Consider the following 56,838-nt stretch of genomic DNA (forward strand, 5'->3'; position numbering starts at 1 on the left):
CCGAAGGCAACGGCGGCGCCATCGCCAACTTCGGCCGCGTCGACATCGAGGACAGCAAGCTCGAGAACAACCACGCCCGCGAGAACGGCGGCGCCATCTTCAACGCCGGCGACCTCAAGGTCGAAGAGACCAAGATCACCAACAACACCGCCGGCGAGAACGGCGGCGGCATCGCCAACGGCAAGGGCGACGACAAGTACTACCCGCGCACCGTCGTGAAGGGCCGCGACAAGGCCGGCACCGTGGAGATCCTCAACAGCGCCATCGAGGACAACAAGGCCGACCGCAACGGCGGCGGCGTGTTCAGCTCCGGCGGCTTCGTCAAGATCGCCGGCGACCGCGACAAGGACCACGACAAGCGCGACAAGGCCTACGGCGAGAGCGACGAGGCCAACGGCGAGAGCGACAAGGCCAACGGCGAGAGCGACAAGGCCAACGGCGAGGGCGACAAGGCCAACGGCGAGGGCGGCGGCCTGCTCAGCTCCGACGGCGGATACGAAGAGATGACCGCCCGGGCGACCGTCAAGGACAACACCGCCTGCAAGAACGGCGGCGGCATCTACGCCAAGAACACCAACCTCGACGTCGACCACGTCACCATCGCCAAGAACCACGCCAGCAACGACGGCGGCGGCATCTACAACACCGGCGGCGAGGACAAGAAGAAGGACGGCGGCGACTGGGACAAGGACAAGGACGAGGCCACCGCCACCGTCTCCGACAGCAAGATCCTCGACAACACCGCCGGACGCTTCGGCGGCGGCATCTTCAACGGCGAACCAGCCCGAACCGGGATGGCGCCCGTCCCGATGGTGGCCCGGGCCGGGGAGTGGACCGTCACGCTCACCCTGCGGAACACCGAGATCAAGGGCAACACCGCCGGCAACGGCGGCGGCATCTACAACAACAAGGGCACCGTCACCCTGACCAAGACCCGCGTCACCAAGAACACCGCCACCGACACCATGGAAGCCAAGGCCGGCCCCGGCTACCACCGGATCGCCGGCGGCATCCTGAACAACGACGGCACGGTCCGCCTCGACGACAAGTCGACCGTCACCGACAACGACCCGTCCAACTGCGCCGGCACCGTCGAGGACTGCTTCCACTGAAACACCACATAGCCGCGGGAGTCCCTTTCCGCCGCGATCGCGGCGGAAAGGGGCTGCCTGCCGCCATGGCACCCTCCGCCGACGTCCGGGGCCCCCCGTCACGCTCCCGCCACGGTTGCCCGCCCAGCACCGACCGCGAGCTTTCGACCTGCGACTACGCCCCACGACGCCGCGCGTGCCGCCGCTGCCTCCCCGCCCGGACTCCTGCCACCGCGCCGCCCGCATGCCCGAATGCGGGCTTTTTTCGCATATACCCTCTGAGCGAAGAAGATTCTCATACGGTGTTCTTCAGCAGCTACAACCGATTTGTAGCGAAGGCCGCCTCGCCAGGGCGAAGCGACCTTGTCTGTACAAGGAGAGGGCAGAGAGCTTCGATGTCCAACTACCTGCGCAATAACGATGACGCCACTCGTGAGAAGACTTCGCCGATCCGTCGCCGCCGGCTCTGGCTCGCGGCCAGCGTCGTGGGTCTGACGAGTGCGGTCAGCCTCGCGGGTGTGGCCTACGCGACCACGGGGGCCACCGGCCCCCACCGCCTGACCGACGTGAAGTGGTCCACCGCCGAGCAGCTCACCAAGGACGACGGCCAGGGTGGTGAGCAGGGCGAGGACAAGGGTCGTGACGACCACCGCGGCAAGGACCGGGATGATGAGCACGGGCGCGTGCGGGAGGTGCCCTGTGACGAGGAGAAGCTTATCGAGGCGGTCGATCTGGCCAACCGGGACCACGGTGGCACGCTGAAGCTGGCTGCGCACTGCACCTACGAGCTCGACGGCTCCGACAAGAAGTCCGGCACGGCCCTGCCGACGATCGAGCAGGAGATCACCATCAAGGGTGAGGACTCCACGATCAAGCGGGACTCCGAGGACGCGTTCCGGATCTTCCGGGTCGCCGACGGCGGTGACCTGACCCTGAAGGACCTCACCGTCAAGGGCGGCAACGCCGCCGAGTTCAAGTACGGCGGCCCTGGCGGTCCGGGTGGTCCCGGCGGTCCGGGTGGTCCCGGCGGTCCGGGTGGTCCCGGCGGTCCGGGTGGCCCGCAGGCGCCGGCGGCTCTGGGCTCCCAGTCCGCACCCGCGGCCCACGCGGCCATGGCCGCCAAGGCGGTCCAGGCCGTGCCGGTCGCCGACGCCGCTCCCGCGCCCCCGCCGAAGAAGGACGGCGACGCCGACGGCGGTGCCCTGCTCGTCGAACGCGGCGGCTCCGCCCACCTGGAGAAGGTGAAGCTGACCGGCAACAACGCCGAAGGCAACGGCGGCGCCATCGCCAACTTCGGCCGCGTCGACATCGAGGACAGCAAGCTCGAGAACAACCACGCCCGCGAGAACGGCGGCGCCATCTTCAACGCCGGCGACCTCAAGGTCGAAGACACCAAGATCACCAACAACACCGCCGGCGAGAACGGCGGCGGCATCGCCAACGGCAAGGGCGACGACAAGTACTACCCGCGCACCGTCGTGAAGGGCCGCGACAAGGCCGGCACCGTGGAGATCCTCAACAGCGCCATCGAGGACAACAAGGCCGACCGCAACGGCGGCGGCGTGTTCAGCTCCGGCGGCTTCGTCAAGATCGCCGGCGACCGCGACAAGGACCACGACAAGCGCGACAAGGCCTACGGCGAGAGCGACGAGGCCAACGGCGAGAGCGACAAGGCCAACGGCGAGAGCGACAAGGCCAACGGCGAGGGCGACAAGGCCAACGGCGAGGGCGGCGGCCTGCTCAGCTCCGACGGCGGATACGAAGAGATGACCGCCCGGGCGACCGTCAAGGACAACACCGCCTGCAAGAACGGCGGCGGCATCTACGCCAAGAACACCAACCTCGACGTCGACCACGTCACCATCGCCAAGAACCACGCCAGCAACGACGGCGGCGGCATCTACAACACCGGCGGCGAGGACAAGAAGAAGGACGGCGGCGACTGGGACAAGGACAAGGACGAGGCCACCGCCACCGTCTCCGACAGCAAGATCCTCGACAACACCGCCGGACGCTTCGGCGGCGGCATCTTCAACGGGGACCCCGACGTCGAGATCAAGGAAGGCTTCGAGGACCCGACCGACGGCAAGGGCGGCAACGCCACCCTGACCCTGCGCGACACCCTGATCAAGGGCAACACCGCCCTCAACGGCGGCGGCATCTTCAACAACGAGGGCGGCACCGCCACCCTGACCGACACCCGCGTCACCAAGAACACCGCCACCGACAGCTCCAAGACCCACCGGGTCGCCGGCGGCATCCTCAACAACGGCGGCGAGGTCACCCTCGACGAGAAGTCCAGCGTGACCAACAACGACCCGACCAACTGCGCCGGCACCGTTGACGACTGCTTCAACTGACCGACGGTCAGCGAACGGAACCTGCACAGACGTCCGGCCCCCTGCCAGCTCGCTGGCAGGGGGCCGGATCGTCGTACGGTCACTTCTGGACGAAGACCGCCACGCTGCGCGCCGGCACCGTGAAGGTGCCGCCCGCCCGGTCGAACGAGGCCGTCCGGAGCACCGGGTCGGCCGAGTTCACCAGCACTGGGTGCAGCGCCACGTCCGCACCCCGCAGGCCGGTCACCGTCTGCTTCGCCGCCTCCGGCGTGCCGTTGAAGACGACGGTCACCGACTTCCACTTCCCGCCCAGGCCGCGAGCGTCCAGGGTCATGGTCAGCACGCCCGGGGTCTCCTTCTCGCCCGAGAGCGGGAAGGCGACGCGCTTCTGCACCTGGTCGGCGGTGGCCAGCCCGAAGACCGGCGAGGACTCCCGGATCCGCAGCAGCTCCGCGTACCGGGCGTCGGCCAGGTTGATCGCCGCGCAGTCCGGGACCAGCTTCTCATCGGCCAGCAGCGGCTTGGCGTACGGCCACTTGTCCTTGTTGTCCTGCGCCGGCGGGAGACCGGCGCCGAACCCGTTGCCCTGGGTGCAGTCCCAGCGGATCTGGTTGAACCAGTCGCCGGAGTTGAACGAGTTGCGGTCCAGCGACTTCGAGCGCAGCCGCTCGGAGCCGGCGGTGACGAACCCGGCGCCCTGGCCGAGGGCGGTGGTGGCCAGGGCCAGCACCTGCATCCGGGACCGGTCGGTCGCCGAGGTGCCCTGCGGCAGCTTGTACGCCAGCGCGTCGTACAGGATCTCGTTGTCGTGCGCGTCGACGTAGGTGATCGCCTCGCCCGGCGCGGCGGTGTAGCCAGCCGGCGAGCCGTTGTAGTCCACCTGGGCGCCGGTGACCTGGCGGCCGGACGAGTCGGTGAACCGGTAGCCGCGCAGGTTGCCGGCCAGACCGACCTTGATCAGGTCCTGCGAGTGCAGCAGTCGGGCCTTCTGCTCGGCCGCCGTCCCGTTCACCGGGTCACCGTTCGGGTCGGTGTAGAGGCCGGAGGCGAAGCCCTGCACCCGCGGGTTGCCGTCGAACGGGCCGCCGCCGCGCACCGCGTCGCGGAGCCGGTCGTTGAAGGTGCCGATCCCGGTGCCGGCCATGTTGGCCTGGGTGGCCTGGACGAACCGGGCGTCGTTGGCGACCTCGCCGAAGTTCCAGCCCTCGCCGTAGAGCAGGATCTTCTTCCCGTCCACGCCGTCGCGGGCGAGGGTGAGCTGGTCAAGCGCGGCCCGCACGGCCAGGATGTTCGCCTTCGGGTGGTGACCCATCAGGTCGAACCGGAAGCCGTCCACCTTGTACGCCTTGGCCCAGGTGACCAGCGAGTCCACCACCAGCTTGCCCATCATGGCGTGCTCTGGGGCGGTGTTGGCGCAGCAGGTCGAGTTGGCGACGCTGCCGTCCTCCAGCAGCCGGTGGTAGTAGCCCGGCACCACCTGGTCGAGCACCGACTTCGGGTCGGTTCCCGCGGCCGAGGTGTGGTTGTAGACCACGTCCATCACGACGCGCAGGCCGGCGCCGTTGACCCCGGCGACCATCTGCCGGAACTCGGTGGTCCGCTTCGCCCCGGCCGGGTCGACGGCATAGCCGCCCTCCGGCACGGTGTAGTGCAGCGGGTCGTACCCCCAGTTGTAACCGTCCTTGTCCGCCACCGCGGTGACACACGCCTGCTGCTGGTCGGAGTCCGGCGGCAGCTTCGCCAGGTCGCAGTCGGGCTGCCGCTGGTCGGCCCGCTTCTCGGGGATGGTGGCGAAGTCGAATGCCGGCAGCAGGTGCAGGTAGTTGACGCCGGCGTCGCCGAGCGCCTTCAGGTGCTTCATCCCGGCCGTGTTCGGGTCGGCGAAGGCAAGGTAGGTGCCCCGCTTCTCCCCCGGCACGCCGGTGTCGGCCATCGAGAAGTCCCGGACGGAGAGCTCGGAAATCTGCGCCTTCGACGCCGGCACCGCCGGCGGCTTGCGCAGGTTCGCCCAGCCGGACGGGGCCAGCGAGGGGTCGGACAGGTCGACGATCTGGCTGTGCGTCGAGTCGGGGGCGAGCGCCACCGAGTACGGATCGGTCACCGAGGCGGTAACCACCTTCTGCGCCGCCGGCTGCCAGGCCTCGACCTGGTAGCGGTAGTACCGGCCGGTCCACGCCCTGGTGCCGCGTACCGACCAGACGCCGGTGCGGTCGTTGCGGCTCATCGCCACCGTGCGCGGCTGCGCCGACGGCGAGTCGAAGAGCTGGAGCGAGACCTTCCGGGCGGTGGGCGCCCAGACGGCCAGGGTGGGCACCCGGCCGGCAAAGGTCGGGCCGAGCTTCACGCCGGTGGCCCGGGAGTAGACGTCGTCGAGCACGCCCGGAATCTGCACCCCGGTCGCCCCGAGCAGCGCACCCTCGGCGTCCCGCTCGGTGACCACGAGCTGCCCGCGCAACGCCGCCGGCACCTTGGCCAGGTCGGCCCGGTCCAGCGTGAAGGTCCGGTAGGACCACAGGTGCGGCCAGGCCGCGCGCTGGGCCTCGGTGAGCCCGTTGCGCTGCGCCCGCAGCGGCAGCGCGGTGTACGTCCCGGCCAGCTCGCCGTCGGCGATGGTCAGACCACCGGCCGGGGCGGCCACCAGGGCGTACTGCTTGCCGTCGGTCGGGCCGGTCTGCCAGGCGACGGTGGACCGGTCGATCCACTGCGCCTTCTGCTTGGTGATGTCCAGGTCCCGCGCGGGGCCGGAGGAGCTGGGCGGCAGCAGCCGGCCCTTGACCCCGGCGAGCAGCCAGACCTCATGCCCGGCGCTGGCGAAGTCCAGCCGCTGGTCGTCGGGCTGATCCTTGGTGTCGCCGTTGTGGATGATGTAGTTCAGCCCGGTCGCGCCGGCGGCCAGCGGCACCCGGAAGACGGCGCCGTAGGCGTCGATCTTCTCCGGCTTGAGCGGGTTGGACCAGTCGGTCGGGTTGGCGGCGCCGTCCCAGAGGTGCAGGCCCCAGCCGGCGTAGTCGTTGTCGGCCTTGCGCCAGTGGATGACCGCGGTGCTCTCGTCCACGGCCGGGTCGGGCTCGCCGGTGGCGGCCTGCCGGGTCGGGTAGAGCGTCGGGTCGCCCTGCTTGACCCAGACCTCGCCGGTCTGCGTCACGTCGATGGTGCGGTCGTTCGCGACGTCCTTGTTGCCGTTCGAGTCGACGACGAGGAAGCCCACCGACTTGGCGCCGGGCTTCAGCTTGACCCAGGCGAACCGGCCGTAGGAGTCCTCACCCGCGAACGGCTGCCCTTTGGGCCACTCGGTGGCGTACGCCGGGTCGATGTCGCCCCAGGTGTAGAGCCCCCAGTCGTCGTACCCGCCGGCGGGGCGCTGGTAGTGCACCACCGCCCAGTCCCGGGCGGCGCTCTGCGCGGGCGTGCCCACGATGCCGGTGGTCCGGGCGCTGGCGGTACGGCCCTTGCCGTCGCGGACGACGGCCTTGTACTCGACCTTCGTCCCGCCGGCCAGGCCGGCCAGGTCGTGGTAAACGGTGTACGGAGCCTTGTGCGCGGTGCCCAGCAGGGTCCACTTCCCGCCGGGGACCCGGGCGGCGAAGGTGACGGTGGCCAGTGGGTCGCCGGTCACCTGCGCGGTGACGGCGGTCTTGGTGGGGACCGGCTCGCTGCCCGGCTCGGTGAGGGTGATGCCCGGCGCGGCGTCCGCCTGCGGGATCGCCCTGCCGGCCTTGAGGACCACGGTCGACATCGCCGGCACGGTGACGTTCAGCTTGCCGTCGGCGCCCGCGGTCGTGGCGGTCGCCCCACCGTAGATGCCGGCGAAGGCGGTGCCCGGCGACCAGGTGTCGACCGGGACGGTCTGCGCGGTCGCCGCGTTGTTCACGGCCACCACGTACTCGGTGCGGTCGGCCGGGGCGATCCGGGAGAAGGCGAAGACGCCCGCGCCGTCGGCCGCGTACCGGGTGACCTGGACGCCGTCGCGCAGGCCCGGGTTGGCCTGGCGCAGCCTGCCCAGCTCGGCGATGGTGCGGTAGAGCGGGTGGTTGGCGTCGTACTGGTCGCTGGCGTGGGTGCGGGTGGTGCCGATCAGGTCGTCGTCGAGGTAGTCGGCCACCTTGGTGGCGAACATGTCCTGCCGGGCGTCCTTGTCCCCGCCGGGGCCGGTGAAGCCCTGCTCGTCGCCGGAGTAGACGACGGGCTGGCCGCGGGTCAGGAACATCAGCTGGTGGGCGAGCTGGTCCCGCTTGAGCTGGGCGGCGTCGTCCCCGCCGGCGGCGGCGATGAACGAGCCGACCCGACCCATGTCGTGGTTGCCGAGGAAGGTGGTCAGCCGGTTGGCGTCGGTGTTCCGCGCGGCGTACAGGTCGTCCTTGGCGTACGTGTCGGCGAGCGCCTTGGCCGAGCCGTCCGCGGCGGCGTAGCCGCGCGCCGCCTCCTGGAAGGAGAAGTCGAGGGTGGCGGGCAGGCCGCCGCGGCGCACGTACGTCGACTCGATCTCCTGGTCGGCGCTGTAGACCTCGCCGAACATGAAGAAGTCCTTCTTGCCCGCCTTGTCGGCGGCCCGCTTGATCCCCTGGCTGAACTGCGGCCAGAAGTCGAGGTTGACGTGCTTGACGGTGTCCAGCCGGAAGCCGTCGACGTCGGTGCTGCCGATCCAGTCGCCGTACGCCTTGGTCAGGCCCTCGACCACCTCGGGACGCTCGGTCCACAGGTCGTCCAGGCCGAAGAAGTCGCCGTACTCGCTGTTCTCGCCCGCGAAGGTGGAGTCACCCCGGTTGTGGTACATGGTCGGGTCGTTCAGCCAGGCCGGCACCTTCGCCTTCGCGTCGGCGGCGTTGGCGAAGGTGGGGGTGTACGGACCCGCGTCCTTGTTCACCGTCGGGAAGTCCCGGGTGCCGTCGGCGTAGTTGCGGTCCTCGAAGGCCCGCCCCTGCGCGTCGGTGTACGGCGAGGTCTTCTTGTCGATGTACGCGTACTTGTTCTCGTCGTACTTGATGACGTCGGCGGTGTGGTTGACGATGACGTCGAGGTAGACCTTGATGCCCCGCTGGTGGGAGAGCTTGACCAGCCTCTTCAGCTCCGCGTTGGTGCCGAAGTGCGGGTCGACCTGGGTGAAGTCGGTGATCCAGTAGCCGTGGTAGCCGGCCGAGACGTCCGTGCCGCTGCCCTGTACGGGCCGGTTCTTGAAGATCGGGGCGAGCCAGATGGCGGTCGTCCCCATGCCCTGGATGTAGTCGAGCTTGTCGATGACGCCCTTGAGGTCGCCGCCGTGGTAGAAGCCCTTGTCCTTCGGGTCCAGGCCGGTGCTGAGCCGGTCTCCGGTGAGCCCGCCGGAGTCGTTGCGCTTGTCGCCGTTGGCGAACCGGTCCGGCAGGACGAAGTAGAACTGTTCGGAGCGGCCCTGGCCGGTACCGGCCTTGAGCAGCGCCTCGTTGCTGGGCTCGGCGCCCCACTGGGCGGCGCCGGCCGCGGCCAGCGCATCGACGGTGGACGTCCGGTCGACGGCGTCCCCGCCGAGCTGGTGGACGGCGACCGGGACGCCGACGAGGGCGAGGGTGAGTGTGGAGATTAAGGCGAGCAGCGCCTTGCTGGACAGCGGCGGGGGTTTCATCGACGGCCTTCCTCTGGTCGCTGATTCGCCCGCACGCTAGCTCTTGCCGAAACATTCTGCAATACCTTGCAAACCAAGCCGCAACAAAGCAGCAATCTTGCGAAACGCACCGTCGGCGCTGGGCTGAATCGGGCTCACCCTGTGCTACCGACCGTGACTCAGAGGCCGGCGCAGGCCGCCCCGTCGACGGCGCAGGCGCTCGGCCGGGTCTCGCCGCCGGTGTGCTCGAAATGGAACCGCAGCGGCACCGAGGCACCCCCGGCGAGGTCCACCCCGCTGGCGTACGTGAACGCCCCGTCGACCATCCGGGCACCCCCCTGCGGCGCACCCTCCACCCAGGACGCGACCAGGCCGCTGCCGGCCGGCGGCACCAGTCGGACCGTCCACGGCCGTGGCCGGGCGTCGGCGTTCAAGAGCAGCACCTCACCGATGAAGGAGTCCCCGTAGTCGTCCAGCACCTGGTAACGACCGGTGACCGGCGGAGGCGGCGCGGGAGGCCGGGGCGGCGGCAGCGCCACCCCGCCGGCGGACGAGGCCGGCGGCGGGGTGGCGGCGGCGGTCGGCAGACCGGTGGGCGAGGGCAGGTCGGTGCGCCGCGGGGAGAGCCCGGGCACCACCGGGGCGGGCAGGGTGGCCGCGACGCGCGACGGCGACATCGGCGGCAGCCCGGGCAGCGGCATGGTCGCGGCGGGCGGCCCGGCGTCGACCCACGGCTCCTGCCCGCGCGACGACGCCAGCGCCACGACCAGCAGCACCACCATCACGACGACCCCCGTGGCAACCACCACCCAGGGTGACGAGGCGAGCGCGCCAGCGGCCGAGGGTCGCGCACGACGCATGCCGGACATGCCCCTTCCTCACCGGTCCCGTCCGGAGAGCGTAGCGATCATCGGCAATGTCGGAAAGTGCCCGACCCATCACGAAACTGTCCTGACAGTACGGACGGCCGCGCGGTTCAGCCGATCGTGCAGGCGGCCCCGTTGACCGTGCACTGGCCCGGCTCGTCGCCGCCACCGGTACGATCGAACGTCATCGACACGACGGCGGTCTCCCCCGCGCCCAGCGGATCCGTGCTGCGCAGCACGAACCAGCCACTGCCCTGCGTCCGCACCGACAGACCGGAATCGGACGACGCCCGGATGGACTTGACGTTGCCGGTGAAGAGCAGCTCCACCTCCCAGTCCCGGGCCGCGCCGGTGCCGTTGCGCACCGTCAACGACGCCTGGAAGGAATCCCGGTCGCTGGAGGTCGCCCGGTAGTAGGCGGTGACCCGACCGGAAGCGGTGGGCGCTGCGGCGCGGGTGCTCGGCGGCGCGCTGGGGCGGCGGGTGGTCGCCTGCGCCGACGGCGTCGCGCTGGCCGAGGCCGAGGAGGAGACCGAGACGGTCGGCGACGGGGTGGAGTCCACCGCGGCCAGCGGGGAGTCCGCGCCCGGAGTCGCCGACAGCGTGACCGACGGCATCCTCGGCAGGTACATCGGCGGGGCCGGTTCCGGCGCCGGCGGGTGTTCCCGGCCGCGGAACGACACCAGCGTGAACACCAGGAGGGTGGCCAGCAGACCGACGCCGAGCAGCACGACGATCCACGGCACCGTGGCCAGCATGGCGGGGGCGGATCTCGTCCCCGCTTCCGGGGCCGGTCGGTCGGACATCAGGTCTCCCTCATCGGAGCGGACGCGCCAGCCTAGCCAGCGACGTGGACGGAGCGCAGCACGCCACCCCGGGACGAGCCGGTCGGCCCCGGGTGCCGGGAAAACGGGTGGCCGGTCGGGGCCGGTTCGGGTCTGATCGGGTGATGCCCACACTGACGGCGCCGACCGATCGGGTGCGCGCCAGCTTCCTCGCCGCCATGGCCGAGTTCCGCGCCGAGGGGCGCGGCGCCCGCCAGGACCACACGATGGTGGGCGCGGAGATCCGGGAGTACGCCGACAGCTGGCACCGGCCGGAGGTCTTCGCCCGCTTCGTCGCCGACCTGCAGGCGCAGGTCCACGAGGAGACGCCGCGACCAGCGGGTTTCGTCCCCTGCACCACATTGTGGTGGGTCGAGGGCGGCGACTACCTGGGCCGGATCGCGATCCGACACCGTCTCACCCCGTCCCTGTTGGAGGTCGGCGGCCACATCGGATACGACGTGCGGGCCAGCGCCCGCCGGCGCGGACACGCCATCGCCATGCTGCGCGCGGCGCTGCCGGTGGCGTCCCGGCTCGGCATCGTCTCCGCGCTGGTCACCTGCGACACGGACAACGTGGCCTCGCGGCGGGTGATCGAACGCAACGGCGGCGTCCTGGAGGACGAGCGCCAGGGCAAGCTCCGGTTCTGGGTGCCGACGGCCCCGGTCACGACGCCCGGATGACGGTGCAGATGGCCGGGCCGTCGTCGGTGGCGCGCAGCAGGTAGCGGTAGCGCTCGCCGGACACCGCGCGCCCCTGGCTGTCCAGGAACTCCCACTGCACGGCGACCATGGTGAGCAGCGCGGAGACCGGCTCCACGTCCTCGATCAGCGCGTTCGCGGCGACCAGCTCCCGCTCCTGGTAGTCCGGCGCGGCGCCGAGGAAGGAGAGGGCCACGGCGGCCATCGTGCTGAACGAGAAGCTGTACGTGTCGGCGACCACCAGGCCTGGCAGCGCGTAGCAGCCAGCGATGGCGGGTACGTCGCCGGCGGTGAGCGCCACGCCGTACCGGTCGAAGAAGTCGGTCAGCGTGTCGAGATCGGTGGAGGCTCTCACGGCGTCACCAATTGCCGCCGCCGGCCACCGGCAAACCTCAGCGCGGCGGAATGCGCACCTCGATCTCGGCGCCGAGCTTGGCGGCGCCGGTCAGGCCGAGGTCGTCGCCGCTCCAGAACCGCCCCGGGTCGTACCAATTCGGACGGCGTCCCGCCGGCAGCAGCCCCATCGCCTCGTAGGTCACCGCCACCACCTCGGCGCAGTAAGCGGTCTCCAGCGCCCGGTCGGACGCGGGAGCGCCGGACCGCTCCCGGCGACCCGGCAGCGGCAGCTGCGGCACCCGCGGAACCCGGCCCCGGGCCCAGCGCCAGGCGAGCTGGGCGGTGGAGGGGAAGGGCGTGCCGTCGAGCCGGGCCACGGTGCGCAGCACCGCCTGCTCCATGTCGGCGTCCGCCGGCGGGTCGAGCTGACGCAGCCAACCGCGCTGGCCGTACCGGTTCGCCCAGACGCAGACCGCGTCGCGCAGGTCGTGCAACTGCACGCCACGCTGATGGGTGCCGGTCCACATGTCCGGCAGCGACCGGCCGAGCTCGGCGTGCCACAACAGCGGCGGCATGTCGTCGAGCACCACCGCCATGCCCACGTGGTTGACCGGGCTGTTGGTGGTGAGCTGGATCGCCCGGTCGGGCACGCTGCGGCCGCGGAAAACCCAGAGGTCTCCGGTACGGGTCAGGTCCACGGCCTCGTCCAGGCTGATGCTCATGAGCGTCTACCCTAGGCCGATGCGGCAACGGATGCGGTGGTGGAAGGTCCTTGGGCTGGCCGGCCTGGCCGGGGTGGCGGCGTCCGGGGTGGTCATCGCCCGGGCCGAACGGCGCCGCCGGGCGTACACCCCGGAGGAGATCCGGGAGCGGTTGCGCGAACGGCACGCGCAGGCGACCGGCGTCAAGAACCCCACCGACCCGGCCTGACACCCCGCTCCGCGCACTCCCCTGTGGAGGATCGACGGGGCCCTTGGGCAGGGCTTACCTGGCTACGATGCGACCATGAAGCCATTCACCGAGATGCCCTTCGTCCTCTCTCCACCGCCCGCGCCGGTCGAACGGCACGGCGAGGTCGACCTGCACCTGCCGGCTGGCGAAGGCCCCTTCCCCGCCGTGGTGGTGATGCACGGCGTGCCGGTCCCGCCCGGCACGCCCGATCTCCGCGACGTGCCGCTCTACCGCGGCTACGGCGCGCTCCTGGCCGAGCAGGGCCTGGCCGCCGGCCTGGTGAACTACCGGGTGAACGCCTTCTCCGAGATGCCGGCCACGGCCGACACCCTTGCCGCGATGGTCGAGCAGGTCCGCGCCGATCCCCGGGTCGACGCCGACCGGGTGGTGCTCTGGTTCTTCTCCGGCGGCGGTCTCTTCATGGCGGACTGGCTGCGCGACCCGCCGCCGTGGCTGCGCGGGATCGCGGCGACCTATCCACTCCTCGTCCCGCTGCCCGGCTGGGAGGTCGACAAGCGCTTCCTGCCGGTCGAGGCGGTCGACTCCGGCGCGGAGGTGCCGCTGGTGCTGACCCGGGCGGGGCGGGACCGGGCCGAGGTCCTGGCCGGCATCGAGGCGTTCCTCGCGGCTGCCGAGGGTGCCGGCAGGTCGGTCCGGCTGATCGAGGTCCCGGACGGGCAGCACGCGTTCGAGATCCTTGACCGGACCGAGCGGTCCGGTGAGGCCGTCCTCACCGCGCGGGACGCGGTCGTCGACCTGCTGCGCCCCGCTTGATACCACGTGCGTCCTCGTCTGCGGAGGGACGACGAACGCCGGAGTCGGACGGGCACGCGCCAAGGGACGGGTGACCAGACTGTCGAAACCGCGTGCCCCCGGCGGAAACGTCGGCTGACCTGAAGGTGGCCGGTCCGCTGATCAGCTGGACCGGGCGCAGGGACTCGCGGAACGCTCCTTGCTCCGGGTGTCAGGTCCACAGGGCCGGACAGCACAGGTGGCCAGAGCCGGGCGGCCCGACCTGGTGTGACGTCGGGCTGACGGTTGAGCGACGGTAGGGGCCGGGCCGGGTGGTGGTGGTTGGTGGTCCGGCCCACCGTCGGGCCAGGTGGTCCCGGTCCACCGTCGGACCAGGTGGCCCCGCCCACCGTCGGACCAGGTGGCCCCGTCCACCGTCGGGGCCGGGTAATGCCGTCCACCGTCGGGCCGGGTGGTCCCGCCCGCCGCTACAGACTTGATGACGCGAACGAATCGCGGATGCCCGTCAGGCCTCGGCCGCCCGAGAACGGACATCCGATTCGTTGACGACATCAAGTTTGTAGGCGTCCGAAACGACAGCGCATCCTCGGGCACCACCAACGCCCCCGGATGCGGCGTCAGGCCCCCGGATGCGGCGTCAGGTCCGCTCCCGAGGCCGTGTCGCCGCCCCGACGGTAGCCCCCAGACCGAGGCGGCTTCCCGAGGCCGTGTCCGCCGCTCCGACGGTTCGCCGACCGGCCCGAGCGCCCCCGCCCGAGCGGTCCGCCCCGAGCGGTCCGCCCCGAGCGGTCCGGCCCGAGCGGTCCGGCCCGAGCGGTCTGGCTCGAGCGCCCCGGCCCCGAGCGTCCCGGCCCGACCGGTACGGCCCCCGATGTCTGGTTTCTCCCGGGCCGCCACGGCCCAGTTGTCCGGTCTGACCTGCGGCGTCCCGTGGTCGGGGCCACCCCCAGCCTGGAATCGGTGGGGGGTCGGGGGCGTTGTACATGGCATACCACCGCGGCTCCCCCGGCCCAGCAGGTAAGCCCGAAGCCCAGGCCGATGGAATGCCCGACCGGCCGGGCCGGTTACATCCCCCGCACCACCCGAGCAGGCCGATGGAATGCCCGGCCCGCCACCACGGTTACACCCCCCGGACACCCGAGCAGGCCCCCTGAGCCGCCGGGCAGCGCCCCGCGCAGATCCCCCCGATCGCCGAGCCGTCCGATTGACTTTCCCCCCTCGCGCGGCCCCCGCCCCCCGGGCGTGCCGCGCACCCCCCGAACAGAGGAGCACGCCACCATGCGTACCGATCTGATCCGCAAGACCGCCCTGACCGCCGCCGGCCTCGCCTTCACCGGCGGCGCCATCGCCGGCCCCATGACCGCCGCCCACGCCGCCCCCACCCAGGGCAAGCCCGCGTCGACCGTGCAGGGCGAGCGCAAGCCCACCGGCGAGCGCCAGCTCAAGGTCAACTACGAGGCCCAGCCGAACTTCTACTACTGCGGCCCCGCCGCCACCCGCAACGCCCTGTCCGTGCAGGGCAAGAACATCAACGTCGACACCATGGCCAAGGAAATGGGCACCACCGAGGACGGCACCAACAGCATCAACGACATCACCCCCGTCCTGAACAAGGAAACCGGCAAGAAGGACGCCTACCACAGCGTCGAGATCCGCACCCCCAAGGCCGACACCAAGCAGACCGACACCCTGCGCACCGACATCGTCCGCACCATCGACGACGGCCGCGCCGTGGTCGCCAACATCGCCGGCACCACCACCGACACCGACGGCGGCGTGCACTCCTTCGAAGGCGGCCACTACATCAGCGTCGTCGGCTACACCAACAACGGCAAGATCGTCACCATCGCCGACTCCGCCAACCCCGACACCGCCAGCTACCAGATCACCGTCGACAACCTCGCCGACTGGATCGCCACCCGCGGCTACTCCACCTCCTGACCCACACGTACACACGAAGGGCCGGCCCTCACGGGCCGGCCCTTCGTGGGTATGCGCAGGTCAGTGGTCGCTGCCGGCCCGGACCGGCTCGCCGGCGTCGGACGCCTCGGCCGGCGACGCCGACGCCATCCGGTGGGCCCGGCGGCGCAGCCACCAGGTGCTGCCGAGGCCGGCCAGCACCGCGATGACCAGCCCGGCCCACGAGATGTCCTTGAGCCAGTGCTCGGCCGCCCGGCCGACGGTGAAGAGCAGGTAGGTCGTGCCGAACGCCCAGACCAGGCCGCCGGCCGCGTTGGCCAGCAGGAAACGGCGGTACGGCACGTGCAGCGCGCCGGCGAGCGGGCCGGCCAGGATCCGCAGCAGCGCCACGAACCGGCCGAAGAAGACCGCCCAGACGCCGTGCCGGGCGAAGCTCTGCTCAGCCTGGGCGAGCTGCGCCGGGCCGAGGTGTTTCGGGAACCGCCGGCCCAGCCGTTCCAGCAGCGGTCGGCCGCCCCGGCGTCCCACCGCGTAGCCGATGGAGTCGCCGACGATGGCGCCAAACGCCGCGGCGGTGGCCACCCACTCAGGCTCCACGACCCCGGTCGCGGCGAGCAGGGCCGAACTGACCAGCACGATCTCGCCGGGCAGCGGCACACCCATGCTCTCCACGCCGATCACCCCGGCGACGATCAGGTAGACCACGCCCGGAGGCAGCGCCGATAGCCAGTGCTGTACGTCGACCACCCGCCACCCCTTCCGGTCCGGCCTCGAACCCTACCCGGGCCTGGGCGGCCCGGCAGGGCGCTCGGGGGTCGTCCACCCGGCCGGGCCGTCCCGCCCACCCCCGTCGGGGCGGAACGGCCCGGGTGGGCGGCGGATCGGATCAGCCGCCGATCGGGGCGAGGAACTCCAGCCGGTTGCCGTGCGGGTCGTGGGTGTGGAAGCGGCGCATCCCGGGGATCTCCTCGTCACCCCAGGTGACCGAGTGACCGGCCGCGGCCAGCCGCACGGCGAGATCGTCGAGGTCGGGGCGGACCAGCGCGGGGTGGGCCTTGCGGGCGGGCCGGAAGTCGTCCTCGACGCCGAGGTGCAGCTCCGCGTCGTACCCGGTGAACCAGCAACCACCGCGGGCGGCGAGGGCCGGCGGTTTGGGCTTCTCGACCAGGCCGAGCAGGCCGGCGTAGAAGGCCCGGGAAGTCTCCTCGGAGCCGCGCGGGCAGGAGAGCAGGACGTGATGGATCATGGTGGCACCTCCTCGTCCCGAAGCCTGGCACGAGGTTGCGCGGATAGCAAGACGGACGTACGGTTTTGTAGACGACGAGAACCGGCGGTAAGTGTTGCCTAACCTGGGCGGCGCTCCGGCCGGTGCGACAGACTGCTCAGGACTACTCACGGTCGCTGGTGTGAAGGAGTACGACGTGGCGAGCCTCGACACCTTCGGTGCGAAGACCCAGCTACGCGTCGGAGACGCGAGCTACGAGATTTTCAAGATCGACAAGGTGGAGGGGCACGACCGGCTGCCCTACAGCCTGAAGATCCTGCTGGAGAACCTGCTCCGGACGGAGGACGGCGCGAACATCACCGCCGACCACATCCGGCAGCTCGGCGCGTGGGACTCCGCCGCCGACCCGAGCGTAGAGATCCAGTTCACCCCGGCGCGGGTGCTCATGCAGGACTTCACCGGCGTGCCCTGCGTCGTGGACCTGGCCACCATGCGGGAGGCCGTCCGCGACCTCGGCGGCGACGCCACCAAGGTCAACCCCCTCGCCCCGGCCGAGCTGGTCATCGACCACTCCGTCATCGCCGACCTGTTCGGCCGCGAGGACGCCTTCGAGCGCAACGTCGAGCTGGAGTACGAGCGCAACAAGGAGCGCTACCAGTTCCTGCGCTGGGGCCAGACCGCGTTCAACGAGTTCAAGGTCGTCCCGCCGGGCACCGGCATCGTGCACCAGGTCAACATCGAGTACCTGGCCCGTACGATCATGGAGCGCAACGGCCAGGCGTACCCGGACACCGTGGTCGGCACCGACTCGCACACCACGATGGTCAACGGCCTGGGCGTGCTCGGCTGGGGCGTCGGCGGCATCGAGGCCGAGGCCGCGATGCTCGGCCAGCCGGTCAGCATGCTGATCCCCCGGGTCGTCGGCTTCAAGCTGCACGGCGAGATGCCGGCCGGCACCACCGCCACCGACCTGGTGCTCACCATCACCGAGATTCTGCGCAAGCACGGCGTGGTCGGCAAGTTCGTCGAGTTCTACGGCCCCGGCGTGAGCGCCGTGCCGCTGGCCAACCGGGCCACCATCGGCAACATGTCCCCGGAGTACGGCTCCACCGTCGCGATCTTCCCGATCGACGCCGAGACCGTCCGCTACCTGGAGCTGACCGGCCGCGACGCGCAGCAGGTCGCGCTGGTCGAGGCGTACGCCAAGGAGCAGGGCCTCTGGCACGACCCGGACCACGAGCCGGAGTACTCGGAGCGCCTCGAGCTCGACCTGGGCACCATCGAGCCGTCGCTGGCCGGCCCGAAGCGCCCGCAGGACCGGGTGCCGCTGGGCGCCGCCAAGACGCTGTTCCGCTCCGCGCTGACCGACTACGTGGCCGACGACTCCGCCGATCAGCGCGAGCTCAAGCCGGGCGTCGCCCGCGAGCAGCTCCCCCGCGGCGCCAACGGCCCGGCCGACGAGGCCAGCGCCGAGTCGTTCCCGGCCAGCGACCCGCCGGCCAACGAGTTCAGCGACCCGGCCGACGAGCCGCGCGACCTGGAGACCGCCGCGGCCGGCGCCGGCGGGCGCGCCACCAACCCGATCCGGGTCACCGGCACCGACGGCGTCGAGTACGAACTGGACCACGGCGCCGTGGTGATCGCCGCGATCACCTCCTGCACCAACACCTCCAACCCACAGGTGATGATCGGCGCGGCGCTGCTCGCCCGCAACGCGGTCGACAAGGGCCTGACCCGCAAGCCGTGGGTCAAGACCACCCTGGCGCCCGGCTCCAAGGTCGTCATGGACTACTACCAGCGCGCCGGCCTCACGCCGTACCTGGACAAGCTCGGCTTCAACCTGGTCGGCTACGGCTGCACCACCTGCATCGGCAACTCCGGCCCACTGCCGGAGGAGGTCTCCGCCGCGGTCAACGAGAACGACCTCGCTGTCGTCTCGGTGCTGTCCGGCAACCGGAACTTCGAGGGCCGGATCAACCCGGACGTCAAGATGAACTACCTGGCGTCCCCGCCGCTGGTGGTCGCGTACGCGCTCGCCGGCACCATGGACATCGACCTGGCCAACGAGCCGCTCGGCGAGGACAGCCAGGGCAACCCGGTCTTCCTGCGCGACATCTGGCCGAACAGCGCCGAGATCCAGGACGTCATCGCCCAGGCGATCGGCGCCACCGGCTTCAGCGCCGCGTACGCCGACGTCTTCGCCGGTGACGAGCGCTGGCAGTCGCTGCCCACCCCGACCGGCGACACCTTCGCCTGGGCGGACGACTCCACCTACGTCCGCAAGCCCCCGTACTTCGAGGGCATGCAGCAGGAGCCGAGCGCGGTCGTCGACATCGCCGGCGCCCGGGTGCTCGCCAAGCTGGGCGACTCGGTGACGACCGACCACATCTCCCCGGCCGGCTCCATCAAGGCCGACTCCCCCGCCGGGAAGTACCTCGCCGAGCACGGCGTGCCGCGTCACGAGTTCAACTCGTACGGCTCGCGCCGGGGCAACCACGAGGTGATGATCCGGGGCACCTTCGCCAACATCCGGCTGCGCAACCAGCTGGTGCCGGGCGTCGAGGGCGGGTTCACGGTCAACCACCTGACCGGCGAGCAGAGCTCCATCTACGACGCCTCCACCGCCTACCAGGAGGCCGGCGTCCCGCTGGTCATCCTGGCCGGCAAGGAGTACGGCTCCGGCTCGTCGCGCGACTGGGCGGCCAAGGGCACCATGCTCCTCGGCGTCCGGGCGGTCATCGCCGAGTCGTACGAGCGGATCCACCGCTCCAACCTGATCGGCATGGGCGTGCTGCCGCTGCAGTTCCCGGTGGACACCACCGCCGAGTCGCTCGGTCTCACCGGCACGGAGACCTTCTCCATCACCGGCGTGACCGCGCTCAACGACGGCGACGTCCCGCGCACCGTGAAGGTCACCACCGACACCGGCGTGGAGTTCGACGCCGTGGTCCGGATCGACACCCCGGGCGAGGCGGACTACTACCGGCACGGCGGCATCCTGCAGTACGTGCTGCGTCGCATGATCGCCAGCTGACGTACCAGCTCGAGAGGGCCCCTTCCCGCGGTCGCGGGGAGGGGCCCTATCGGCCTTCCGGGCGACGCGTCAGTCGCGCCGGGCGTCCCGGGTCTTCATCGCGTGCTCCAGCAGCGTGATCAGCACGTCCCGACTGGACTCCCGCTGGCGGGCGTCGCAGAGCAGCACCGGCACGTCCGGCGTCAGGTCCAGCGCGCCCCGCACCTCGTCCAGGCCATAGCGCCGCGCCCCCTCGAAGCAGTTGACCGCCACCACGAACGGCGTACCGCGCCCCTCGAAGTAATCGATGGAGGGGAAGCAGTCGGCCAGCCGGCGGGTGTCGGCCAGCACCACCGCGCCGATCGCGCCGATCGCCAGCTCGTCCCAGACGAACCAGAACCGGTCCTGCCCCGGCGTACCGAAGAGGTAGAGCACCAGGTCGGGGCTGATGGTGATCCGGCCGAAGTCCATCGCCACCGTGGTGGTGGTCTTGTCCTCCACTCCGGACAGGTCGTCCACGCCGACGCCCGTCTCGGTCAACATCTCCTCGGTACGCAGCGGCCGGCTCTCGCTCACCGCCCCCACCAGGGTGGTCTTGCCCGCGCCGAAGCCACCCGCGATCAGGATCTTGATCGCGGTGGGCAGCGGCGGCGCGTCGGCCGGCCGCTCAGAGTGCCCGTAGTCCATTGATCACCGCCTCGAAGACGCTCTCGTCACTCCACCCGGTCGCACCCCGGGGATCCTGCACGCTGACCAGGCCGCGGGCCACCAGGTCGCCCAGCAGCACCCGGACGGCCCCGACCGGCAGGTCGAGGCAGGCGGACACCTCCGCCACCGACTGCACCCGCTGGCAGAGCGCGACGATCGCCACGTGCTCCGGACCCAGCCCCGCCTCCTGCCCGATCTCCGCCTGGTTCGCCGTGATCAGCGAAATCAGGTCGAAGGAGCCGGTGACCGGGCGGGCCCGGCCGCCGGTCACCGCGTACGGGCGCACCACCGGGCCCGCGTGGTCGTCGACCCAGCGCTCCCCGTCGGTGTCGCCGTCGCCGGCCATCGCCGCTACTTCCCGCCGGCCGGCTGGTCGGCGTCCCGGGCCGGCGCGGCGACGAACGCGCCCACCCGGGTGACCAGCATCGCCATCTCGTACGCGATCAGGCCGACGTCGGCGTCCGCACCGGCCAGTACGGCCAGGCAGGCGTTGCGGCCGGCCGCCGTGACGAAGAGGAACGACGACTGCATCTCGATGATGGTCTGCTGGACGTGACCGCCGCCGAACCGCCGGCCCGCGCCCCGGGCCAGGCTCTGGATTCCGGCGGCCATCGCGGCGAGGTGCTCGCCGTCGTCCCGGCCGAGCCCGCGCGACGCGGCCATCAGCAGGCCGTCGGAGGAGAGCGCGACCGCGTGTTCGACCTGCTGCACCCGACCGACCAGGTCGTCCAGCAACCACGTCAGGTCCGCGCTCGAAGCCGTCTGCTGCCCCACTCGTCCTCGTCCTCCCCGGCTGGTGTCGCCGTGCTCGGTTGCCTCGCCTCTCGACCGTCGGGCGCGCCGTCAGGTCGGCGTTTCGTCCCCGCCGTCGTCCGGGCCGTTCCCATCCCCCGCCGCCCCGCCCCGCAGGCGGGCCGCGTCGCTCCGGCCCCGCCGGGTGCCCGACTGGTACGCGCTCATCATCAGCCGCACCTGCTCCGGCGCGCGACGCACCGGCTCGTCCGGGCCCGGGCCGGCCGGCTCGTCACGCAACTGGGGCGCGATGCTCGCCTGCCGGACCCGGACCGGCAGGCCCGAGTCGGTCGTCCGAGCCTCCACAGTAGGCGAGCCGCCGGCGGCGTCGCCGACCCCCCGACCGGCGGCGGTGTCGACGTCGACCGGCGCGGGCCGGTCCCCGGCGGGCGTCGGCGTGGCCAGAGCGTTCCGGCCGCGCCGGGTGCGGGTCCGGGTGGGCAGCCCTGACGGGCTCAGCGGTGGCGGCTGGTCGGTGGACGGCGCGGACGGCACCGGGCCGGCCGGCTCCGGCACGGCGAGCGCCGGCGGCTCGTGGTCGTCGGCCGGCAGGGCGGCCGACTGGACCGGGTCGTCCGACTCCACCAGAGCGCTCGGGATCAGCACGACGGCGGTCGTGCCGCCGTACGGGGACTCCTTCAGCCGCACCTGGACGCCGTGCCGCCCGGTCAGCCGGCTCACCACGTACAGGCCGAGCCGGGCCGCATCGGCCAGGTTCAGCTCGGAGTTGTCCAGGATCCGGCGGTTGGCGGCGGCCCGGTCCTCCTCGGTCATGCCGAGGCCACGGTCCTCGATCTCCAGGGCGAACCCGTTGGCCACCTGCTGCCCCCGCACCTCCACCGTGGTGTGCGGTGGCGAGAAGGACAGCCCGTTCTCGATCAGCTCGGCCAGCAGGTGGATGACGTCGCCGACCGCCCGGCCGGCGAGCGAGACCGGGCCCAGCGGCAGCACGTCGACCCGGGTGTAGTCCTCCACCTCGGCGACCGCGCCGCGCACCACGTCCACCATGGGCACGCTGCGTCGCCAGGCACGGCCCGGGGTCGAGCCGGAGAGCACGATCAGGTTCTCGGCGTTGCGCCGCATCCGGGTGGCCAGGTGGTCGACCCGGAACAGGTCCTCCAACTCCTCCGCGTCCTGCTCCCGCCGCTCCATCGCGTCGAGCAGGGTGAGCTGGCGGTGGACCAGGGCCTGGGTACGCCGGGCCAGGCTGAGGAAGACCCCGCGCACGTTGCGGCGCAGCTCGGCCTGCTCCACCGCGGTGCGTACCGCGGTCTCCTGGACGGCGTTGAACGCCCGGCCCACCTGACCGATCTCGTCGTCGCCGAAGTCCAGCGGCGGGGCCTCCCGGGCCACGTCGACCTGCTCGCCCCGGCCCAGCCGCTCGACCACCCCGGGCAGCCGCTCGTCGGCCAGCCGCAGGGCTGCGGCGCGCAGCCGTTCCAGCTGGCCGACCAGGGTACGGGCGGTGGTCACCGAGACGACGATGGAGGCGACGACGGCGATCAGCCCGAGTCCGGCGGCGAGCACCAGCCGGACGATGACGCCCACCGCCACGGGCTTGGCCCGGTCGATGAGGGCGTCGCCGACGGCCACCCCGAAGTCCTCGTGGGCCTCGAGCGCCGGGCCGACCGCCGCCTGCCATTCCTGGGCGGTCAGCGGCGTCCCGGCGTCGGTGCGGGACTGCGCGACCACCCGGTCCTCCACGGCCCGGAACCGGGTGAACGCCTCGGTGGTGACCAGCCGGTCGTAGCGCGCCCGGTCGGCGGAGGGCAGCTCCCCCACCGCCGCGGCGGCGAGGTAACGCTGCGCACCGACCAGGCGGGCGAAGCGGGCGTACTCGTCCCCGGTCATCCGGCCGGCGGCGAGCACGCCGCTGATCAGGGCGTCCTGTTGGGAGATCAGCTCGCGGACCTGGTAGAGGTCGACCAGGGTGGCGCTGTCCGCGGCGATCCGGGCGTCGTCGAGCCGGCCCAGCGAGCCGTACATCCGCAGCAGCGTGCCGATGACGGCGGTGTACGCGTCGGCGGCCGCGGCCCGGTCGAGTCGCCCGGCGGCCACCGACCCGCGTATCCCGTCGAGTCCGTCCAGGCCGGTCAGCACCGCGTCGATCCGGTCGCGGGCCTCGTCGCTGGTGGCCAGCTCCGCCTGCCAGCCGCGCACCGAGGTCCGGAAGGCGTCGGCCGCCTGACCGGTGCGTGCCCACTGGGCGGTGAGCCCGGCCCGCGACCGCTCCCCCCGCTGCCCCAGGTAGCTGGTGGCGAGCCGGCGTTCGGTCTGCAACTCGGTGACCAGCGGCTCGCCGGGCTCGGCGACCTGGCTGTCCAGGGTCTGCACCCAGAGCAGGTTGAACCCGTCGGCGACGGTCACCCAGGCGGCGAAGGACCAGAGCGCGACGAGCGAGGCCAGCAGGGCGATGACCTTGGTACGCAGACGCGTGCTGCCGGAACCCATCACACCGTCCCCGGACCGGATGGTGGCCGCCCGACGCCGGCGGCGTCGCGACATCGAACCCGGCGCACGCTAGCAGTCACCGCCACGATCACTCAACCCTTTCCGATCTTGATCGGAGGGCGCCGTTCCACGTCGGAGCGGGTGGCGCGCGCCGGTCAGCGGTCGAGGTCGCGGCGGTAGCGCCACTCGGTGGCAACCGTCCGGTAGCCGAGCCGACGGTTGACCGCGCGCATCGCGTCGTTGCCGTCGTCCACACTGGTCACGGCCCACCGGAAGCCGGCATCCCGGGCCCGGCCCAGGGCGACCGCCTTGACCAGCCCGGCCAGACCCTGGCCGCGGTGCGCGCGGCGGGTACCGGTCATCCCCGAGCGGTACCGGTCCCGCCCGTCGGTCAGCGCCACGCTGAACGACACCACCGTCGCGTCCACCACCGCCAGGGTGGTCAGTCCATGGTCCAGGTCGGGCCGGTCCCAGTAGGCGGCCCGCCAGTCGGGGTAGCTGATCTCGTCCATCGACGCCTCGCCCGGCTCGTCCCGCGAGGCGTCCAGGTCCGCCTCGTAGAGCGGGTACGGGTCGGCGAGCTCGCTGGCGGCCAGCAGCCGTACCCCGGGTCGCGGGGGCGGCGGCGGGGGCAGCTCGGCGGCGGCCAGGTCCAGGCCGAGGTGCGCGACGCGACGTCCGCGCCGGTAGCCGCGCCGCTGCGCGAAGGCGATGCTCGCCGGGTCGTCGGCGACCTTCGCGTACGCGGTCCGGGCGCCCATGCCGGTGAGCCGCGCCTCGGCGGCGGCGGCCAGCGCCCCGCCTGCGCCCCGGCCCCGCCACCCGGGGTGGACGGTCACGTTGGCGAAGGCCAGCCCCGGCTCGGCGCTCTCGTGCAGCAGGCCGGTGAGCGCCGCGCCGACCACCCGGCCGTCGAGTTCGGCGACCAGTACGCCGAAGCGTTCGGCGGCCGGCGCGGCGACAGTGTGCCAGTCCAGCCACGCGGCGCCGACCGCGTGGTACGGGGCGGCCGCGGCCAGCGCCTCGGCCACGGCGGGGACGTCGGCGGGGCGCAGCGTCCGGGCGGTGGGGGTCACGGCAGGGCAACCTACCGCAGGGCGGCGTTCCGGGCGCGCCGAATCCGGGCGCGCCCGGGCACCCTGTGCCAGGCTCATGGGCATGGACGACAAGACCATCCTGAACCGGATCAACGAACTGGTCGACGAGGAGCACCGGCTCCGCTCGGCCGCCCAGGCCAACGAGTCCGGCACCGACGACGAGGCCAAGGAGCGGCTGCGCGCCCTGGAGGAGTCCCTCGACCAGTGCTGGGACCTGCTACGCCGCCGCCGCGCGGCCCGGCAGGCCCACGGCGACCCGGATGCGCAGGGCGAGCGGCCCATCCCCGAGGTCGAGCGCTACCTGCAGTGACAACCGCGGCGTGCGCCCCGGGCGGTCCGGTCGGACCGCCCGGGGCGTCGTCGGCTCAGCGGATGCCCGCCTCGCGCAGGAGCAGCTCGGTCAGCTCGGCCGGGTCGACCTGTTCGGGCGGCAGTCCGCGCGCGGCGAACCACGCGGCCACCACCCGGACGTCCCGGGCCAGGAACTCCGGGCCCTGCGGGTTGGCCACCACGTCCACCACCTGCGGCAGGTCGATCATGACGAGTCGACCGGCGTGCACGAGCAGGTTGTACGGCGACAGGTCGCCGTGGGCGTAGCCGGCGCGGGCCAGCACCACCAGGGCGTCGACCAGCTGCTCCCAGAGCGAGTGCAGCTCGGCCGTCTCCGGGCGGGTCTGCGCCAGCCGGGGCGCGGCGGCCCCCTCGTCGGGGTCGCCGACGAACTCCAGCATCAGCTCGGTGCCGAGCAGCTGCACCGGGTACGGCACGGCGATCCGGCCGGAGTCCGCGCCGATCTCCCAGAGTCGGGCCAGCGCGGCGAACTCGGCCGCGGCCCACTGACCGGCGATCATCTGCCGGCCGAAGGCGGTCCGCCCGGCCATCGCCCGGTTCTCCCGGGAGCGGCGCACCCGGCGCCCCTCCAGGTAGCCGGCGTCGCGGTGGAAGAGCCGGTGCTGGGCGTCCCGGTAGCGCTTGACGGCCAGCAGACAGGAACGGTCGGTGGCCGGCACCGCGCGGCGGACGAGGTGGACGTCCGCCTCCTTACCGGTCTTGAGCACACCAAGTTCGGTGTCCCGGGCGGCCAGCTCGGTGACCAGCCAGTCCGGGTGGGGTTCGGGCCCGTGTACCGCCTCGTCCCAGGAGGACCAGCGGTCCGCCGGGTCGGTGCCGGGCTCTTCGTCGGGTTCGGCGAGGGCGGGCTCGATGACCCGGCCGCGCCTCAGGAACTGTGGTTCGTCGTCGTCGAAGCGGCTCTTGCCGCGGCCACGGCGCTGCGGCGCCGGGAGGTCGTGTTCGCGCACGGAAGCGGTGATCCCTTGATCGAGGCTGATGGAGGCAGGTGGAACGACCCTGCAAAGACGGCCATGACCGACCTCCTCTCCTCGACCGGGCACCGCCCGGCTGCGCACCCGCGCGGGCCCATGCTGACCGACGCCCCGGCGCCGGGCAACCGATTTACCGACGGGCGCCCGGTGACGGCGCACGCTTCGGCGAGCGAGCAGCGCCCGGCGGGCGGGCGGTGACGGGCGGCGGTTCAGCCGCCGAGCACGGTGGCGACCGCGGCGATCAGCGAGTCGACCGTCCGGGTCGGCGCGAACCGGGTGTCCGTCCAGCTCCGCCCCCGGTGCAGCCACACGCTGGGCAGGCCGACCGCAGCGGCCCCACCGATGTCCGCCTCGGGGCTGTCCCCCACCACCCACCCGCCGCGCAGCGGCATCCGGGCCCGCTGGGCGGCGAGCGCGAAGATCCGCGGGTTGGGCTTGCTGACCCCCGCCTCCTCCGAGATCACCCAGTCCGCGATGTACCGGTCCAGGCCGGTACGCCTGATCTTGGCGTCCTGCTGCCGGACCGCGCCGTTGCTGACCACCACCGGCACCCAGCCGGCGTCGTCGGCGATCCGCAGCGCGCAGGCGACCAGCGGGTCCAGCCGGGTGTTCTCGACCACCCCGTCGTGCAGCTCGTCGACCAGGTCGATCGAGGGGATGCGCAGCCCGTACCGGTCGCGGACGGCGTCGGCGATGTCCCACCGGTCGGTGAGCCCGTCGGCGTCGATGGAGAGCAGCCAGTCGATGTCGGTGGGCGGCGCGCCGATGCTGTCCAGGAACCGCTCTGCCCAGGCACGGAACGGCCCCGCCCGGTCGAGCAGGGTGTTGTCCAGGTCGAGCAGGAGCAGCGGCACTCGGGCACCTTACGGGAGTGGGTTCTGCCGTCGACAGGGCCGAGCGCCCCGCCGACGTCCGTCAGGTCGGCAACACCGTTCGGGGGAGCCCCTGGTCGGCGGGTCGGTCGGCGAGCATGGTGTGCGCCGCCCGGGTGGCCGCCAGCACGGCCGGGTCGAGCGTGGCGACGAGCACGTCCTCGCCGGTGTCGGCGCCCCGGGCGAGCGGACGTCCCTCCGGGTCGTAGACGGCCGCGCCACCGTTGAACCGCCAGGGCTCCGCCCCGTCGACCGCGTTGGCGAACACCACGTACACGGTGTTGTCCAGGGCGCGGGCGGCGTAGTAGAGGTCCCGCCGGTGGGCCGACCCGGCGAGGTAGCCGCTCGGGCAGAGGTAGCCGTGCGCGCCGTCGGCCGCGGCGGCCCGGGCGTGCTCCGGGAAGCAGCCGTCGTAGCAGATGCCGAGGCCGAGCCGCCAGTCCCCGACGAGCAGGGTGGCGCCGCGCCGGCCGGGGCTGAACAGCTCGCGCTCACCGCCCCAGAGCTGCTGCTTGTCGTACCCGGCCCGAACCTTTCCGCGCGGGTCGACGACCAGGGAGGAGATGGTCCGCCGGCCGTCCGGGTGGCGGACCGCCGCGCCGAGGACCACGGTCGCGCCGCCGTCGCGGGCGGCGGCGCGCAGCGGGTCGAGGCGCGGGTCGGCCACCGCGCCGTCGTCGGTGGCGGCGAGGTCGGTGCCGGCCGGGTCGGCGGCCAGGGTCGGCGGATGGTACGCCGGCAGGAACAGCTCGGGCAGCACGGCGACCCGGGCGCCCTGGCCGGTGGCCCGGCGGACCAGCCGGGCGGCGGTGGCCGCGTTGCCGGCGAGGTCACCGGGGACCGGTTCGGCCTGCACGGCGGCGACGGTCAGCGGGGCGACGGGAAGGGGTGTGGAAGCGACCGGGGGCGTCGTCACCCGCCGATCCTAACCGGAGGACCGGGTCGGCTCCGCCGCCGACGGGAAAATACCAAGCCGTACGTACGGTTTGCGTGGCGGAGCGCCAACTGACACGATCTACCCGTGCCCAGAGTAAGCCAGGACCAGCTCGACGCGCGCCGACAGGAGATCCTCGCGGCCGCGCGGGCCTGTTTCGCCAGGCACGGCTACGAGGGAGCCACCGTCCGCCGGCTGGAGGAGGCCACCGGGCTGTCCCGGGGCGCCATCTTCCACCACTTCCGGGACAAGGACTCGCTCTTCCTCGCCGTCGCCGAGGACGACGCCGCCGCCATGGTGGAGACCGTCGCCCGCAACGGCCTGGTCCAGGTCATGCGGGACCTGCTGGCCCGGGCGATGTCCCCGGACACCACCGGCTGGCTGGGCAGCCAGTTGGAGGTTTCCCGCCGGCTGCGCACCGACCCGGCCTTCGCCCGGCGCTGGGCCGAACGCTCCGCCGCCATCGCCGCGGCCACCCGCGAGCGGCTGATCCGCCAGCGGGAGGCCGGCGTGCTCCGCGAGGACGTCCCGATCGACGTGCTGGCCCAGTTCCTGGAGCTGGCGTACGACGGTCTGGTGCTGCACCTGGCGATGGGGCGTCCCGCCGGCGACCTGGGGCCGGTGCTGGACCTGGTCGAGGAGGCGGTCCGCCGGCGCTGACCGGCGACACGTCTCGGCTTGGTAACTCGGCCCGACCGGTGACCGGCGGGTGGCGGGTCGACTCCACAATGGGCTCGACCCCGCCCGAGAGGAGCCCTCGATGATCACGCTGGCCGCAACCGGCGACACCTGGGGCGTTCCCGGCCCCACCTTCCTCAGGCTTTACCTGGCGGTGGCCGCGATCGCCCTGGTCGGCACCGTGCTGCACCGGCGCCGCGTGCTCGCCGGACCGGACACCCCCGGCGTCGACCAGCTCGGCCCGCAGCAGGTCGCCTACCTCAACGGCGGCGACCATCTGGCGGTCTGGTCCGCGCTCGGCGGCCTGCGCGGGGCCAGCGCGGTCGGCGTCCGCCCCGACCGGCGGCTCACCACCGGCGGCCCCCTGCCGGCCGGCCTCACCCCGCTGGACCAGGCCATCCACCACGCGGCCGGCCGCCAGCTCCCGGCCCGCGAGCTGCGCCGCGACGAGTGGGTGGTCCGCGCGCTGGACGAGCTGCGGCAGGGCCTGGAGCAGCGTGGGCTGCTGCTCGACGCCGACACCCGCCGGAGCCTGCGGCGCGGCCCGCTGGTCCTGCTCGGCCTGCTGGTGCTGGGCGGGCTGCGGCTCTTCGCCGGCCTGGCCAACGACCGACCGGTCGGCTGGCTGCTGCTCGCCCTGATCGGGGTCGGCATCGGGTGCGCGCTGCTCGCCCGGGTGCCCCGGCGGACCAGGGCCGCGGAGGCCGCCCTACGCGGCCTGCGACGCAGCAACGCGCACCTCTCCCCCGCGTCCGCTCCCGCCTACGCCACCTACGGCGTGGCCGGCGCGGCGATGGGCGTGGCGCTCTACGGCACCGCCTCGCTCTGGGCGCTCGACCCCGGCTTCGCCGAGCAGGCCGAGATCCAGCGGCAGGCCCTGGCGAGCGGGGGCGGCTGGTCGGGCTCCTCCAGCGGCAGCTCGTGCAGCAGCGGGTCGTCCTGCGGCGGGGGCAGCTCCTGCGGAGGCGGCGGGGGCTGCGGCGGAGGCGGCGGGTGCGGCGGATGACCGGGCCGACCGGGGTGGGCATCGGTTGGCGACCGGAGATTTCCGGCTTCGTCGCCGGCCTGCCCGGGCTGCGCTTCGTCGAGGTGGTCGCGGAGACGCTCGCGCCGGCCGGCCCGCTGCCGGCCGGGCTGGCCGCGCTGTGCGAACGGGACGTCACCGTCGTACCGCACGGGGTGAAGCTCTCCCTGGGCGGCGCGGAGCCGGTCGATCCGGCCCGGGTGGCCCACCTGGCCGAGGTCGCGGAGCTGGTCGGGGCGCCGCTGGTCAGCGAGCACATCGCGTTCGTCCGGGCCGGCGGCGTGGAGGCCGGCCACCTGCTGCCGCTGCCGCGCAGCCGGGAGGCGGTCGCCGCGGTGGTGGCGAACGTCCGGCGCGCCCAGGCCGAGCTGCCCGTCCCCCTCGCGCTGGAACCGATCGCCGCGCTCTTCGACTGGCCCGACGACGAGCTGGACGAGGCCGACTTCCTCACCGAGATCCTGGACGCCACCGGGGCCGGGCTGCTGCTCGACGTGGCCAACGTGCACGCCAACGCCCGCAACCGCGGTGGCGACCCACTCGCCCTGCTGGACCGGCTCCCCCTGGACCGGGTCGCGTACGTGCACGTGGCCGGCGGGGCCGAGCACGGCGGCTTCTACCACGACACGCACACCGACCCGGTCCCGCCGGAGGTGCTCGACCTGGTGGCCGCGCTCTGCGCCCGGCACCGGCCGCCCGCGCTGCTGCTGGAACGCGACGGCCACTATCCGCCGGCCCCGGCGTTCCGCGCCGAACTGGACGCCCTCGCCGCCGCCTCCGGCTACCCGGTGGTCACGTGAGCGACCGGGCGCCCTCGCCGACCGGCGGTGACCTGGCGTCCCGGCAGGCCGCCCTGGTCGCCGCGCTGGTCGCCGGCGCCCCGCTGCCGGCGGGCTTCGCGGCGGAGCCGGTCGCGGCGGCCCGGGCCGCGCTGCTGCGCAAGCGGGCCGGCGACGTGGCCCGGCACTGGCCGCTGCTCGCCGCCGGGCTCGGCGACGCGTGGTGGGAGACCTTCCGCGACTGGGCGACCGGCCGGCCCACCGCCGGCTCGCTGCGCGACGGCTGGGAGCTGGCCCGGGTGCTGCGCGACCGGGGCGCGCTGCCGCCGTTGGGCGCCGAGGAGCTGGCCGTCCGCGAGGCGGGCAGCCGCTACGACGGGGTCGGTCCGCCGCGACCCCGCCGGCTGCCGGCCGTCGCCCGCGCCGGCGGCGCCGTCGCGGTGCAGCTCGCCGGTCGGGTACGCCTGGTGCGCCCCGCCCCCCGCTGAGCCGCCCGGCCCGTGCGGCCGGTCCGCCCGTGCGGCAGGATCGGTGCCATGGATCTCGGACTCACCGACCGGGTGTACGTACTCACCGGCGCCTCCCGCGGCCTGGGTTTCGCCACCGCCGAATGCCTGGTCGCCGACGGCGCCCGGGTGGTCCTCTCGGCCCGTGACCCCGAGCGGGTGGCCGGGGCGGTGGCGCGACTCGGCGGGCCGGAGCACGCCATCGGGCTCACCGCCGACCTCACCGACGCGGGCACCCCCGAGCGGCTGGTGGCGGCCGCCCGGGAGCACTTCGGCCGGCTCGACGGGGCGCTGGTCTCGGTGGGCGGGCCGCCTCGGGGCACCGCCGCCGAGGTGACCGACGCGCAGTGGCGGGAGTCCTTCGAGACCGTCTTCCTGGGCAGCGTGCGGATGGCCCGCACGGTCGCCGCCGCGCTGACCGACGGCGGCGCGGTCGGCCTGGTCCTCTCCACCTCGGCCCGCGGGCCGGTGCCCGGTCTGGGCATCTCCAACGGCCTGCGTCCCGGCCTGGCGGGGGTGGCCAAGGACATGGCCGACGAGTACGGCCCCCGGGGCGTCCGGGTGCTCGGCCTGCTGCCCGGACGGATCCTGACCGACCGCAACCAGGAGCTCTTCGCCGCCACCGGGGACGCCGAGGCGGCCCGGGCCGAGGCGGAGGCCGGCATCCCGCTGCGCCGGATCGGCGATCCGGCCGAGTTCGGTCGGGTGGCCGCGTTCCTGCTCTCCCCCGCCGCCGGCTACGTCACCGGGGTGACCGTGCCGGTCGACGGCGGCGCCCTGCGCGGCCTGTGACCCCGGCCCGCCGACCCCGACCGGCCGCGGCGCGCCCGACGAAGGCGGAGCTGGCCGCCGCCACCGACCGGACCATCCCGGACGTCATCGCGCCGGGGCTGGACGTGCTCTTCGTCGGCATCAACCCCGGGCTCTGGTCGGCGGCGACCGGCCGGCACTTCGCCCGCCCGGGCAACCGGTTCTGGCCGGCGCTGCACCGGGGTGGCTTCACCCCGCGCCAGCTCCGCCCCGACGAGCAGGACCTGCTGCCCGGGTACGGGCTGGGCATCACGAACATGGTGGCGCGGGCCAGCGCCCGGGCCGACGAGCTGACCGCCGCCGAGCTGCTGGCCGGGGCGGAGGTCCTGGCCGGCAAGGTGACCGCGTACCGGCCGGCGTGGGTGGCGGTGGTCGGGGTGACCGCGTACCGGATCGGGTTCGCCCGGCCGAAGGCCGGTTTCGGCCCGCAGCCGGAGCCGCTGGCCGGCGCCCGGCTCTGGGTGCTGCCCAACCCGAGCGGGCTGAACGCGCACTTCACCCCGGAGACGCTCGGGGCGGCCTTCGGCGAGCTACGGGCGGCCGTCGGCGGCTAGTTGGCCGCGGCCGGCGGCAGCGCCTCCTGCGCCACGTAGGTGCCCATCGGCACCGTGGTGATCACCGGCTCGGGCTCCGCCGGCGCGTACGGCGTGGGCGAGTCGGCGACGGCGAACTGGGTGCGGTACAGCTCGGCGTAGAGGCCGCCGACCGCGACCAGCTCGTCGTGCCGGCCCCGCTCGACGAGCCGGCCGTCGTCGAGGACGAGGATCTGGTCGGCGTCGCGGACGGTGGAGAGCCGGTGCGCGATCACCAGCGCGGTACGCCCGGTGAGCGCCACGGACAGCGCCCGTTGCACCGCCGCCTCGCTCTCGGAGTCGAGGTGCGCGGTGGCCTCGTCGAGGATGACGATCGACGGCGCCTTGAGCAGCAGTCGGGCGATCGCGATGCGCTGCTTCTCGCCGCCGGAGAACCGGTAGCCGCGCTCGCCGACCATGGTCTCCAGCCCGTCGGGCAGGGCGCGGACCAGGTCGGCGACCTGCGCGCCGGCCAGCGCGGCCCAGATCTCGTCGTCGGTGGCGTCCGGCTTGGCGTAGCGGAGGTTCTCGGCGATGGTCTCGTGGAACAGGTGCGAGTCCTGGGTGACGACGCCGATCTCGTCGCGCAGCGAGGCGAGGGTGGCGTCCCGGACATCGACCCCGCCGACCCGCACCTCGCCGTCGGTGACGTCGTAGATCCGGGAGATCAGCATGGAGAGGGTGGACTTGCCGGCGCCGGAGGGGCCGACCAGGGCCACCATCTGGCCCGGCTCGACGGTGAACGAGACGCCCTTGAGCACCGGCTCGTTGACCGTACGGTCGAGGGTGGCGACCTCCTCGAGCGAGGCGAGCGACACGTCTGCGGCGGCCGGGTAGCGGAACCGGACGTCGCGGAACTCGACCCGGCCGACGCCCCGGGGCACCGGCACCGCGTCGGGCTTCTCCTGGATGCCGGGGCGCAGGTCGAGCACCTCGAAGACCCGGTCGAAGGAGACCAGCGCGCTCATCACGTCCACCCGGACGTTGGACAGCGCGGTGAGCGGGCCGTAGAGGCGGGTGAGCAGCAGAGCGAGGGTGACCACGGTGCCGGCGCTGACCGCGCCGGTGACCGCCAGCCAGCCGCCGAGCCCGTAGGTGAGCGCCTGGGCCAGCGAGGCGACCAGCAGCATCGCCACGAAGAACGTCCGCGAGTACATGGCGGACTGGATGCCGATGTCCCGGACCCGCTCGGCCCGGCCGGCGAACCGGCGCGCCTCGACCTCCGGCGCGCCGAAGAGCTTGACCAGCAGCGCCCCGGCGACCCCGAACCGCTCGGTCATCGTGGCGTTCATCTTGGCGTCGAGGTTGTACGACTCCCGGGTGATCTCGGCCAGCCGCTTGCCGACCCGGCGGGCCGGGACGATGAAGATCGGCAGCATGACCAGCGAGAGGAGAGTGATCTGCCAGGAGAGGGTGAACATCACCCCGGCGGTGAGCACCAGCTGGATGACGTTGCTGACCACCCCGGAGAGGGTGGAGGTGAACGCCCGCTGGGCGCCCATCACGTCGTTGTTGAGCCGGCTGACCAGCGCGCCGGTCTGGGTCCGGGTGAAGAACTGCAGCGGCATCCGCTGGACGTGGTCGTAGACCCGGGTGCGCAGGTCCAGGATGATGCCCTCGCCGATCCGGGCCGAGTACCACCGCTGGGCCAGCGAGAAGAGCGCGTCGGCGACCGCCAGGGCACCGATGATCAGGGCCAGCCGGACCACCGTCGCGCCGGCGTCGGCAGCCGCCCCGGTGATCTCGTTGATGACCTTGCCGGCCAGCACCGGGGTGGCGACCCCGATGATCGCGGCGATCACCACGGTGACCAGGAAGACGACGATGTCGCGTCGGTACGGGCGGGCGAACGCGACGATCCGCTTGGCGGTGCCCCGCTTGAGCTGGTGCGCCGAGACCTCGTCCCGGCTACGCATCGAGCGGAGCATGCTCCACCCGGCCATCCCGCCGCCGGACATGGGGTTGGACATCGGTCACCTCCGGGTCGTGGGCAGCGGGCACCGTCGGGTCAATTCTCCCGACGACTACGACAACCTCGCGAGTAACCCGGATCTTCCCGAACGGTCCTTACTATTCTCCCCGCCCGGCCAGATCCCGCAGGCGGCGGGTCTGCGCCTCCCGCTCGGCGCGCTGCTGCTCGGCGTGGGACCGGGTGCCGGCGCCGGCGATCAGCGCCTTGATCTCCACCACCGCGTCGCGGTTGGCGGCGAGCAGCCCCGCGGTCAGGTCCCGGACCGCGCCGTCGAGATCGGCGTTCGGCACCACCAGGGTGGCCAGCCCGATCCGGTCCGCCTCGGCGGCGTCCATCCGCCGGCCGGTGGCGCAGATCTCCAGGGCGCGTGAGTAGCCGACCAACTCGACCAGGCGCTTGGTGCCGGCCAGGTCGGGGACCAGGCCGAGGGTCACCTCGGCCATCGAGAACCGGGCGTCCTCGGCGAGCACCCGCAGGTCGCAGGCGAGGGCCAGCTGGAAGCCGGCGCCGATCGCGTGCCCCTGGACGGCCGCCACCGAGATCACGTCCGGGCGGTGCAGCCAGCTGAAGCCCTGCTGGTACTCGGCGATCCGGTCCGCGCACTCCTGCTCGGGCAGGGTGGAGAGCTCGGCGAAGGAGCCCGGGCCGGAGGCGCCGGCCACCGACAGGTCGAGGCCGGCCGAGAAGGCCCGCCCCTCGCCGCGCACGACGACGACACGCACGTCGCCGGGGAGATCCCGGGAGAAGTTGCTCATCGCGCGCCACATCGCCGGGGTCTGGGCGTTGAGCACGTCGGGCCGGCACAACGTCACCGTCGCGACCGGCCCGTCGCAGTCGAGGCGCACCCCGGTCGTCTCGGCGGTCACCGGACCGCCCGGGGCGCGACGCTGATGGACGACGCTGGCGGGCGGGTCACGCCTTCTTGCGGCGCCGGGCGCCGCCACGCTGCCGCAGCTGCACCCCGGACTCGGTGAGCACCCGGTGGATGAATCCGTAGGAACGGCCGGTCGAGGCCGCGAGCGCGCGGATGCTCTCACCCGAGGTGTACCGCTTTACCAGGTCCCTGGCGAGCGTCTGACGCTCGGCTCCGACGATCCGGCGACCCTTCTCAGTGCTGGTGGCTGTGCCAGTGGCTGCCATGCTGATTCCTCACGTCCCAGACTGTGCGGTTCGGATACGGTCCCACCTATTAGACCGTCTCGGACGATCATGCGCCAGATATCAACTCTTCGCCAACCGACACGCTATGCAGTGTCAGCTTCCCGATAGAGTGATCCTTCCGACCGGCTGACCTGACGTCGTCGGTGCGGGCCACCGCGGCCGGCGGCACGCCTCGGCCGGGCCGTACCCTGCCCGGGTGACGGAGCTGCTGGGGAGCGCGGGCGGCGCGGCGCTGGTCTTCGCCGCGACGAACCTGGACGACATCGTGGTGCTCACCGTGCTCTTCGTGGCGGCGCGCGGCACCGGCCGGCCCCGTCCCTGGCAGATCGTCGCGGGTCAGTACCTCGGCATCGGCGCGCTGGTCGCGGCGAGCCTGGTGGTCGCCGCCGGGCTGCTGGTCGTCCCCGATCCGTGGACCGGCCTGCTCGGCCTGTTGCCGATCGCGCTCGGCGTCCGCGCGCTGCTGGCCCGCGCCGACGACGACGGCCCGCCGGCCGTGGTGGGCGGGCTGCTCGGGGTGGCCGGGGTGACGATCGCCAACGGGGCCGACAACATCGCCGTCTATGTGCCGGTGTTCCGCAGCCTGGACCCGGCGACCGGCCTGGTATTCCTGCTGGTATTCGCCGCCCTGGTGGCGCTCTGGTGCACGGCCGCCGGGCTGCTCGGCGGCCACCCCCGGGTGGTCCGGCTGGTCGGCCGCGCCGGCCATTGGCTGGTCCCGGCGGTCTTCATCGCGATCGGCGTGGTGATCCTGGTCGGCTCGGGGGTGCTGGGCCGGCTGGCCGACCTGGCGGGCTGACCCACCCGGCTGGCCCGGCGCCGGCCTCAGGCCAGCTCGACCAGTTCGAGCAGGTCGTCGCTCCAGGCGTCCTCGTCGCCGTCGGGGAGCAGGATGGCCCGGTCGGGCTTGAGCGCGAGCACCGCCCCGGGGTCGTGGGTGACCAGCACGATCGCGCCCGGATAGTTGGCGATGGCGTCGAGCACCTGCTCCCGGCTGACCGGGTCGAGGTTGTTCGTCGGCTCGTCCAGCAGCAGCACGTTCGCCCCCGAACAGACCAGGGTCGACAGGGCGAGCCGGGTCTTCTCACCGCCGGAGAGCACCCCGGCCGGCTTGTCGACGTCGTCGCCGGAGAAGAGGAACGCGCCGAGGATCTTGCGCAGGTCGGTGTCGGACTGCTCGATGGCGGCGGCCCGCATGTTCTCCAGCACCGTCCGGTTCACGTCCAGCGTCTCGTGCTCCTGAGCGTAGTAGCCCAGCCGCAGCCCGTGTCCGGCGTGCACCTCGCCGGTGTCGGGCTTGAGCAGGCCGCCGAGCATTCGCAGCAGGGTGGTCTTGCCGGCGCCGTTGAGGCCGAGGATGGCCACCCGGGAGCCCCGGTCCACCGCCACGTTCACGTCGGTGAAGATCTCCAGCGACCCGTACGACTTGGACAGGCCGGTGGCGGTGAGCGGGGTCTTGCCGCACGGCGCCGGGGTGGGGAAGCGGACCTTGGCCACCCGGTCGGCGACCCGGACCTCCTCCAGCCCCGAGATCAGCTTCTCGGCCCGGCGGGCCATGTTCTGCGCGGCGACGGTCTTGGTGGCCTTGGCCCGCATCTTGTCGGCCTGCGCCATCAGCGCGCCGGCCTTCTTCTCGGCGTTGGCCCGCTCCCGGCGACGGCGCCGCTCGTCGGTCTCCCGCGCCTCCAGGTACGCCTTCCAGCCCAGGTTGTAGACGTCCACCACGGAACGGGTGGCGTCCAGGAACCAGACCTTGTTGACCACCGACTCCAGCAGCGAGCCGTCGTGGGAGATCACGATCAGGCCGCCCTTGTGGTTGGCGAGGAAGCCGCGCAGCCAGGTGATCGAGTCGGCGTCGAGGTGGTTGGTGGGCTCGTCGAGCAGCAGGATGCCGCCGCCGTTCTCGCCGGCGTCGCGGAACAGGATCCGGGCCAGCTCGATGCGGCGGCGCTGGCCACCGGAGAGGGTGCCGATGGTCTGGGCGAGGGCCCGGTCGGGCAGGCCCAGGTTGGCGCAGATCCGAGCCGCCTCGGCCTCGGCGGCGTACCCGCCGAGGGCGGCGAACTGGTCCTCCAGGGCGCCGTAGCGACGGACCAGCTTGTCCTCCGGGTTCTCCGCGAGCTGCTCCTCGACCTGCTTCATCTGGGCCATCAGCACGTCCAGGCCGCGGGCGGAGAGCACCCGGTCCCGGCCGGTGACCTCCAGGTCACCGGTGCGCGGGTCCTGCGGGAGGTAGCCGATCGCGCTGCGTCGGTCGAGCTGCCCCCCGTACGGCTGCCCCTCGCCTGCCAGCACCTTGAGGGTGGTGGTCTTGCCGGCGCCGTTGCGGCCGACCAGGCCGATCCGGTCGCCCGGCTGCACCCGTAGGGTGGTGTCGGACAGCAGGATCCGGGCGCCGGCGCGCAGTTCGAGGCCGGTGGCAGTGATCATGGTGGGGGACTCGCTCTCGGGGTCTGGAAGGGCTGACTCAGGGCACGCGAAAGCGCCGGCGGGTCGAGATCCCGTCGGCGCGGGGCGGTTCAGCCTTCGCAGAGCAGCACCCGTCAAGTGTACCGGGCCGCCTTTCGTGCCCTGTCCGGATTACCGAGCAAGATCATCGGGTACCGAATCTGCCGTCCGGACCCGGTCCGGCACCGCAACCACCAAACGTGATGAATCGGTGATCGGGGTCAACATGGAGCTGAACGAGAACGCGCAGATCGACACCAGCCAGGTGGACGATCGGCGAGGGTCCGGCGGAGGCGGCGGGATGGGCATACCCATCCCGATCGGCGGCGGCCGCGGAGGGATCGTCGGCATCATCATCGCGGTCCTCGTCGCGCTGGTCGGCGGCGGCTTCGGGCTGAACGCGATGAACGGCGGCGGCTCGGAGCAGGGCGACAACAGCTCGCTGGAGCAGAAGTGCTCCGCCGAGGACGCCCTACAGCAGCTCGACTGCCGCAACACCCTGTACGTGAACTCGATCCAGGCGTACTGGCGCACCGAGCTGCCCGAGAAGTTCGGCGACCAGTACCAGCCGTCGAAGACGGTCTTCTTCAGCCAGGGCGTGAGCACCGGCTGCGGCCAGGCCGACTCGGGTGTCGGGCCGTTCTACTGCCCGGCCGACGACCTGGTCTACATCGACCTCACCTTCTACAAGCTGCTCGCCGACCAGCTCGGCGCGGAGGGTGAGTTCGCCCAGCCGTACGTGCTGGCCCACGAGTACGGCCACCACGTGCAGGACCTGCTCGGCACCGAGGCGCAGATGCGCCGCCAGCAGCAGCGCGACCCGAACAACGCCAACGCGCTGTCGGTGAAGCTCGAACTGCAGGCCGACTGCTACGCGGGGGCCTGGGCGAAGAACGCCACCGGCACCGCGGACGCCAAGGGCCAGAAGATCTTCGCCAGCATCACCGAGCAGGACATCCAGCAGGCGATCGACACGGCCGAGAAGATCGGCGACGACGCGATCTCCAAGCGCTCGGGCCGGCCGGTGAACCCGGACGAGTTCACCCACGGCACCTCGGAGCAGCGCAAGCAGTGGTTCACCAAGGGCTACTCCACGGGTGACCCGAAGTCCTGCGACACCTTCGGCGGCAGCCTCTGACCGTCGTTCCGCGACCGTCCCACGGCGGCCGGTGGGCGAGAGCCCGCCGGCCGCCGTTCCATTCCGGGTCGACGGTGGCCGGGATTGGCACTCACCCCGCCGAGGCGGCCACCTCCGGGTCGCGGACCAGGATGCGTACCGCGCGGGCGGCGGCGATCGCGCCGACCAGCACGGCGTGCCGTGGCTCGGGCACGTCGAGCAGCCGCTCGGCGCGCAGCGCCGCGAGCGGGGCGAGGCGCCGGTCTTCGAGCACTGTGTCCACCGCCCGCCGGTCACCGCCGCAAACCAGCGTGGCCAGCGTCGACGCCTCGGGCAGCAGCAGCCGGACGGCCAGCTCGGTCGCGTCGCCGAGCGCCGCCTTCGCCTGGTTGTCCCGCCGCCGGGCGAAGCGCTGCTGGGACCAGCCGCCCGCCGCGGTCCGGCCCTGCACGTACCGAGTGTCCACCTTGGAGACCACCAGCTCCTCCCCCGCCGCCACGCCGACCGCCACCGCGCCCTTGCGGGCCAGCAGCAGGCCGATCCGGCGCGGCGCGGCCGCCGCGGCCACGAAGCCGGGTACGTCGGAGGCCCGCGAGGCGCCGGGCGGGGTGTGCAGCTCGGCGGTCGCGCCGTCCGGGGCGGCCAGCAGCAGGCCGTACTCCTGGACGGTGGTGGTGGGCGGGCCGTGCCGGTCGGCGAAGCCCTCGACCCAGCGGGCGACCCGGCCGGGGCCGACCTCGACCCACCGCCCACCGCCCGCCGCCGGCCTGCCGCCCATCCGCACCGCCCCCCTGGAATCGCCGTCGCACTATAGATTGCGCCGCAGCACCCCGCTCGCGTGGAGGAGCGCCGTGATCAGATACCAGCTGGGCGTCGCCGCGGCCGTCGCCCTCTCCCTTCTACTCGTCTTCGGGATGTGGGTACGGGGCTCGCTGTCGGCCAGCACCCGCTGGCTGACCCTCCGGCTGCTGGCCCGACCGGTGCCCGCCGGGTCGTACCGGCTCCTGCCCGGACCGGCCGCGACACTGCACCGGTTCGTACGGGCCGCCGTCACGGTGGCCGGCCTCGTCTCCTGGACGGTCGTCGTCGCCTTCCTCCCGATGGAACTGCTGATCGGGCTGGTCGACGCGCCATGGCCCCGGTTGGCGGGCACCGTGGGCCTGTACCTGGTGTGCGGGACATTGGTGTCCGTGCTGCCGAGGCGGTTGCTGGGTTTCGCGGACCGGTTGACCCGGGAGCTGGCCCGGCTGGGGGCCCGACCGACCCGGACACGTGCCGTCTCGCTGGCGTTCCAGCTCATCCGCCTGCGCGGCTCGGTCCTCGCCATCCGGGTCGGCGTCGCCGGGTTCGGTCTGCTGGTGATGGCCGGCATGGCCCGGCGGGGCCTGGTGGATCCGGACGGCGACGGGACGGACTCCTACTTTCCCGGGGCGATGCTCGCCGTCATCGTGGCCGTCGTCTATGGGCATCTGCTGCAGCAGTCGGCCGAACGTCAGGACGCGGAGGCCGTCCTGCTCGTCACCGGACGGGCGCTGCGTGATCCTCAGCCGGCGGCGTCGGCCCGCTCGCTGCGACCGGCGGTGCGCTGGCCCGTCCCGTTCTGGGACCGGGGGCCCAGCGACCTGCAGATCTTCACCAACGCCCTCGGCCGGGTCACGGCACGGCTTGCCCGTCCACTGCCCGAACCGGCCCGGCACGACGTGCTGGCGGGTGGCGCCCGGCTCGCCGCCCGGGTGAGCCGATCCGCCCTGGTCGACCACGCCGCGCTGCGGGACGCCGTCGGGCACGCCATCCGTACCGCGCTCGTCCACGGTGCGGCCGGCCTCGCGCGCGAGCCGGGCGAGCCGACGCCCCCGGCCACTCACCGGAAGGTGGAGAAGCTGCTCAACCTGGTCGGCGTCGCCGCGACGGTCGCCGGCACGTTGGTCGGCGCCGGAGTCGCCGTCTACAACCTCGTCGCGCCGCCGCACTGACGCCCGCCCGACCCGCTGCGGCGCAGGTCCGTCGCGCCTGCTCAGCCCGACAGCAGCACGCCGACGGCCAGCGCGGTTATCAACGAACTGGAAACCAGCGCCGTCACCAGCCGGCCGCGAGAACCGGCCAGCACCCGACCGACCAGGGTGCCGCCGCCGGCGATCAGCAGCTGCCAACTCGCCGAGGCGAGGAACGCGCCGAGCACGAAGAGCCCGGCCGCCGGCGGTCCGTTGGCCCCGAGGTCCCGTCGGCCCATGACGAGCGCGGCGAAGTAGACCACGGTGGCCGGGTTGAGCAGGGTCAGCGCCAGCACTCCGGCGAAGGCCCGGGCGGGAGTGTCCATCCCGCGGGGCGCGTCGCGCGGGCCGCTCGGGCGGCGGGGCCGCACCGCCCGCCACGCACCGTGCCCCGCGATCGCCAGCAGCACCAGGGCTGCGGCCACCCGCAGCGGCCCGGCGACGGGGGCGACCAGGCCGGCCACCGCCGCCCCGCCGAGCACCGCGACGGCGGCGTAGAGGCCGTCCGCGGTGGCCACGCCGAGCGCGCCGGCCGCGCCGACCCGGAACGAGGTACGGGCGCTGAGCCCGAGGATGAGGACCGCGATCGCACCGACCGGGACGGCGACGCCGTAGCCGGCCACCAGACCGGCGAGGAACGCGGCGGTCACGACGGTCGGCGGCGGGTCGAGGCACGCCCCGGCGCAGTCCGCTGTCGGCGCACGGCGGTGGCCGCACGGACAGGGAGCTGCTTCGGGTACGCCTCGATCACCCGCCCATCATGGTCAGTGGTTGGGCGCTCCGCCATCGAATTCGGACCCTGTCGCGGGCCTCGCCTCCGACGCCGAGTCGTGAAGGGCCGTGCCGCCGCACCCGGCGACCGGAGAGGCCGGACCTGCGTCGCACCGGTGGTCGGGGGCACCGGACATCTCCTTCGGCGCCTTTGCTCTGCTGCCCTCCGCGCAACGGGCACGGACAGTGATCCCTCCGGTGGCCGCAGCAACCCGGCCCGGGGGCAGATCGGCTGGTGAACGGAGGTGTTGCCGTGGCAGCAGCAGAGCAAAGCGTCGAGGCGGGATCCTGGGCGCCGGGCCGGCATTCACCCATCGTCACCAAAGTCAGCAGGGCGCGGCATCCCGAGGATGCCGCGCCCTGCTGCCGAGCAACAGCCCTCAGACGTTGAAGCCCAGCGAGCGGAGCTGGTCGCGCCCCTCGTCGGTGATCTTGTCCGGCCCCCACGGCGGCAGCCAGACCCAGTTGATCCGGATGTCGTTGACCAGGCCGCCACCGGGGCCGGTGGTCAGCGCCTGCCGGGCCTGGTCCTCGATCACGTCGGTTAGCGGGCAGGCCGCCGAGGTGAGCGTCATGTCCAGCGTCGCGACGTTCTCGTCGTCGACGTGCACGCCGTACACCAGGCCGAGGTCGACCACGTTGATGCCCAGCTCGGGGTCGACGACGTCCTTCATCGCCTCCTCGATGTCGGCGAGGGCGGCCTTGCCGCCGGCGGCCGGGGTCGCGGCGTCGCCGGCACCCGGCGTCGCCGCGCCATCGGTCGCCACGGCGCCGGTCTGCGGCGTCGTGGCGGCGTCGCCGGTCTCCGGCGTCGCCGCGGTTGCGGTGTTCTCGCTCATGCCTTCACCTCCGTCGGGCTCGCGCCCACCCCCGCGCGTGCCGCGGCGTCCTTGAACGCCATCCACGGCAGCAGCGCGCACTTGACCCGGGCGGGATAGCGCGCGACACCCGCGAACGCCACCCCGTCACCGAGCACGTCCTCATCCGGCGTGACCTGGCCACGACCGGACATCAACTCGACGAACGCCTCGTGTACGACGAACGCCTCCCCCGTACCGCGACCGCGCAGCAGCTCGTGCAACACGCTCGCCGACGCCTGACTGATCGAGCAGCCCATGCCGTCGTACGAGATGTCGTCGAGCGTGTCGCCGTCGGTGGCCACCCGGACGGTGATCTCGTCACCGCAGGTCGGGTTCACGTGGTGCGCCTCGGCGACCCGGGCGTCCGGGTCCTCGGCGTCGCGCAGGCCACGGCCGTGCGGATGCTTGTAGTGGTCCAGGATGATCTCCTGGTAGAGCTGGTCGAGCTGCATCAGTCGAACACCTTCCGCACCTGCTCGAGACCCGCCACCAGGGCGTCGATCTCCTCCGTGGTGGTGTACAGGTAGAACGACGCCCGCGTCATGGCCGGTACGCCGAACCGGGTGCACACCGGCTTCGCGCAGTGGTGCCCCACCCGGACCTGCACGCCGAGGGAGTCGAGGACCTGCCCCACGTCGTGCGGGTGGATGTCGCCGAGCGCGAACGAAATGGTGCCACCCCGGCCCACCGGCACCGACGGGCCGAAGACCCGCAGGCCCGGCACGGTGGCCAGGCCGTCCAGCGCGTACGCGGTCAGCTCCTTCTCGTGCCACTGGATGGCCCGCATCCCGATGCCGCTGAGGTAGTCCACGGCCGCGCCGAGCGCGACCGCCTCGGCGATCGGCGGGGTGCCGGCCTCGAACCGGGCCGGCGGCGCGGCGAACGTCGAGCGCGCCATCGACACCGTCTCGATCATCGAGCCGCCGCCGAGCACCGGGGGCATCGCGGCGAGCAGCTCGCCCCGGCCCCAGAGCACGCCGATGCCGGTCGGACCGCACATCTTGTGCCCGGTGAAGACGATGAAGTCGGCGTCGTAGTCGACCACGTCCATCGGCATGTGCGGCACCGACTGGGAGCAGTCGAGCAGCAGCAGCGCCCCGACCTCCCGGACCCGCTGGGTGATCCGCGAGGTGGCGTTGACGGTGCCGAGGATGTTGGAGACGTGCACCAGCGAGACGATCTTCGTCCGCTCGGTGACCAGCTCCTCCAGCCCCGACTCGTCGAGCCGGCCGGAGTCGGTGACCGGGAACCAGCGCAGGGTCGCGCCGGTCCGCTCGGCCAGCAACTGCCACGGGACGATGTTCGAGTGATGCTCCATCTCGGAGATCACGATCTCGTCGCCCGGGCCCAGCCGGAAGCGCGGGTCGGCGTCCGGGCGCAGCGACGCGTTGGAGAACGCGTACGCCACGATGTTGATCGCCTCGGTGGAGTTCTTGGTGAACACCACCTCGTCCACGCTGGGCGCGTTGATGAAGGCGGCGATCTTCGCCCGCGCCCCCTCGTACGCCTCGGTCGCCTCGGTGCCCAGCGTGTGCACCGAGCGCGACACGTTGGCGTTGTGCATCGCGTAGTGCTCGGTGAGCACGTCGAGCACCTGCCGCGGCTTGTGCGAGGTGTTGGCGCTGTCGAGATAGACCAGCCGGTGCCCGTTGACCTCCCGGTCGAGGATCGGGAAGTCGGCGCGGACCGTGGCCACGTCGAAACGCGGCACGTCGTCGTACTGCGGCATCCCCTCGGGGATGGCGATGGTGGTCATCTCAGCGGCCCCTGTCCCGATGTCAGGCCCGAGCCGAACCGGCCCCGGCGACGTACCGCTCGTAGCCGGACTCCTCGAGCTTGTCGGCCAGCTCCCGGCCGCCCTGCTCGACGATCCGGCCGGCGACGAAGACGTGCACGAAGTCCGGCTTGATGTAGCGCAGGATCCGCGTGTAGTGGGTGATCAGCAGCAGCCCGGTGTCGCCGGTGTCGCGGACCCGGTTCACGCCCTCGCTGACCACGCGCAGCGCGTCGACGTCGAGGCCGGAGTCGGTCTCGTCGAGGATGGCGATCTTCGGCTTGAGCAGCTCGAGCTGGACGATCTCGTGCCGCTTCTTCTCACCGCCGGAGAAGCCCTCGTTGACGTTGCGCTGGGCGAAGGCCGGGTCCATCTGCAGGCGCTCCATGGCGCCGCGCAGCTCGCCGCCCCAGGTGCGCAGCTTCGGCGCCTCGCCGTCGATGGCGGTCTTGGCGGTCCGCAGGAAGTTGGCCACCGAGACGCCGGGGATCTCGACCGGGTACTGCATGGCCAGGAAGAGACCGGCGCGGGCCCGCTCGTCGACGGACATGGCCAGCACGTCCTCGCCGTCGAGGGTCACCGAACCACCGGTGATCTCGTACTTGGGGTGACCGGCGATCGAGTACGCCAGGGTGGACTTGCCGGAGCCGTTCGGGCCCATGATCGCGTGGGTCTCGCCGGACTTCACGGTCAGGTCGACACCGGCCAGGATCGGCTTGAGCTCACCCTCGGGCAGCTTGACCGACACCTTCAGGTCGCGGATCTCCAGGGTGCTCATTATCGGGTCACTCCATTGCTCGGCGTCAGGCTGACGTAGATGTCGCCGTCGCGGACTTCGACGGGATAGACGGGTACGGGTTCGGTGGCGGGCAGCCCGGTGGGCGCACCCGTCCGCAGGTCGAAACGGGATCCGTGCAGCCAACATTCCAGCGTGCACCCCTCGACCTCGCCCTCGGAGAGGGCGACCGCGGCGTGCGAGCACTCGTCGTAGGCGGCGTAGAACGCACCGTCCTCGCCGTGCACCAGCGCCAGCGGGGTGCCGTCGACCTCGGCCCGGATCACGGTGCCCTTCGGCACGTCCTCGGTCGAGCAGATCCGGATCATCAGGCGCCCGCCTTGGCCAGCCGGGCCTCGATCGCGTCCCCCAGGCGATCGCGCAGCGACTCGACCGGGATCTTGTTGATCAGCTCGGCGAAGAAGCCCCGCACCACCAGGCGACGGGCCTCGCCCTCCGGGATGCCCCGGGCCATCAGGTAGAACAACTGCTCGTCGTCGAAGCGGCCGGTCGCGCTGGCGTGGCCGGCGCCGGCGATCTCGCCGGTCTCGATCTCCAGGTTGGGCACGGAGTCGGCCCGGGCCCCGTCGGAGAGCAGCAGGTTCCGGTTGATCTCGTACGTGTCGGTGCCGGTCGCCTCGGCGCGGATCAACACGTCGCCCACCCAGACGGTGTGCGCGTCGTCGCCCTGCAGGGCGCCCCGGTAGCCGACGTAGCTGCGGCAGTCCGGCGTGTTGTGGTCGACCAGCTGGCGGTGCTCCAGGTGCTGGCCGCCGTCGGCGAAGTAGACGCCGTACAGCTCGGCCTCGCCGCCCCGGCCGGTGTACTCCACCGAGGTGTACTGCCGGACCAGGTCGCCGCCGAGGCTGACCTGGATGTGCACCACCTTGGCGTCCCGGCCCAGCTTGACCTTGAGATGCTGGGCCTGCACCCCGTCGGCGGCCCAGTCGGCGACGGTGACCAGGGTCAGCTTCGCGCCGTCGGCCACCGACACCTCGACGTTGTCGGCCAGGGTGGCCGAACCGACGTGCTCCAGCACCAGGGTCACCTCGGCGAACCGGCCCACCTCGACGAAGGTGTGCCCGAAGGACAGCCCCTCGGCGCCGTCGCCGACCACCCGCAGGCTCACCGGCGCCGACACCACGGCGTCCCGGGCGACCTCCACCAGCAGCGCGTCACCGGCCCCGCCGTACGCCAGGGCGCTGACCCGGTCGACGGGGGTGAGCACGCTGCCCACCCGCGGGTCGTCCTTCGCGATCCGGGAGACGGTGACCTCGGAGGGCAGATCGCCGTACTCGTGGCGGACCGTGCCGGTGGCGGCCTGCGCCCCACCGACCAACCCGCGCAGCCGCTTGAGCGGGGTGAAGCGCCACTCCTCCTCGAGGCCGGTGAGGGCCGGGAAGTCGGCGACGTCGTACGAGCGGAGCGCCTGCGTCTTGGTGCTGGGCGGCGCGGAAGCCTGGGTAGTCATCTCTTCCTTGGTCTGTTCTGCGACGACGGTGTCATTGATCGGAGGGCGGGCCGGGCCGGTCGCGGCCCGGCCCAACGGGTCGAGGCCGCGGTCGGGGCCGCGCGAGGCCGGGCGGGGTCAGCCGACCGCGCCCTCCATCTGGAGCTCGATCAGGCGGTTGAGCTCCAGGGCGTACTCCATCGGGAGCTCCTTGGCGATCGGCTCGATGAAGCCGCGCACGATCATCGCCATCGCCTCGTCCTCGCTGAGACCGCGGCTCATCAGGTAGAAGAGCTGGTCGTCGCTGATCTTGGAGACGGTCGCCTCGTGCCCCATCGACACGTCGTCCTCGCGGATGTCGACGTACGGGTAGGTGTCCGAGCGGGAGATGGTGTCGACCAGCAGCGCGTCGCACTTGACGGTGCTCCGGCTGTGGTGCGAACCCTCCAGCACCTGGACCAGGCCGCGGTACGAGGTGCGGCCGCCGCCCCGGGCGATCGACTTCGAGATGATGGTGGAGGAGGTGTGCGGCGCCGCGTGCACCATCTTGGCGCCGGCGTCCTGGTGCTGGCCCTCGCCGGCCATGGCCACCGAGAGCACCTCGCCCTTGGCGTGCGCGCCGGTCATGTAGACCGCCGGGTACTTCATGGTGACCTTGGAGCCGATGTTGCCGTCGACCCACTCCATGGTCGCGCCCTCGTGGCAGACGGCGCGCTTGGTGACCAGGTTGTAGACGTTGTTCGACCAGTTCTGGATGGTCGTGTAGCGGCAGCGCGCGTTCTTCTTGACGATGATCTCCACGACCGCGCTGTGCAGCGAGTCGGAGGAGTAGAGCGGCGCGGTGCAGCCCTCGACGTAGTGCACGTAGGCGCCCTCGTCGACGATGATCAGGGTCCGCTCGAACTGGCCCATGTTCTCCGTGTTGATCCGGAAGTAGGCCTGCAGCGGAATCTCCACGTGCACGCCCTTCGGCACGTAGATGAACGAGCCGCCGGACCACACGGAGGTGTTCAGCGCGGCGAACTTGTTGTCGCCGACCGGGATCACCGTGCCGAAGTACTCCTTGAAGACGTCCTCGTGCTCCTTGAGGGCGGTGTCGGTGTCCAGGAAGAGGACACCCTGCTCCTCCAGGTCCTCGCGGATCTTGTGGTAGACCACCTCGGACTCGTACTGCGCCGCGACACCGGCGACCAACCGCTGCTTCTCCGCCTCCGGGATGCCCAGCCGGTCGTAGGTGTTCTTGATCTCCTCCGGCAGGTCCTCCCAGCTGGTGGCCTGCTTCTCGGTGGAGCGCACGAAGTACTTGATGTTGTCGAAGTCGATCCCGGTGAGGTCGGCGCCCCAGGCCGGCATCGGCTTACGGCCGAACAGCCGCAGGCCCTTCAGGCGCAGGTCGAGCATCCAGGCCGGCTCGTTCTTCTTCGCCGAGATGTCCCGCACCACCGCCTCGTTGATGCCGCGCTGGGCAGCGGCCCCGGCGACGTCGGAGTCGGCCCAGCCGTACTCGTAGCGACCGAGAGCGGCGAGCTGCTCTTCCTGGGTCAGGGGCTGGACGATCTGCTCGGTCATCTATCTGTCCTCACAGTGGTGACGGTGTTACCGGACTGGGCGCGCGGCTGGGCCGGGATGTGCGTGGTGCACACCCCGTCGCCGTGCGCGATGGTGGCCAGGCGCTGCACATGCGTGCCGACCAGACGGGAGATGACCGCCGTCTCGGCCTCGCACAGCTGGGGGAACTCGGCGGCCACGTGCGCCACCGGGCAGTGGTGCTGACAGAGCTGGCCGCCGGAGGCGATCGTGGACGCGTTGGCAGCGTAACCCTCGGCGGTGAGCGCCCCCGCGAGCGCCTCGGCCCGGGCGAGCGGGTCGTCCCCGGCGTCCTCCATGGCGGCCCGGCAGCGGGCCTCCAGGGCGGCCACCTGGTCGGCCGCGAACGCGTCGACCGCGTCGGATCCGCCGCTGCGCGCGATCCAGCGCAGCGCGGCGGTGGCCATGTTGTCGTAGTGGTGCGTGCCGCAGCGGACCCGGGCCGCGTCGGTCAGCAGGAACACCTTGGCCGGGCGGCCCCGGCCGCGGCTGCCCCGGACGACCTGCTCCCGGGCGACCACGTCGCCGTCGGCGAGCATCGCGTCGAGGTGCCGGCGGATCGCGGCCGGGCTGAGCCCGAGCGCCGAGCCGAGCTGGGCGGCGGTGGTCGCCCCCTGCTCCAGCAGGAGCTGGGTGACCCGGTCCCGGGTGGAAAGATCGGTGGACGCGGCCTGCGACAACTCCAGCTCGGCGCGTCTGACGCCGCGCCGCGACCTGGAGCCGCCGGCGACCAGGGAGGTCGTCGGCTGCTGCCCGGAGAGCGCCGCCGCGTTTTTCACAACGCCAACGTTACGTAAATCGCGCGGAGGCCGCAAACCCGGGTCCCGGTGATCCCGCACACCGGTCCGGCGGAGTCACCCGATCGCGCAGCACTACGGTGCGTAGGATTCGCTCCGTGATGCGATCCACCCGGTTCCCGGTCTCCACCGCCCTGCTGCGCCGCCTCGCGTACGCCTCCATCGTGGCGAACGTCGGCATCGTCGTGACCGGCGGGGCGGTCCGCCTCACCGCCTCCGGCCTGGGCTGCCCGACCTGGCCCCGGTGCACCGACGCCTCGTACACCACCACCGCCGAGATGGGCGTGCACGGGGTGATCGAGTTCGGCAACCGCCTGCTCACCTTCGCCGTCGGGATCATCGCGCTGGCCACCGTGCTCGCGGTGCTGGCCCACCGGCCTCGCCGCAAGGGGCTGCTGGGGCTGGCGGTGGCGGTGTTCCTCGGCATCCCGGCGCAGGCGGTCATCGGCGGGATCACCGTGCTGACCAACCTGAACCCGTGGGTGGTCGGGCTGCACTTCCTCGCCTCGATGGCGGTGATCGCGGCCGCGTACGCGCTCTGGCGGCGGATCAAGGACCCCGACGGCCCGGCGGTGGCCGTGGTACCCGGCCCGCTGCGCACCCTGGCGCTGCTCACCACGGTGGTCAGCGTGGCGGTCCTGGTGATCGGCACCTGGGTGACCGGCAGCGGCCCGCACGCCGGCGACCAGGGCGCGGCCCGCAACGGCCTGGACCCGGAGTCGATCTCCCAGGTGCATGCCGACGGGGTGTTCCTACTGATCGGGCTCTCGGTCGCGCTGGTCTTCGCCTTCCAGGCGGTCGGCGCGACCCGGGCCACCCGGGCCGCCGTGGTGCTGGTCGCGGTGGAGCTCTCCCAGGGGCTGATCGGCTTCGTGCAGTACTTCACCCACCTGCCGGCGTTGCTGGTCGCCGCGCACATGCTCGGCTCCTGCCTGGTCCTGCTGGCCACCCTCGCGGTCCTCTGGTCGACCCGCGAACGCCGCCCGGTCGCCCCGGCCCCGGCGGCGACACCCGCCCCGGACCCGGTCACCGCTGCGGCCTGACACCCCCCGCAAGGCCGCCTGTGCGCGACACCCACCCCGCGAGGTCGTGCTTGAACGCGGAAGTAGTGGCCTCCCTGAATCAGGGAGGCCACTACTTCGTGGATACAGCGTGATCTTGAATTGGCCACGCCCGATCCGACGCCGCGAGGCGCGGCGCGGCGGTCAGGGCGTGCGGCGGGACAGGTGGGTGAGGACCGCCTCGGCGAGGCGGTCGGGGGCACCGTCGGCGTACCCGAGGAACAGCGAGGGCTCGGTGAGCTCCAGCTCGACCAGCACGGGGGTGCCGTCCGGGCCCGGGATCAGGTCGACCCGGGCGTAGAGCAGCCGCTGCGTGCCGCCGGGCACGGCCGCGAGGACGCGCTCGGCGACGGCCAGCTGTTCGGGTGTCGCCGTGCGGGCGGTGATCTCCTCGGGCTTGTAGAGCCCATCGACGCCCAGGTCCGGACCATCCAGCATCGCGCCCTTGCGGATCGCGTGGCTGTACGCCAGGCCGTCCGGCCCGGCCAGGAAGAGCAGGGCCGTCTCCCCCGCCGTGTCGACGGCGCTCAGGTACGGCTGGACCATGGTGACCCGGCCGGCGTCCACGAGCCGGCGCACGTGCGCCACGGCCAGCTCGCGGTGTTCCGGGTCGGCCAGGTCGTACCGGCCGGTGTCCTGGCTGCCGGCGCTGACCGCCGGCTTGATCACGTACTCGCCGTGCACCGCGGGTGGGTCCCAGGGGCCGCCGCCGGGCAGCACCCAGGAGGTCTCGACCGTGGGCACCCCGGCGCCGGAGAGCTCGCCCAGGTACCGCTTGTCGGTGTTCCAGGCGACCACGTCGGCGGGGTTGACCAGGGCCGGGACGGTGCGCGCCCAGGCGACGAACTCCTCACGCCGCAGCGCGTAGTCCCAGGGCGAGCGGAGCACGACCAGGTCGTACCCGGCCCAGTCGACGGCCGGGTCGTCCCAGACCGCGATGTCGGCGTGGACGCCGCGGTCGGCGAGGGGGGCGAGCACGAGCCGGTCGTCCGGGTCGAGGTCGGCGAGCCGGTCACAGGTGACGAGAGCGACCCGGGGTTTCCCCCGGGTCGGCTGCTGGTGGTGGTGGATCAATTTATGTGTCAGCGGGCCATCGTGCGCCGGGCCATCGACCGCCAGAGGTCGTTGCTCGGACGCATCTGGTCCATGAGTTCACGCTCCCAGGCGTTCTCGACGGTGACTCCCGCCTTCGCGCATGCCTGCCGGGCGACGACGGTGTCGTCGGCGAACTGGTCCGCCCACACCCCGTCCTCGCCGACGAGGACGATCCGCGCGCCGCGCTTGCCGACGTACTCGATGACCGCCTTCGCGCCGCCGTGGCCGGCGGCGAACGACTTGATGCCGGTGACCAGGCCGTTGGGGGCCTGCTCGGTGGTCTGTTCAGTCGTCAGCGTCGTATCGGAACCTTCTGCCATGACGCGAAGCCTAAGCAGACAACCACCCGTAGGTGCGAGAACCATGAACCTTTTGTGATGCCAATTACCTACAGGTTTAAGGAGGACCACAGGTGGATTGCCCGGACGTGTCGGAAAAGTAACCCCAAACCGGGCGGGCAGCTACGCCCCGATGTGTCCGACTTGAGGCAGTCGCCAGGGTCCGAAAAACGACTCGGGAAATGTACCTTCGCCGACCTGTGAACAGGCCTGACGGGCCGTCAGATCAGCGCGTCGAGAGCGACCGCGGCGAACAGAATGGTCAGGTAGGTGGTCGACCAGTGGAACAGCCGCATCGGCTTGACCGCCTCGCCCCGGACCACCCGGCGGCAGAGCCGGTGCGCCTCGACCAGGAAGATGGCGCCGACCGCCAGAGTAGGCACGCCGTAGATCGCGCTCATCCCCATCGGCCAGAGGGCCAGGGAGGTCAGCACGGTGAGCCAGGCGAAGATCAGGATCTCGGCGTTGACCCGGCGCGGGGAGGCGACCACCGGGAGCATCGGGATGCCGGCCCGCGCGTAGTCGTCCTTGTACTTCATGGCCAGCGGGTAGAAGTGCGGCATCTGCCAGAAGAAGACCACCGCGAAGAGCGCCCACGCCTGCGGGGCCAGCGACCCGGTGACCGCGGCCCAGCCGATCAGCACCGGCGCCGCCCCGCACGCCCCACCCCAGAAGGTGTTGGCGGTGGTGGTGCGCTTGAGCCAGAGCGTGTAGACGAGGTCGTAGTAGGCGATCGCGGCCAGGGTCAGCGCCGTGGCGAGCAGGTTGGTGAACGTCGCCATCAGCACGGTCGAGACCGCCGCGAGCACCAGCCCGAAGATCAGCGCACTGCGCGGCGAGACGGTGTGCGCCGGCAGCGGGCGGCGCTTGGTGCGTCGCATCAACTGGTCGATGTCCCGGTCGATGTAGCAGTTGATGACGCTGGCCGCGCCGGCGGCGAGCGAGCCGCCCACCAGCACCACGGCCACCAGCCAGAGCGACGGCACACCCCCGTCGGCGAGCATCATCGCCGGCACCGTGGTGACCAGCAGCAACTCGACGATGCGGGGCTTGGTCAGGGCGACGTACGACGCGACCACCCCCCGGAGGTTCCGGCGGGGCGACTCCCCGGCCACCGTGCGCACCGGCGGCTGCCCGGCAGAGTTGCTGACGGGGCGCTCGGTGATCATGCTCACGGATTGCCACCTTCCGGCGTCGGCAGGGGAGATCGGGTCGGCCGGGCCCGGAAACGGGGTCCAGACACCGCCCCACACACTACGCGCCGTCGTTTTGGCTGCCCGGTCGACCCGACAACGGTGCGGGCCGTCACACCCCGCCCGCCTGGGACGTCGCCGGCCGCCCCCCTGAACGCCCCCATGCGGGTCGACACGTACGTAACAGCGTGCACAGATCCCCGGGCGGACGTTTAGGACGGCTCGATAGGGTCATCAGTGAGGGTTCCGCCCATCTGCCGAGGAGCACAACCATCGTGGCTGCCAACCCACCCGAGCACCCCGCTCTCAACTGGTCCGACCTCGACCGTCGGGCCGTCGACACCGTCCGCGTGCTGGCCATGGACGCCGTGGAGAAATCCGGCAACGGCCACCCGGGCACCGCGATGAGCCTCGCGCCCGCGGCGTACCTGCTCTTCAACAAGGTCATGCGGCACAACCCGGCCGACCCGAACTGGCCCGGCCGGGACCGGTTCGTGCTCTCCGCCGGGCACTCCAGCCTGACCCTCTACATCCAGCTCTTCCTCTCCGGCTACCCGCTCGGCCTGGACGACCTGAAGGCGCTGCGGCAGTGGGGCTCTCTCACCCCCGGTCACCCTGAGCACGGGCACACCCCGGGCGTCGAGACCACCACCGGCCCCCTCGGCCAGGGCCTGGGCAACGCGGTCGGCATGGCCATGGCCGCCCGTCGCGAGCGCGGTCTCTTCGACCCGGAGGCCGAGCCGGGCGCCTCGGTCTTCGACCACGACATCTGGTGCATCGTCTCCGACGGCGACATCGAGGAGGGCATCTCCCACGAGGCCAGCTCCCTCGCCGGGCACCAGCAGCTGGGCAACCTCTGCGTGATCTACGACGACAACGAGATCTCGATCGAGGACGACACCCGGATCGCCAAGAGCGAGGACGTGGCGGCCCGCTACGAGGCGTACGGCTGGCACGTGCAGACCGTCGACTGGCGGACCGGCGACGCCGACCAGGGCGACTACCACGAGGACGCCGAGGTGCTCCACGCGGCGCTGCTGGCCGCCAAGGCGGAGACCGGCCGTCCCTCCTTCATCGCCCTGCGCACCATCATCGGCTGGCCCGCCCCCAACAAGCAGAACACCGGCAAGATCCACGGCTCGGCGCTCGGCGCCGACGAGGTGGCCGCCACCAAGCAGATCCTCGGCTTCGACCCGGCCCAGAGCTTCGAGATCTCCGACGAGGTGCTCGACCACGCCCGTCAGGTGCTCGGCCGCGGCGAGGCCGCGCAGCAGGAATGGACCACCGCGTACGACGCCTGGGCGAAGGCAAACCCGGAGCGCAAGGCGCTCTACGACCGGATGGCCCGCCGGGTGCTGCCGCAGGGCTGGACCGACGCGCTGCCGACCTTCCCCGCCGACGCCAAGGGTGTCGCCACCCGGGCCGCCTCCGGCAAGGTCCTGGAGGCGCTCGCCCCGGTGCTGCCCGAGCTCTGGGGCGGCTCGGCCGACCTGGCCGAGAGCAACAACACCACCATGAAGGGCGAGCCGTCGTTCATCCCGGCGTCGCACGCCACCAAGGACTTCCCGGGCCACGAGTACGGCCGCACCCTGCATTTCGGCATCCGTGAGCACGGCATGGGCGCCATCCTCAACGGCATCGCCCTGCACGGCGGCACCCGCCCGTACGGCGGTACCTTCCTGGTGTTCAGCGACTACATGCGCCCGTCCGTCCGGCTCGCCGCGCTGATGAAGCTGCCGGTGACCTACGTCTGGACGCACGACTCGATCGGCCTCGGCGAGGACGGCCCGACCCACCAGCCGGTGGAGCACCTGACCGCGCTGCGGGCCATCCCCGGCCTGGACGTGGTCCGCCCGGCCGACGCCAACGAGACCGTCTGGGCCTGGCGGCAGGCGCTGGAGCACACCGACCGGCCGACCGCACTGGCGCTCAGCCGGCAGCCGCTGCCGACCCTGGACCGGGAGAAGCTGGGCAGCGCCGAGGGCGTCGCCAAGGGCGGCTACGTGCTGGCCGAGGCGTCCAACGGCAAGCCGCAGGTGATCATCGTGGGCACCGGCTCCGAGGTGCAGCTCTGCCTCACCGCCCGGGAGCGGCTGGAGGCCGACGGGACCCCCACCCGGGTCGTCTCGATGCCCTGCCAGGAGTGGTTCTACGAGCAGGACGAGGCGTACCGGGAGTCGGTCCTGCCGCGCGGGGTAAAGGCACGGGTGAGCGTGGAGGCGGGCATCGCCATGTCCTGGCGCGGGATCGTCGGCGACAGCGGCGAGAGCGTGAGCCTGGAGCACTACGGCGCGAGCGCCCCGCACACCGTGCTGTTCGAGCAGTTCGGGTTCACCCCCGACCGGATCGTGGCCGCCGCGCACGCGGCGCTGACCCGGGTGGGCGACATCACCGGTTTCACGACCGGCAACTGAGGGGAGCGTGAACGGCATGACGGACAGGCTGGGTGAGCTCAGCGCCGCGGGTGTGGCGATCTGGCTCGACGATCTTTCTCGGGTACGACTGAGTTCCGGCGGGCTGGACCAGCTCCGCCGGGAGAAGCACCTGGTCGGGGTGACGTCCAACCCGACCATCTTCGCCAAGGCGCTGAGTGACGCGGACGAGTACAACTGGCAGCTCAAGGACCTCGCCACCCGTGGCCTGGAGGTCGAAGAGGCGGTTCGCCTGCTGACCACGTACGACGTGCGGTGGGCCTGCGACGTGATGCGGCCGGCGTACGACGCGAGCGCCGGGGTCGACGGCCGGGTCTCCATCGAGGTGGACCCGCGGCTGGCCCACGAGACGGAGAAGACGGTCGCCGAGGCCAAGGGGTTGTGGTGGCTGATCGACCGTCCCAACCTCTTCATCAAGATCCCGGCCACCGAGGCGGGCCTGCCGGCGATCACCGCCACCCTGGCCGAGGGGATCAGCGTCAACGTCACCCTGATCTTCGGCCTGGACCGCTACTCCGCGGTGATGGAGGCGTTCCTCGCCGGCCTGGAGCAGGCGAAGGCGAACGGGCACGACCTGTCCACCATCGGCTCGGTGGCGTCGTTCTTCGTCTCCCGCGTCGACACCGAGGTCGACAAGCGATTGGAGAAGATCGGCTCCGACGAGGCCAAGGCGCTGCGCGGCAAGGCCGCGGTCGCCAACGCCCGGCTGGCGTACGAGCGCTACGGCGAGGTCTTCTCCTCCGACCGGTGGCAGGCCCTCGCCGACGCCGGCGCGCACCCGCAGCGGCCGCTGTGGGCGTCCACCTCGACCAAGAACCCGGACTACCGGGATGTGATCTACGTCGAGGAGCTGATCGCCCCGGGCACGGTCAACACCATGCCCGAGTCGGTGATCCACGCGTTCGCCGACCACGGCGAGATTCGCGGCGGAGACACCGTCACCGGGGCGTACGACGCGGCCCGGAAGGTCTTCACCGACCTGGAGCGGGTCGGCGTGGACATGTCCGACGTGATCGCCACCCTGGAGCGGGAGGGCGTGGAGAAGTTCGCGGCCAGCTGGCTGGAGCTGCTCGACGGGGTGAAGAAGTCGCTGGCGGAGGCGGCCAAGGGAGCCGGCGCGCCGAACAAGGCCGCCAAGGGCAGCGCGAAGGCCGCCCAGCAGGCCGGGGGCAACGCGTGACCAATGGCGTCGGACGCGCCGCGGGGTTCCGCCCCGCGGCGCTTCCCGCCGTCGTCGCGGGGCTGACGACGTGAGCGAGCCGACGGCCGGCCCGGAGGCCGCCGCCGGACTGGCGGTGCGGGGCGCGGACGCGGTCGACCGGTCCGCGCCCGCCTCGGTACGCGAGGCGCTGGTCGCCCGGGACGTACCGGAGCGGCTGGCCCGCCGGGACCCGACGCTCTGGGGCCCGGAGGCCGAGGCCGAGGCGAAGGTCCGCCTCGGCTGGCTGGACACCCACCGCCGCAGCCGCGAACTGCTCCCCCAGCTCGCCGAGCTGGCGGCGGAACTGGAAGACCTGGACCACGTGGTGCTCGCCGGGATGGGCGGCTCGTCGCTCGCCGCGGAGACCATCACCCGGAGCCTGGGCCGCCCGCTGACCGTGCTGGACACCACCGACCCGGGCCGGATCCGGGCGGCGCTGGCCGACCGGCTGGAACGCACCGTGGTCGTGGTGGCCGGCAAATCCGGCACGACGGTGGAGACCGACAGCCACCGGCGGGCGTACTGGCAGGCGTTCCTGGACGCCGGCATGACCGAGGCCGAGGCGGCCCGGCACTTCGTGGTGGTGACCGACCCGGGCTCCCCGCTGGAGGCCACCGCCAACGAGATGGGCGTGGTGGTCGTCCCGGCCGACCCCGAGGTGGGCGGGCGGTAC

At 72.5% G+C, this 56,838-nt stretch carries 52 protein-coding genes and 1 pseudogene (1 of these 53 only partly in view); 21 read left to right on the plus strand and 32 right to left on the minus strand.

The annotated features are described in order from the left end of the window. Positions 1-1,112, plus strand: a pseudogene (locus tag AC5RWQ_RS21965) (hypothetical protein); the annotation flags it as partial. 497 nt (positions 1,113-1,609) lie between these two features. After that, positions 1,610-3,451 (plus strand): hypothetical protein, encoded by a 1,842-nt coding sequence (locus AC5RWQ_RS21970; protein ID WP_494284569.1) that lies wholly within the window; start codon positions 1,610-1,612, stop codon positions 3,449-3,451. Between the two features lie 79 nt (positions 3,452-3,530). On the opposite strand, the gene pulA is transcribed toward AC5RWQ_RS21970, so the two are convergent. The 3 genes from pulA to AC5RWQ_RS21985 all read right to left on the minus strand — a co-directional run bounded on the left by pulA (position 3,531) and on the right by AC5RWQ_RS21985 (position 10,680). Continuing rightward, positions 3,531-9,029, minus strand: coding sequence for a pullulanase-type alpha-1,6-glucosidase (pulA, locus tag AC5RWQ_RS21975; protein WP_494284570.1), 5,499 nt, complete (start codon positions 9,027-9,029; stop codon positions 3,531-3,533). 158 nt (positions 9,030-9,187) lie between these two features. Further along, the gene (locus AC5RWQ_RS21980; RefSeq protein ID WP_494284571.1) at positions 9,188-9,877 is read right to left on the minus strand and encodes a cellulose binding domain-containing protein; all 690 of its coding nucleotides are present in this window, start codon (positions 9,875-9,877) and stop codon (positions 9,188-9,190) included. 107 nt (positions 9,878-9,984) lie between these two features. Next, a complete protein-coding gene (locus tag AC5RWQ_RS21985; protein ID WP_494284572.1) occupies positions 9,985-10,680 on the minus strand; it encodes a hypothetical protein in 696 nt (231 codons plus the stop codon). A 143-nt stretch (positions 10,681-10,823) separates the two neighbouring features. Here AC5RWQ_RS21985 and AC5RWQ_RS21990 point away from each other — a divergent pair, with 143 nt between their 5' ends. Next, positions 10,824-11,381 (plus strand): GNAT family N-acetyltransferase, encoded by a 558-nt coding sequence (locus tag AC5RWQ_RS21990; protein WP_494284573.1) that lies wholly within the window; start codon positions 10,824-10,826, stop codon positions 11,379-11,381. On the opposite strand, the gene AC5RWQ_RS21995 is transcribed toward AC5RWQ_RS21990, so the two are convergent. Together AC5RWQ_RS21995 and AC5RWQ_RS22000 are read right to left on the minus strand one after the other, a co-directional pair. Continuing rightward, a complete protein-coding gene (locus AC5RWQ_RS21995; protein WP_334493073.1) occupies positions 11,365-11,754 on the minus strand; it encodes a DUF6841 family protein in 390 nt (129 codons plus the stop codon). The two genes, AC5RWQ_RS21990 and AC5RWQ_RS21995, sit on opposite strands and share 17 nt — an antisense overlap. A gap of 37 nt (positions 11,755-11,791) precedes the next feature. After that, the gene (locus AC5RWQ_RS22000; RefSeq protein WP_494284574.1) at positions 11,792-12,457 is read right to left on the minus strand and encodes a hypothetical protein; all 666 of its coding nucleotides are present in this window, start codon (positions 12,455-12,457) and stop codon (positions 11,792-11,794) included. A 19-nt stretch (positions 12,458-12,476) separates the two neighbouring features. Between AC5RWQ_RS22000 and AC5RWQ_RS22005 the strand changes: the two genes are divergently transcribed. The 3 genes from AC5RWQ_RS22005 to AC5RWQ_RS22015 all read left to right on the plus strand — a co-directional run bounded on the left by AC5RWQ_RS22005 (position 12,477) and on the right by AC5RWQ_RS22015 (position 15,380). Beyond that, a complete protein-coding gene (locus AC5RWQ_RS22005; protein ID WP_494284678.1) occupies positions 12,477-12,665 on the plus strand; it encodes a hypothetical protein in 189 nt (62 codons plus the stop codon). A 75-nt stretch (positions 12,666-12,740) separates the two neighbouring features. Continuing rightward, positions 12,741-13,460 carry a dienelactone hydrolase family protein gene (locus AC5RWQ_RS22010; RefSeq protein ID WP_494284575.1) on the plus strand — a complete coding sequence of 240 codons (720 nt, stop codon included), beginning with the start codon at positions 12,741-12,743 and terminating at the stop codon, positions 13,458-13,460. Between the two features lie 1,257 nt (positions 13,461-14,717). After that, positions 14,718-15,380 (plus strand): C39 family peptidase, encoded by a 663-nt coding sequence (locus AC5RWQ_RS22015; protein ID WP_494284576.1) that lies wholly within the window; start codon positions 14,718-14,720, stop codon positions 15,378-15,380. A gap of 60 nt (positions 15,381-15,440) precedes the next feature. Here the strand turns inward: AC5RWQ_RS22015 and AC5RWQ_RS22020 are convergent, their stop codons facing one another. Together AC5RWQ_RS22020 and AC5RWQ_RS22025 are read right to left on the minus strand one after the other, a co-directional pair. Next, positions 15,441-16,106, minus strand: a complete 666-nt coding sequence (locus tag AC5RWQ_RS22020; protein WP_494284577.1) for a DedA family protein — start codon at positions 16,104-16,106, stop codon at positions 15,441-15,443. Positions 16,107-16,245: 139 nt separating this feature from the next. Further along, complete coding sequence (locus AC5RWQ_RS22025; RefSeq protein WP_494284578.1) at positions 16,246-16,605, minus strand: VOC family protein; 360 nt, start codon at positions 16,603-16,605, stop codon at positions 16,246-16,248. Positions 16,606-16,765: 160 nt separating this feature from the next. Between AC5RWQ_RS22025 and AC5RWQ_RS22030 the strand changes: the two genes are divergently transcribed. Beyond that, positions 16,766-19,618 (plus strand): aconitate hydratase, encoded by a 2,853-nt coding sequence (locus AC5RWQ_RS22030; protein WP_494284579.1) that lies wholly within the window; start codon positions 16,766-16,768, stop codon positions 19,616-19,618. 69 nt (positions 19,619-19,687) lie between these two features. On the opposite strand, the gene AC5RWQ_RS22035 is transcribed toward AC5RWQ_RS22030, so the two are convergent. From AC5RWQ_RS22035 to AC5RWQ_RS22055, 5 genes are all read right to left on the minus strand, one after another. Continuing rightward, on the minus strand, positions 19,688-20,284 hold the full coding sequence (locus tag AC5RWQ_RS22035) for a GTP-binding protein (protein ID WP_494284580.1): 597 nt from the start codon (positions 20,282-20,284) through the stop codon (positions 19,688-19,690). Beyond that, complete coding sequence (locus tag AC5RWQ_RS22040; RefSeq protein ID WP_494284581.1) at positions 20,265-20,651, minus strand: DUF742 domain-containing protein; 387 nt, start codon at positions 20,649-20,651, stop codon at positions 20,265-20,267. The genes AC5RWQ_RS22035 and AC5RWQ_RS22040 overlap by 20 nt, the downstream gene beginning before the upstream one ends. Before the next feature lie 5 nt (positions 20,652-20,656). Continuing rightward, the gene (locus AC5RWQ_RS22045; protein WP_494284582.1) at positions 20,657-21,079 is read right to left on the minus strand and encodes a roadblock/LC7 domain-containing protein; all 423 of its coding nucleotides are present in this window, start codon (positions 21,077-21,079) and stop codon (positions 20,657-20,659) included. Between the two features lie 69 nt (positions 21,080-21,148). Continuing rightward, entirely contained in the window at positions 21,149-23,548 is a 2,400-nt protein-coding gene (locus tag AC5RWQ_RS22050) for a sensor histidine kinase (RefSeq protein WP_494284583.1), read from the minus strand. Between the two features lie 155 nt (positions 23,549-23,703). Further along, positions 23,704-24,624, minus strand: coding sequence for a GNAT family N-acetyltransferase (locus AC5RWQ_RS22055; protein ID WP_494284584.1), 921 nt, complete (start codon positions 24,622-24,624; stop codon positions 23,704-23,706). A 76-nt stretch (positions 24,625-24,700) separates the two neighbouring features. Here AC5RWQ_RS22055 and AC5RWQ_RS22060 point away from each other — a divergent pair, with 76 nt between their 5' ends. Then, positions 24,701-24,955 carry a DUF2630 family protein gene (locus AC5RWQ_RS22060; protein ID WP_334493870.1) on the plus strand — a complete coding sequence of 85 codons (255 nt, stop codon included), beginning with the start codon at positions 24,701-24,703 and terminating at the stop codon, positions 24,953-24,955. 55 nt (positions 24,956-25,010) lie between these two features. On the opposite strand, the gene AC5RWQ_RS22065 is transcribed toward AC5RWQ_RS22060, so the two are convergent. The 3 genes from AC5RWQ_RS22065 to AC5RWQ_RS22075 form a co-directional block, all read right to left on the minus strand. Continuing rightward, positions 25,011-25,946, minus strand: a complete 936-nt coding sequence (locus AC5RWQ_RS22065) for a serine protein kinase RIO (RefSeq protein WP_494284585.1) — start codon at positions 25,944-25,946, stop codon at positions 25,011-25,013. A 233-nt stretch (positions 25,947-26,179) separates the two neighbouring features. Then, on the minus strand, positions 26,180-26,824 hold the full coding sequence (locus AC5RWQ_RS22070) for an HAD family hydrolase (protein ID WP_494284586.1): 645 nt from the start codon (positions 26,822-26,824) through the stop codon (positions 26,180-26,182). Positions 26,825-26,885: 61 nt separating this feature from the next. After that, on the minus strand, positions 26,886-27,758 hold the full coding sequence (locus AC5RWQ_RS22075; RefSeq protein WP_494284587.1) for a carbon-nitrogen hydrolase family protein: 873 nt from the start codon (positions 27,756-27,758) through the stop codon (positions 26,886-26,888). Between the two features lie 105 nt (positions 27,759-27,863). Here AC5RWQ_RS22075 and AC5RWQ_RS22080 point away from each other — a divergent pair, with 105 nt between their 5' ends. The 6 genes from AC5RWQ_RS22080 to mug all read left to right on the plus strand — a co-directional run bounded on the left by AC5RWQ_RS22080 (position 27,864) and on the right by mug (position 32,124). Beyond that, positions 27,864-28,436, plus strand: coding sequence for a TetR/AcrR family transcriptional regulator (locus tag AC5RWQ_RS22080; protein ID WP_494284588.1), 573 nt, complete (start codon positions 27,864-27,866; stop codon positions 28,434-28,436). A gap of 100 nt (positions 28,437-28,536) precedes the next feature. After that, entirely contained in the window at positions 28,537-29,460 is a 924-nt protein-coding gene (locus tag AC5RWQ_RS22085) for a TIGR04222 domain-containing membrane protein (RefSeq protein ID WP_494284589.1), read from the plus strand. Beyond that, entirely contained in the window at positions 29,457-30,275 is an 819-nt protein-coding gene (locus tag AC5RWQ_RS22090; RefSeq protein ID WP_494284590.1) for an MbnB/TglH/ChrH family RiPP precursor modification enzyme, read from the plus strand. Before AC5RWQ_RS22085 ends, AC5RWQ_RS22090 begins: the two co-directional genes overlap by 4 nt. After that, entirely contained in the window at positions 30,272-30,742 is a 471-nt protein-coding gene (locus AC5RWQ_RS22095; protein WP_494284591.1) for an SCO6045 C-terminal-like domain-containing protein, read from the plus strand. The genes AC5RWQ_RS22090 and AC5RWQ_RS22095 overlap by 4 nt, the downstream gene beginning before the upstream one ends. A gap of 48 nt (positions 30,743-30,790) precedes the next feature. Continuing rightward, positions 30,791-31,552, plus strand: a complete 762-nt coding sequence (locus AC5RWQ_RS22100) for an SDR family oxidoreductase (protein WP_494284592.1) — start codon at positions 30,791-30,793, stop codon at positions 31,550-31,552. Beyond that, positions 31,549-32,124, plus strand: a complete 576-nt coding sequence (gene mug, locus AC5RWQ_RS22105; RefSeq protein ID WP_494284593.1) for a G/U mismatch-specific DNA glycosylase — start codon at positions 31,549-31,551, stop codon at positions 32,122-32,124. Before AC5RWQ_RS22100 ends, mug begins: the two co-directional genes overlap by 4 nt. Here mug and AC5RWQ_RS22110 read toward each other — a convergent pair. From AC5RWQ_RS22110 to AC5RWQ_RS22120, 3 genes are all read right to left on the minus strand, one after another. Next, positions 32,121-34,100, minus strand: coding sequence for an ABC transporter ATP-binding protein (locus AC5RWQ_RS22110; protein WP_494284675.1), 1,980 nt, complete (start codon positions 34,098-34,100; stop codon positions 32,121-32,123). The genes mug and AC5RWQ_RS22110 overlap by 4 nt on opposite strands. A 112-nt stretch (positions 34,101-34,212) precedes the next feature. Continuing rightward, a complete protein-coding gene (locus AC5RWQ_RS22115; protein ID WP_494284594.1) occupies positions 34,213-34,980 on the minus strand; it encodes an enoyl-CoA hydratase/isomerase family protein in 768 nt (255 codons plus the stop codon). 46 nt (positions 34,981-35,026) lie between these two features. Next, entirely contained in the window at positions 35,027-35,254 is a 228-nt protein-coding gene (locus AC5RWQ_RS22120) for a helix-turn-helix domain-containing protein (RefSeq protein WP_494284595.1), read from the minus strand. Positions 35,255-35,471: 217 nt separating this feature from the next. Between AC5RWQ_RS22120 and AC5RWQ_RS22125 the strand changes: the two genes are divergently transcribed. Then, a complete protein-coding gene (locus AC5RWQ_RS22125; protein WP_494284596.1) occupies positions 35,472-36,074 on the plus strand; it encodes a cadmium resistance transporter in 603 nt (200 codons plus the stop codon). 26 nt (positions 36,075-36,100) lie between these two features. Here AC5RWQ_RS22125 and AC5RWQ_RS22130 read toward each other — a convergent pair whose 3' ends face one another. Next, the gene (locus AC5RWQ_RS22130) at positions 36,101-37,705 is read right to left on the minus strand and encodes an ABC-F family ATP-binding cassette domain-containing protein (protein WP_334485969.1); all 1,605 of its coding nucleotides are present in this window, start codon (positions 37,703-37,705) and stop codon (positions 36,101-36,103) included. 244 nt (positions 37,706-37,949) lie between these two features. Between AC5RWQ_RS22130 and ypfJ the strand changes: the two genes are divergently transcribed. Then, entirely contained in the window at positions 37,950-38,861 is a 912-nt protein-coding gene (gene ypfJ, locus AC5RWQ_RS22135; protein WP_494284676.1) for a KPN_02809 family neutral zinc metallopeptidase, read from the plus strand. A 91-nt stretch (positions 38,862-38,952) separates the two neighbouring features. On the opposite strand, the gene AC5RWQ_RS22140 is transcribed toward ypfJ, so the two are convergent. Further along, positions 38,953-39,618, minus strand: coding sequence for an acVLRF1 family peptidyl-tRNA hydrolase (locus tag AC5RWQ_RS22140; protein ID WP_494284597.1), 666 nt, complete (start codon positions 39,616-39,618; stop codon positions 38,953-38,955). Between the two features lie 73 nt (positions 39,619-39,691). On the opposite strand from AC5RWQ_RS22140, the gene AC5RWQ_RS22145 reads away from it, so the two are divergent. After that, positions 39,692-40,813, plus strand: a complete 1,122-nt coding sequence (locus tag AC5RWQ_RS22145; RefSeq protein WP_494284598.1) for a hypothetical protein — start codon at positions 39,692-39,694, stop codon at positions 40,811-40,813. 41 nt (positions 40,814-40,854) lie between these two features. Here AC5RWQ_RS22145 and AC5RWQ_RS22150 read toward each other — a convergent pair whose 3' ends face one another. From AC5RWQ_RS22150 to AC5RWQ_RS22190, 9 genes are all read right to left on the minus strand, one after another. Next, a complete protein-coding gene (locus AC5RWQ_RS22150; RefSeq protein ID WP_494284599.1) occupies positions 40,855-41,481 on the minus strand; it encodes a LysE family transporter in 627 nt (208 codons plus the stop codon). Positions 41,482-41,982: 501 nt separating this feature from the next. Beyond that, positions 41,983-42,441 carry a metal-sulfur cluster assembly factor gene (locus tag AC5RWQ_RS22155; RefSeq protein ID WP_334485976.1) on the minus strand — a complete coding sequence of 153 codons (459 nt, stop codon included), beginning with the start codon at positions 42,439-42,441 and terminating at the stop codon, positions 41,983-41,985. After that, positions 42,438-42,914: a Fe-S cluster assembly sulfur transfer protein SufU gene (gene sufU / locus AC5RWQ_RS22160; protein WP_494284600.1), complete on the minus strand. Its 477-nt coding sequence runs from the start codon at positions 42,912-42,914 to the stop codon at positions 42,438-42,440. Before sufU ends, AC5RWQ_RS22155 begins: the two co-directional genes overlap by 4 nt. Beyond that, a complete protein-coding gene (locus AC5RWQ_RS22165) occupies positions 42,914-44,218 on the minus strand; it encodes a cysteine desulfurase (RefSeq protein WP_494284601.1) in 1,305 nt (434 codons plus the stop codon). The genes sufU and AC5RWQ_RS22165 overlap by 1 nt, the downstream gene beginning before the upstream one ends. A 22-nt stretch (positions 44,219-44,240) precedes the next feature. After that, entirely contained in the window at positions 44,241-45,014 is a 774-nt protein-coding gene (gene sufC, locus AC5RWQ_RS22170) for a Fe-S cluster assembly ATPase SufC (RefSeq protein ID WP_494284602.1), read from the minus strand. Continuing rightward, the gene (locus AC5RWQ_RS22175; RefSeq protein WP_494284603.1) at positions 45,014-45,340 is read right to left on the minus strand and encodes a non-heme iron oxygenase ferredoxin subunit; all 327 of its coding nucleotides are present in this window, start codon (positions 45,338-45,340) and stop codon (positions 45,014-45,016) included. Before AC5RWQ_RS22175 ends, sufC begins: the two co-directional genes overlap by 1 nt. Continuing rightward, positions 45,340-46,482 (minus strand): Fe-S cluster assembly protein SufD, encoded by a 1,143-nt coding sequence (sufD, locus tag AC5RWQ_RS22180; protein WP_494284604.1) that lies wholly within the window; start codon positions 46,480-46,482, stop codon positions 45,340-45,342. Before sufD ends, AC5RWQ_RS22175 begins: the two co-directional genes overlap by 1 nt. A 117-nt stretch (positions 46,483-46,599) precedes the next feature. Next, entirely contained in the window at positions 46,600-48,030 is a 1,431-nt protein-coding gene (gene sufB, locus AC5RWQ_RS22185; RefSeq protein WP_494284605.1) for a Fe-S cluster assembly protein SufB, read from the minus strand. Beyond that, on the minus strand, positions 48,027-48,734 hold the full coding sequence (locus tag AC5RWQ_RS22190) for a helix-turn-helix transcriptional regulator (RefSeq protein WP_494284677.1): 708 nt from the start codon (positions 48,732-48,734) through the stop codon (positions 48,027-48,029). Before AC5RWQ_RS22190 ends, sufB begins: the two co-directional genes overlap by 4 nt. A 191-nt stretch (positions 48,735-48,925) precedes the next feature. Between AC5RWQ_RS22190 and AC5RWQ_RS22195 the strand changes: the two genes are divergently transcribed. After that, positions 48,926-49,888: a COX15/CtaA family protein gene (locus tag AC5RWQ_RS22195; protein ID WP_494284606.1), complete on the plus strand. Its 963-nt coding sequence runs from the start codon at positions 48,926-48,928 to the stop codon at positions 49,886-49,888. A 162-nt stretch (positions 49,889-50,050) separates the two neighbouring features. Here the strand turns inward: AC5RWQ_RS22195 and AC5RWQ_RS22200 are convergent, their stop codons facing one another. From AC5RWQ_RS22200 to AC5RWQ_RS22210, 3 genes are all read right to left on the minus strand, one after another. Continuing rightward, positions 50,051-50,980, minus strand: a complete 930-nt coding sequence (locus tag AC5RWQ_RS22200) for an ATP-grasp domain-containing protein (RefSeq protein WP_494284607.1) — start codon at positions 50,978-50,980, stop codon at positions 50,051-50,053. Positions 50,981-50,988: 8 nt separating this feature from the next. Further along, positions 50,989-51,321, minus strand: a complete 333-nt coding sequence (locus AC5RWQ_RS22205) for a hypothetical protein (RefSeq protein WP_494284608.1) — start codon at positions 51,319-51,321, stop codon at positions 50,989-50,991. Between the two features lie 239 nt (positions 51,322-51,560). After that, positions 51,561-52,514: a heme o synthase gene (locus tag AC5RWQ_RS22210; RefSeq protein WP_494284609.1), complete on the minus strand. Its 954-nt coding sequence runs from the start codon at positions 52,512-52,514 to the stop codon at positions 51,561-51,563. Positions 52,515-52,807: 293 nt separating this feature from the next. Here AC5RWQ_RS22210 and tkt point away from each other — a divergent pair, with 293 nt between their 5' ends. The 3 genes from tkt to AC5RWQ_RS22225 all read left to right on the plus strand — a co-directional run. Further along, positions 52,808-54,946: a transketolase gene (tkt, locus tag AC5RWQ_RS22215; protein WP_494284610.1), complete on the plus strand. Its 2,139-nt coding sequence runs from the start codon at positions 52,808-52,810 to the stop codon at positions 54,944-54,946. A gap of 16 nt (positions 54,947-54,962) precedes the next feature. Continuing rightward, positions 54,963-56,144 (plus strand): transaldolase, encoded by a 1,182-nt coding sequence (gene tal / locus AC5RWQ_RS22220; protein ID WP_494284611.1) that lies wholly within the window; start codon positions 54,963-54,965, stop codon positions 56,142-56,144. A 70-nt stretch (positions 56,145-56,214) separates the two neighbouring features. After that, positions 56,215-56,838: the start of a phosphoglucose isomerase-related protein gene (locus AC5RWQ_RS22225; RefSeq protein ID WP_494284612.1), read on the plus strand. It continues 1,023 nt past the right edge of the window; only the first 624 of its 1,647 coding nucleotides appear in the window; the start codon lies at positions 56,215-56,217; its stop codon lies off the right edge, out of view.

It is taken from the genome of Micromonospora sp. BS32 (assembly GCF_059089345.1).

Bases quoted from the DNA above. Each gene is read 5' to 3' on its own strand.
- AC5RWQ_RS21990 (WP_494284573.1), top strand. From the start codon at position 10,824: ATGCCCACACTGACGGCGCCGACCGATCGGGTGCGCGCCAGCTTCCTC.
- AC5RWQ_RS22040 (WP_494284581.1), bottom strand. From the start codon at position 20,651: ATGGCCGGCGACGGCGACACCGACGGGGAGCGCTGGGTCGACGACCAC.
- AC5RWQ_RS22175 (WP_494284603.1), bottom strand. From the start codon at position 45,340: ATGATCCGGATCTGCTCGACCGAGGACGTGCCGAAGGGCACCGTGATC.
- AC5RWQ_RS22130 (WP_334485969.1), bottom strand. From the start codon at position 37,705: ATGATCACTGCCACCGGCCTCGAACTGCGCGCCGGCGCCCGGATCCTG.
- AC5RWQ_RS21985 (WP_494284572.1), bottom strand. From the start codon at position 10,680: ATGTCCGACCGACCGGCCCCGGAAGCGGGGACGAGATCCGCCCCCGCC.
- sufD (WP_494284604.1), bottom strand. From the start codon at position 46,482: ATGACTACCCAGGCTTCCGCGCCGCCCAGCACCAAGACGCAGGCGCTC.
- AC5RWQ_RS22100 (WP_494284592.1), top strand. From the start codon at position 30,791: ATGGATCTCGGACTCACCGACCGGGTGTACGTACTCACCGGCGCCTCC.
- ypfJ (WP_494284676.1), top strand. From the start codon at position 37,950: ATGGAGCTGAACGAGAACGCGCAGATCGACACCAGCCAGGTGGACGAT.
- AC5RWQ_RS22110 (WP_494284675.1), bottom strand. From the start codon at position 34,100: ATGTCCGGCGGCGGGATGGCCGGGTGGAGCATGCTCCGCTCGATGCGT.
- tal (WP_494284611.1), top strand. From the start codon at position 54,963: ATGACGGACAGGCTGGGTGAGCTCAGCGCCGCGGGTGTGGCGATCTGG.
- AC5RWQ_RS22050 (WP_494284583.1), bottom strand. From the start codon at position 23,548: ATGGGTTCCGGCAGCACGCGTCTGCGTACCAAGGTCATCGCCCTGCTG.
- pulA (WP_494284570.1), bottom strand. From the start codon at position 9,029: ATGAAACCCCCGCCGCTGTCCAGCAAGGCGCTGCTCGCCTTAATCTCC.
- AC5RWQ_RS22085 (WP_494284589.1), top strand. From the start codon at position 28,537: ATGATCACGCTGGCCGCAACCGGCGACACCTGGGGCGTTCCCGGCCCC.
- AC5RWQ_RS22155 (WP_334485976.1), bottom strand. From the start codon at position 42,441: ATGAGCGAGAACACCGCAACCGCGGCGACGCCGGAGACCGGCGACGCC.
- AC5RWQ_RS22025 (WP_494284578.1), bottom strand. From the start codon at position 16,605: ATGATCCATCACGTCCTGCTCTCCTGCCCGCGCGGCTCCGAGGAGACT.
- sufB (WP_494284605.1), bottom strand. From the start codon at position 48,030: ATGACCGAGCAGATCGTCCAGCCCCTGACCCAGGAAGAGCAGCTCGCC.
- sufC (WP_494284602.1), bottom strand. From the start codon at position 45,014: ATGAGCACCCTGGAGATCCGCGACCTGAAGGTGTCGGTCAAGCTGCCC.
- AC5RWQ_RS22090 (WP_494284590.1), top strand. From the start codon at position 29,457: ATGACCGGGCCGACCGGGGTGGGCATCGGTTGGCGACCGGAGATTTCC.
- sufU (WP_494284600.1), bottom strand. From the start codon at position 42,914: ATGCAGCTCGACCAGCTCTACCAGGAGATCATCCTGGACCACTACAAG.
- AC5RWQ_RS22120 (WP_494284595.1), bottom strand. From the start codon at position 35,254: ATGGCAGCCACTGGCACAGCCACCAGCACTGAGAAGGGTCGCCGGATC.
- AC5RWQ_RS21980 (WP_494284571.1), bottom strand. From the start codon at position 9,877: ATGTCCGGCATGCGTCGTGCGCGACCCTCGGCCGCTGGCGCGCTCGCC.
- AC5RWQ_RS22000 (WP_494284574.1), bottom strand. From the start codon at position 12,457: ATGAGCATCAGCCTGGACGAGGCCGTGGACCTGACCCGTACCGGAGAC.
- AC5RWQ_RS22005 (WP_494284678.1), top strand. From the start codon at position 12,477: ATGCGGCAACGGATGCGGTGGTGGAAGGTCCTTGGGCTGGCCGGCCTG.
- AC5RWQ_RS22060 (WP_334493870.1), top strand. From the start codon at position 24,701: ATGGGCATGGACGACAAGACCATCCTGAACCGGATCAACGAACTGGTC.
- AC5RWQ_RS22035 (WP_494284580.1), bottom strand. From the start codon at position 20,284: ATGGACTACGGGCACTCTGAGCGGCCGGCCGACGCGCCGCCGCTGCCC.
- AC5RWQ_RS22140 (WP_494284597.1), bottom strand. From the start codon at position 39,618: ATGGGCGGCAGGCCGGCGGCGGGCGGTGGGCGGTGGGTCGAGGTCGGC.
- AC5RWQ_RS22205 (WP_494284608.1), bottom strand. From the start codon at position 51,321: ATGGCAGAAGGTTCCGATACGACGCTGACGACTGAACAGACCACCGAG.
- AC5RWQ_RS22010 (WP_494284575.1), top strand. From the start codon at position 12,741: ATGAAGCCATTCACCGAGATGCCCTTCGTCCTCTCTCCACCGCCCGCG.
- AC5RWQ_RS22015 (WP_494284576.1), top strand. From the start codon at position 14,718: ATGCGTACCGATCTGATCCGCAAGACCGCCCTGACCGCCGCCGGCCTC.
- AC5RWQ_RS22165 (WP_494284601.1), bottom strand. From the start codon at position 44,218: ATGACCACCATCGCCATCCCCGAGGGGATGCCGCAGTACGACGACGTG.